General features: G+C 75.3%; 50 protein-coding genes and 2 riboswitches. Of the genes, 35 read left to right on the forward strand and 15 right to left on the reverse strand.

Annotated elements, in window-relative coordinates; all coding sequences use genetic code 11:
• Positions 1-251 precede the first annotated feature (251 nt).
• The 3 genes from metK (at position 252) to IF27_RS18910 (ending at position 4,544) form a co-directional block, all read left to right on the forward strand.
• Positions 252-1,460 (forward strand): methionine adenosyltransferase, encoded by a 1,209-nt coding sequence (gene metK / locus IF27_RS18900; RefSeq protein WP_052850836.1) that lies wholly within the window; start codon positions 252-254, stop codon positions 1,458-1,460.
• Positions 1,461-1,533: 73 nt separating this feature from the next.
• Entirely contained in the window at positions 1,534-3,660 is a 2,127-nt protein-coding gene (locus tag IF27_RS18905) for a primosomal protein N' (RefSeq protein WP_476713127.1), read from the forward strand.
• Between the two features lie 101 nt (positions 3,661-3,761).
• A complete protein-coding gene (locus tag IF27_RS18910; protein ID WP_052850890.1) occupies positions 3,762-4,544 on the forward strand; it encodes a DUF899 family protein in 783 nt (260 codons plus the stop codon).
• 96 nt (positions 4,545-4,640) lie between these two features.
• Here IF27_RS18910 and IF27_RS18915 read toward each other — a convergent pair whose 3' ends face one another.
• Complete coding sequence (locus IF27_RS18915; protein ID WP_052850837.1) at positions 4,641-5,147, reverse strand: hypothetical protein; 507 nt, start codon at positions 5,145-5,147, stop codon at positions 4,641-4,643.
• A gap of 265 nt (positions 5,148-5,412) precedes the next feature.
• Here IF27_RS18915 and fmt point away from each other — a divergent pair, with 265 nt between their 5' ends.
• The 4 genes from fmt to IF27_RS18935 all read left to right on the forward strand — a co-directional run bounded on the left by fmt (position 5,413) and on the right by IF27_RS18935 (position 9,702).
• On the forward strand, positions 5,413-6,345 hold the full coding sequence (fmt, locus tag IF27_RS18920; RefSeq protein WP_052850838.1) for a methionyl-tRNA formyltransferase: 933 nt from the start codon (positions 5,413-5,415) through the stop codon (positions 6,343-6,345).
• Positions 6,346-6,423: 78 nt separating this feature from the next.
• Entirely contained in the window at positions 6,424-7,839 is a 1,416-nt protein-coding gene (locus IF27_RS18925) for an RsmB/NOP family class I SAM-dependent RNA methyltransferase (protein ID WP_052850839.1), read from the forward strand.
• A gap of 44 nt (positions 7,840-7,883) precedes the next feature.
• Entirely contained in the window at positions 7,884-8,558 is a 675-nt protein-coding gene (rpe, locus tag IF27_RS18930; protein WP_052850840.1) for a ribulose-phosphate 3-epimerase, read from the forward strand.
• Positions 8,559-8,715: 157 nt separating this feature from the next.
• On the forward strand, positions 8,716-9,702 hold the full coding sequence (locus tag IF27_RS18935; protein WP_052850841.1) for a sugar-binding transcriptional regulator: 987 nt from the start codon (positions 8,716-8,718) through the stop codon (positions 9,700-9,702).
• 20 nt (positions 9,703-9,722) lie between these two features.
• Here the strand turns inward: IF27_RS18935 and IF27_RS18940 are convergent, their stop codons facing one another.
• Positions 9,723-10,340 (reverse strand): TetR/AcrR family transcriptional regulator, encoded by a 618-nt coding sequence (locus IF27_RS18940; protein ID WP_052850842.1) that lies wholly within the window; start codon positions 10,338-10,340, stop codon positions 9,723-9,725.
• A gap of 114 nt (positions 10,341-10,454) precedes the next feature.
• On the opposite strand from IF27_RS18940, the gene IF27_RS18945 reads away from it, so the two are divergent.
• Entirely contained in the window at positions 10,455-11,477 is a 1,023-nt protein-coding gene (locus IF27_RS18945; protein ID WP_052850843.1) for a hypothetical protein, read from the forward strand.
• Positions 11,478-11,501: 24 nt separating this feature from the next.
• Here IF27_RS18945 and IF27_RS18950 read toward each other — a convergent pair whose 3' ends face one another.
• Entirely contained in the window at positions 11,502-12,446 is a 945-nt protein-coding gene (locus IF27_RS18950) for an LLM class flavin-dependent oxidoreductase (RefSeq protein WP_052850844.1), read from the reverse strand.
• Between the two features lie 224 nt (positions 12,447-12,670).
• Here IF27_RS18950 and IF27_RS18955 point away from each other — a divergent pair, with 224 nt between their 5' ends.
• The 3 genes from IF27_RS18955 (at position 12,671) to IF27_RS18965 (ending at position 15,527) form a co-directional block, all read left to right on the forward strand.
• Complete coding sequence (locus IF27_RS18955; protein WP_052850845.1) at positions 12,671-14,110, forward strand: GuaB1 family IMP dehydrogenase-related protein; 1,440 nt, start codon at positions 12,671-12,673, stop codon at positions 14,108-14,110.
• 59 nt (positions 14,111-14,169) lie between these two features.
• Positions 14,170-14,862: a class I SAM-dependent methyltransferase gene (locus IF27_RS18960; RefSeq protein ID WP_052850846.1), complete on the forward strand. Its 693-nt coding sequence runs from the start codon at positions 14,170-14,172 to the stop codon at positions 14,860-14,862.
• Positions 14,863-15,074: 212 nt separating this feature from the next.
• A complete protein-coding gene (locus IF27_RS18965) occupies positions 15,075-15,527 on the forward strand; it encodes a phospholipase (protein ID WP_420822032.1) in 453 nt (150 codons plus the stop codon).
• A 45-nt stretch (positions 15,528-15,572) separates the two neighbouring features.
• Here IF27_RS18965 and IF27_RS18970 read toward each other — a convergent pair whose 3' ends face one another.
• The gene (locus tag IF27_RS18970; RefSeq protein ID WP_052850848.1) at positions 15,573-16,814 is read right to left on the reverse strand and encodes an MFS transporter; all 1,242 of its coding nucleotides are present in this window, start codon (positions 16,812-16,814) and stop codon (positions 15,573-15,575) included.
• Between the two features lie 102 nt (positions 16,815-16,916).
• Between IF27_RS18970 and IF27_RS18975 the strand changes: the two genes are divergently transcribed.
• The 3 genes from IF27_RS18975 to IF27_RS18985 all read left to right on the forward strand — a co-directional run bounded on the left by IF27_RS18975 (position 16,917) and on the right by IF27_RS18985 (position 19,005).
• Positions 16,917-18,122, forward strand: coding sequence for an ROK family transcriptional regulator (locus IF27_RS18975; protein WP_052850849.1), 1,206 nt, complete (start codon positions 16,917-16,919; stop codon positions 18,120-18,122).
• A 13-nt stretch (positions 18,123-18,135) separates the two neighbouring features.
• On the forward strand, positions 18,136-18,567 hold the full coding sequence (locus IF27_RS18980) for an NUDIX hydrolase (RefSeq protein WP_052850850.1): 432 nt from the start codon (positions 18,136-18,138) through the stop codon (positions 18,565-18,567).
• 90 nt (positions 18,568-18,657) lie between these two features.
• Positions 18,658-19,005 carry a VOC family protein gene (locus tag IF27_RS18985; RefSeq protein ID WP_052850851.1) on the forward strand — a complete coding sequence of 116 codons (348 nt, stop codon included), beginning with the start codon at positions 18,658-18,660 and terminating at the stop codon, positions 19,003-19,005.
• A 42-nt stretch (positions 19,006-19,047) separates the two neighbouring features.
• On the opposite strand, the gene IF27_RS18990 is transcribed toward IF27_RS18985, so the two are convergent.
• Positions 19,048-19,956 (reverse strand): bifunctional 5,10-methylenetetrahydrofolate dehydrogenase/5,10-methenyltetrahydrofolate cyclohydrolase, encoded by a 909-nt coding sequence (locus IF27_RS18990; protein WP_052850852.1) that lies wholly within the window; start codon positions 19,954-19,956, stop codon positions 19,048-19,050.
• A gap of 22 nt (positions 19,957-19,978) precedes the next feature.
• A riboswitch (ZMP/ZTP riboswitch) is annotated at positions 19,979-20,066 on the reverse strand.
• 100 nt (positions 20,067-20,166) lie between these two features.
• A riboswitch (FMN riboswitch) is annotated at positions 20,167-20,297 on the forward strand.
• Positions 20,298-20,469: 172 nt separating this feature from the next.
• Here IF27_RS18990 and ribD point away from each other — a divergent pair.
• Genes ribD through IF27_RS19030 form a run of 8 tightly spaced genes read left to right on the forward strand, consistent with a single transcriptional unit; the run spans position 20,470 to position 26,337 of the window.
• Positions 20,470-21,567, forward strand: coding sequence for a bifunctional diaminohydroxyphosphoribosylaminopyrimidine deaminase/5-amino-6-(5-phosphoribosylamino)uracil reductase RibD (gene ribD, locus IF27_RS18995; protein ID WP_052850891.1), 1,098 nt, complete (start codon positions 20,470-20,472; stop codon positions 21,565-21,567).
• A 1-nt stretch (position 21,568) separates the two neighbouring features.
• Entirely contained in the window at positions 21,569-22,204 is a 636-nt protein-coding gene (locus tag IF27_RS19000; RefSeq protein ID WP_052850853.1) for a riboflavin synthase, read from the forward strand.
• A complete protein-coding gene (locus tag IF27_RS19005; protein ID WP_052850854.1) occupies positions 22,201-22,863 on the forward strand; it encodes a nicotinamide mononucleotide transporter family protein in 663 nt (220 codons plus the stop codon). Before IF27_RS19000 ends, IF27_RS19005 begins: the two co-directional genes overlap by 4 nt.
• Positions 22,860-24,140, forward strand: a complete 1,281-nt coding sequence (locus IF27_RS19010) for a bifunctional 3,4-dihydroxy-2-butanone-4-phosphate synthase/GTP cyclohydrolase II (RefSeq protein WP_052850855.1) — start codon at positions 22,860-22,862, stop codon at positions 24,138-24,140. The genes IF27_RS19005 and IF27_RS19010 overlap by 4 nt, the downstream gene beginning before the upstream one ends.
• A 41-nt stretch (positions 24,141-24,181) precedes the next feature.
• Entirely contained in the window at positions 24,182-24,694 is a 513-nt protein-coding gene (gene ribH, locus IF27_RS19015) for a 6,7-dimethyl-8-ribityllumazine synthase (protein WP_052850856.1), read from the forward strand.
• 12 nt (positions 24,695-24,706) lie between these two features.
• Positions 24,707-24,979 carry a phosphoribosyl-ATP diphosphatase gene (locus IF27_RS19020; protein ID WP_052850857.1) on the forward strand — a complete coding sequence of 91 codons (273 nt, stop codon included), beginning with the start codon at positions 24,707-24,709 and terminating at the stop codon, positions 24,977-24,979.
• Between the two features lie 54 nt (positions 24,980-25,033).
• On the forward strand, positions 25,034-25,882 hold the full coding sequence (gene hisG / locus IF27_RS19025; RefSeq protein ID WP_052850858.1) for an ATP phosphoribosyltransferase: 849 nt from the start codon (positions 25,034-25,036) through the stop codon (positions 25,880-25,882).
• Complete coding sequence (locus IF27_RS19030; RefSeq protein ID WP_052850859.1) at positions 25,879-26,337, forward strand: PH domain-containing protein; 459 nt, start codon at positions 25,879-25,881, stop codon at positions 26,335-26,337. The genes hisG and IF27_RS19030 overlap by 4 nt, the downstream gene beginning before the upstream one ends.
• A gap of 9 nt (positions 26,338-26,346) precedes the next feature.
• On the opposite strand, the gene IF27_RS19035 is transcribed toward IF27_RS19030, so the two are convergent.
• Together IF27_RS19035 and IF27_RS19040 are read right to left on the reverse strand one after the other, a co-directional pair.
• The gene (locus IF27_RS19035; protein ID WP_052850892.1) at positions 26,347-28,176 is read right to left on the reverse strand and encodes an AAA family ATPase; all 1,830 of its coding nucleotides are present in this window, start codon (positions 28,174-28,176) and stop codon (positions 26,347-26,349) included.
• 45 nt (positions 28,177-28,221) lie between these two features.
• Entirely contained in the window at positions 28,222-28,827 is a 606-nt protein-coding gene (locus IF27_RS19040; RefSeq protein ID WP_052850860.1) for a uridine kinase family protein, read from the reverse strand.
• A gap of 164 nt (positions 28,828-28,991) precedes the next feature.
• On the opposite strand from IF27_RS19040, the gene IF27_RS19045 reads away from it, so the two are divergent.
• From IF27_RS19045 to IF27_RS19055, 3 genes are all read left to right on the forward strand, one after another.
• The gene (locus IF27_RS19045) at positions 28,992-30,374 is read left to right on the forward strand and encodes a peptidase C39 family protein (protein ID WP_052850861.1); all 1,383 of its coding nucleotides are present in this window, start codon (positions 28,992-28,994) and stop codon (positions 30,372-30,374) included.
• A gap of 2 nt (positions 30,375-30,376) precedes the next feature.
• A complete protein-coding gene (locus tag IF27_RS19050) occupies positions 30,377-30,874 on the forward strand; it encodes a cupin domain-containing protein (RefSeq protein WP_420822031.1) in 498 nt (165 codons plus the stop codon).
• Positions 30,875-30,952: 78 nt separating this feature from the next.
• Positions 30,953-32,167, forward strand: a complete 1,215-nt coding sequence (locus IF27_RS19055) for an acyl-CoA dehydrogenase family protein (protein ID WP_052850862.1) — start codon at positions 30,953-30,955, stop codon at positions 32,165-32,167.
• Here IF27_RS19055 and IF27_RS19060 read toward each other — a convergent pair.
• The gene (locus IF27_RS19060; protein WP_190233016.1) at positions 32,145-32,546 is read right to left on the reverse strand and encodes a hypothetical protein; all 402 of its coding nucleotides are present in this window, start codon (positions 32,544-32,546) and stop codon (positions 32,145-32,147) included. The genes IF27_RS19055 and IF27_RS19060 overlap by 23 nt on opposite strands.
• A gap of 189 nt (positions 32,547-32,735) precedes the next feature.
• On the opposite strand from IF27_RS19060, the gene IF27_RS19065 reads away from it, so the two are divergent.
• The 5 genes from IF27_RS19065 to fxsA all read left to right on the forward strand — a co-directional run bounded on the left by IF27_RS19065 (position 32,736) and on the right by fxsA (position 38,428).
• Positions 32,736-33,176: an Lrp/AsnC family transcriptional regulator gene (locus IF27_RS19065; RefSeq protein ID WP_052850864.1), complete on the forward strand. Its 441-nt coding sequence runs from the start codon at positions 32,736-32,738 to the stop codon at positions 33,174-33,176.
• Between the two features lie 43 nt (positions 33,177-33,219).
• Positions 33,220-34,860, forward strand: coding sequence for an amidohydrolase (locus tag IF27_RS19070; RefSeq protein WP_052850865.1), 1,641 nt, complete (start codon positions 33,220-33,222; stop codon positions 34,858-34,860).
• A 475-nt stretch (positions 34,861-35,335) separates the two neighbouring features.
• Complete coding sequence (gene lnt, locus IF27_RS19075; protein ID WP_110946038.1) at positions 35,336-37,060, forward strand: apolipoprotein N-acyltransferase; 1,725 nt, start codon at positions 35,336-35,338, stop codon at positions 37,058-37,060.
• The gene (locus IF27_RS19080) at positions 37,053-37,823 is read left to right on the forward strand and encodes a polyprenol monophosphomannose synthase (protein ID WP_223291106.1); all 771 of its coding nucleotides are present in this window, start codon (positions 37,053-37,055) and stop codon (positions 37,821-37,823) included. Before lnt ends, IF27_RS19080 begins: the two co-directional genes overlap by 8 nt.
• Positions 37,820-38,428 (forward strand): FxsA family membrane protein, encoded by a 609-nt coding sequence (gene fxsA / locus IF27_RS19085; RefSeq protein WP_052850866.1) that lies wholly within the window; start codon positions 37,820-37,822, stop codon positions 38,426-38,428. Before IF27_RS19080 ends, fxsA begins: the two co-directional genes overlap by 4 nt.
• Before the next feature lie 93 nt (positions 38,429-38,521).
• On the opposite strand, the gene IF27_RS19090 is transcribed toward fxsA, so the two are convergent.
• Both IF27_RS19090 and yczE read right to left on the reverse strand, forming a co-directional pair.
• Entirely contained in the window at positions 38,522-38,896 is a 375-nt protein-coding gene (locus IF27_RS19090) for an RNA polymerase-binding protein RbpA (RefSeq protein ID WP_052850867.1), read from the reverse strand.
• 169 nt (positions 38,897-39,065) lie between these two features.
• Complete coding sequence (gene yczE, locus IF27_RS19095) at positions 39,066-39,791, reverse strand: membrane protein YczE (RefSeq protein ID WP_223291107.1); 726 nt, start codon at positions 39,789-39,791, stop codon at positions 39,066-39,068.
• Between the two features lie 99 nt (positions 39,792-39,890).
• Here yczE and yczR point away from each other — a divergent pair, with 99 nt between their 5' ends.
• Positions 39,891-41,387, forward strand: a complete 1,497-nt coding sequence (gene yczR, locus IF27_RS19100; protein ID WP_052850868.1) for a MocR-like transcription factor YczR — start codon at positions 39,891-39,893, stop codon at positions 41,385-41,387.
• 28 nt (positions 41,388-41,415) lie between these two features.
• On the opposite strand, the gene IF27_RS19105 is transcribed toward yczR, so the two are convergent.
• A complete protein-coding gene (locus tag IF27_RS19105) occupies positions 41,416-42,069 on the reverse strand; it encodes a TetR/AcrR family transcriptional regulator (RefSeq protein WP_052850869.1) in 654 nt (217 codons plus the stop codon).
• An 84-nt stretch (positions 42,070-42,153) separates the two neighbouring features.
• Between IF27_RS19105 and IF27_RS19110 the strand changes: the two genes are divergently transcribed.
• On the forward strand, positions 42,154-43,734 hold the full coding sequence (locus IF27_RS19110; protein WP_110946039.1) for a serine hydrolase domain-containing protein: 1,581 nt from the start codon (positions 42,154-42,156) through the stop codon (positions 43,732-43,734).
• 19 nt (positions 43,735-43,753) lie between these two features.
• Here IF27_RS19110 and IF27_RS19115 read toward each other — a convergent pair whose 3' ends face one another.
• Positions 43,754-45,460, reverse strand: coding sequence for a bifunctional 3'-5' exonuclease/DNA polymerase (locus tag IF27_RS19115; RefSeq protein ID WP_052850870.1), 1,707 nt, complete (start codon positions 45,458-45,460; stop codon positions 43,754-43,756).
• 233 nt (positions 45,461-45,693) lie between these two features.
• On the opposite strand from IF27_RS19115, the gene IF27_RS19120 reads away from it, so the two are divergent.
• Positions 45,694-45,951, forward strand: coding sequence for an SHOCT domain-containing protein (locus IF27_RS19120; protein ID WP_052850871.1), 258 nt, complete (start codon positions 45,694-45,696; stop codon positions 45,949-45,951).
• Positions 45,952-45,955: 4 nt separating this feature from the next.
• Here IF27_RS19120 and IF27_RS19125 read toward each other — a convergent pair whose 3' ends face one another.
• Both IF27_RS19125 and IF27_RS19130 read right to left on the reverse strand, forming a co-directional pair.
• A complete protein-coding gene (locus IF27_RS19125; protein WP_052850872.1) occupies positions 45,956-46,402 on the reverse strand; it encodes a hypothetical protein in 447 nt (148 codons plus the stop codon).
• Positions 46,403-46,527: 125 nt separating this feature from the next.
• Positions 46,528-47,364 carry a DeoR/GlpR family DNA-binding transcription regulator gene (locus IF27_RS19130; RefSeq protein ID WP_052850873.1) on the reverse strand — a complete coding sequence of 279 codons (837 nt, stop codon included), beginning with the start codon at positions 47,362-47,364 and terminating at the stop codon, positions 46,528-46,530.
• A 128-nt stretch (positions 47,365-47,492) separates the two neighbouring features.
• Here IF27_RS19130 and IF27_RS19135 point away from each other — a divergent pair, with 128 nt between their 5' ends.
• Positions 47,493-49,868: a hypothetical protein gene (locus IF27_RS19135; protein WP_052850874.1), complete on the forward strand. Its 2,376-nt coding sequence runs from the start codon at positions 47,493-47,495 to the stop codon at positions 49,866-49,868.
• A gap of 24 nt (positions 49,869-49,892) precedes the next feature.
• Here the strand turns inward: IF27_RS19135 and IF27_RS19140 are convergent, their stop codons facing one another.
• Complete coding sequence (locus tag IF27_RS19140) at positions 49,893-52,313, reverse strand: right-handed parallel beta-helix repeat-containing protein (protein ID WP_052850875.1); 2,421 nt, start codon at positions 52,311-52,313, stop codon at positions 49,893-49,895.
• Between the two features lie 432 nt (positions 52,314-52,745).
• Here IF27_RS19140 and IF27_RS19145 point away from each other — a divergent pair.
• On the forward strand, positions 52,746-53,471 hold a 726-nt coding region (locus IF27_RS19145), incomplete at its 3' end, for a cyclic nucleotide-binding domain-containing protein (RefSeq protein ID WP_338058214.1).

The following is a 53,471-nucleotide window of genomic DNA, read 5'->3' on the forward strand; positions in this document are numbered from 1 at the left end:
CCGCCGGGGACGTCCGCCCACCGGACCGGCCGTCTCGAACTACGGTACGCGTCTTCCGGCGGGCGCTCCGCGACGGATACGCTACGGACACCGTACGGAAGCCGGTACGACCACGGTGGACGCGCGGGCCGACCGCCGCCGAGCCTTCGGGCCCGGCCGGACGCGCGCCGGTTAGACTGACGCCGACCGAGCGCCGCCACGGGCGGTCGTCAGACATTTCAGTCAGCAGCCGCTGCAACCCAGGGAGCGATGTGTCCCGCCGCCTGTTCACCTCGGAATCCGTGACCGAGGGTCACCCCGACAAGATCGCCGACCAGATCAGCGACACGATCCTCGACGCGCTGCTGCGCGAGGACCCCAGCTCGCGCGTCGCCGTCGAGACGATGATCACGACCGGCCTCGTCCACGTGGCCGGGGAGGTCACCACGAAGGCGTACGCGGACATCGCGACCCTGGTGCGCGGCCGGATCCTGGAGATCGGCTACGACTCGTCGAAGAAGGGCTTCGACGGCGCCTCCTGCGGCGTCTCGGTGTCCATCGGCTCGCAGTCGCCCGACATCGCGCAGGGCGTGGACACGGCGTACGAGTCGCGGGTCGAGGGGGACGAGGACGAGCTGGACCGCCAGGGCGCGGGCGACCAGGGCCTCATGTTCGGCTACGCCTGCGACGAGACGCCCGAGCTGATGCCGCTGCCGATCCGGCTGGCGCACCGCCTCTCCCACCGCCTCTCCGAGGTCCGCAAGAACGGGACCATCCCCTACCTGCGCCCCGACGGCAAGACGCAGGTCACCATCGAGTACGACGGCGACAAGGCCGTCCGGCTCGACACGGTGGTCGTCTCCAGCCAGCACGCCTCGGACATCGACCTCGACTCGCTCCTCGCGCCCGACATCCAGGAGTTCGTGGTCGAGCCCGAGCTGAAGGCCCTGATCGGCGACGGCATCAAGCTGGAGACCGAGGGCTACCGGCTGCTCGTCAACCCGACGGGCCGCTTCGAGATCGGCGGCCCGATGGGCGACGCCGGGCTCACCGGCCGCAAGATCATCATCGACACGTACGGCGGCATGGCGCGGCACGGCGGCGGCGCGTTCTCCGGCAAGGACCCCTCGAAGGTGGACCGTTCGGCCGCCTACGCGATGCGCTGGGTGGCGAAGAACGTCGTGGCCGCGGGGCTCGCCGCGCGCTGCGAGGTGCAGGTCGCCTACGCGATCGGCAAGGCGGAGCCGGTCGGCCTGTTCGTCGAGACCTTCGGCACGGCGACCGTCCCGGTGGAGAAGATCGAGCAGGCCATCACCGAGGTCTTCGACCTGCGTCCCGCCGCGATCATCCGCGACCTGGACCTGCTGCGTCCGATCTACGCCCAGACGGCCGCCTACGGCCACTTCGGCCGCGAGCTGCCCGACTTCACCTGGGAGCGCACCGACCGCGTGGACGCCCTGCGGGCCGTCACCGGCCTCTGAGCTGCGGCTCCGCCCTCCCTCCCGCGTGCCGGGGCGGGGGGCGGTGTCCGACCCATCTGTTGTACTGGACGCCGTGAGTCAGGAAGCCAGCGGAGCCAGGGGCGGCGAACAGCTCGCCCTCATCCGCGCGGCGGCCCGCCGCGAGGGCGGGCGGAAGGCCCCGCCCCGCACCTGGCGCGGCGCGCCCCTGGCGGAGGGGCTGCCCGTCGCCCGCGTCCTGGTGGACAAGGGCCTGGTGCATCTCGACCACCTCTTCGACTACGCGGTGCCCGCCGCCATGGACGCCGACGCGCAGCCGGGCGTACGGGTCCGGGTGCGCTTCGGCGCCGGACAGCGCGACGGGCGGCGTGAGGGCGGCGGGCTGATCAACGGCTTCGTCGTCGAGCGCCGCGCCACCAGCGACTTCCCCGGCGTCCTCGCCCCCCTCGCCCAGGTCCTGTCCACCGAGCCGGTCCTCGGCCCGGAACTCCTGCGGCTGTGCCGGTCGGTGGCCGACCGCTACGCGGGCTCGCTCGCCGACGTCGTGCAGCTCGCCGTCCCGCCCCGCATGGCCAGGGCGGAACGCGCCGCGTCCCCCCCGGCGCCCGCCCCGCCCCAGGCCCCCGAACCCGGCGGCTGGACGCGCTACCCGCACGCCGCCGGATACCTCGCCGCCCTCGCCTCGGGCGGCGCCCCCCGCGCCGTGTGGACGGCCCTCCCCGGCCCGCAGTGGCCCGACGAGCTGGCCCGCGTCCTCGCGACCGCGCTGGCCGCCGGACGCGGCGCCCTCGCCGTCCTCCCCGACGGGCGCGCCGCCGCCCGCGTGGACGCGGCGCTGACCGCCCTCACCGGGCCGGGACACCACGTCCTGCTCACCGCCGACTCCGGCCCCGAGGCGCGCTACCGGCGCTGGCTCGCCGTACGCCGGGGCGCCGTGCGCTGCGTGGTCGGCACGCGCGCCGCCATGTTCGCGCCCGTCACCGGCCTCGGCCTCGTCGCCCTGTGGGACGACGGCGACTCCGCCCACCACGACATCAACGCCCCCCAGCCGCACGCCCGCGACGTCCTGACGCTGCGCGCCGCCCTGGACGACGCGGCCCTCCTCCTCGGCGGCCACGCGCACACCGCCGAGGCCGCCCAGCTCGTGGACTCCGGCTGGGCCAGACCGCTGGCCGCCGGGCGGGACACCGTCCGGGCCGCCGCGCCGCTGGTCCGTACCGTCGGCGACGGCGACGAGGCACGCGACCCCGCCGCCCGCACCGCGCGGCTCCCCAGCCTCGCCTGGCAGACGCTGCGGGAAGGGCTCGCCGCGGGCCCGGTCCTCGTGCAGGTCCCGCGCCGGGGCTACGCGCCCCGCCTCGCCTGCGACCGCTGCCGGACGGCCGCCCGCTGCGACCGCTGCCACGGGCCCCTCGCCTCGGGCGGCCCCGCCGAGGCGCTGGGCTGCGCCTGGTGCGGCGTCCCCGCGCCCGACTGGCACTGCCCCGAGTGCGGCGGCAGGCGGCTGCGCGCCGTGGTCGTCGGGGCGCGGCGCACCGCCGAGGAACTGGGCCGCGCCTTCCCCGCCGTCCCGGTCCGCACGTCGGGCCGCGACCACGTCCTCGCGACCGTGCCCGACCGGCCCGCCCTCGTCGTCAGCACGCCGGGCGCCGAGCCCGTTCCCGAGGGCCCCGGCTACGCGGCGGCGCTGCTGCTCGACGGCTGGGCCCTGTTGGGGCGGCAGGACCTGCGGGCGGCGGAGGAGGCGCTGCGGCTGTGGATGAACGCCGCCGCGCTCGTGCGGCCACGGGACGACGGCGGCACCGTCGTGGTCCTCGGGGAGCCCCTGGAGCGGCCCGTGCAGGCGCTGGTGCGCTGGGATCCTGCCGGGTTCGCGCTGCGCGAGCTGGCCGACCGGGCGGCCCTCGGCTTCCCGCCCGTCTCCCGGATGGCGGCCGTCATCGGCACGGACGAGGCCGTCGCCGCGCTCCTCGGCGCGGCGGAACTGCCGCCGCAGGCCGAGGTGTTGGGCCCGGTGCCCCTGCCGGTCACCGCGCCGGGCCGCGCCCGCCGCCCCGGCGATCCGCCGCCGGGGGAGCGGTGGGAACGGGCGCTCGTCCGGGTGCCGCCCGGCGCCGGAGGGGCGCTGGCCGCCGCCCTGAAGGCGGCGGTGGCCGCGCGGCTGGCGCGGCGCGACGGGCCGGTCGCCCGCGTGACGATCGACCCGCGCGACATCGGCTGACGGCCCCGCGCGTCGTGCGCCGCGATGAGTTCCGGCCGTGCCACGAGTCTGCCCCGGTGCCGTACACGCCGTACGGCGCCCGGCACATGACGGAGGACACCATGACGACCACGCCCGACGACCTGACCGCCCTGCCGCCCGGTCTCCCGCCCCTCGCCGACCTGTCAGGCTGGCAGGCGGCCCGCGACGAGCTGCTGGTCCGCGAGAAGGCCCACACCCGCGAGGGCGACGCCATAGCCGCCGCCCGCCGCCGTCTGCCGATGGTGGAGTTCGACGGGACGGCCGAGGTCGTCGGACCTGACGGGCCCGTGCCGTTCCTCGACCTGTTCCAGGGCCGCGACGAGCTGCTGGTCTACAAGCACATGTGGCACGACGGCGCGCCGCACCAGGGGCAGTGCGAGGGCTGCACCGCGGCGGCCTGGCACCTGCAGGACGCCGTCTACCTCAACGCGCGCGGCGTCTCGTTCGCCGTCCTCACCACCGGCCGCTGGGAGGAGGTCGCCGCCTTCACCGGGTTCATGGGCTACACCCAGCCCTGGTACTCGGTGCGCGGCCTGGACGAGCCGGTGGGCGGCGAGATGGGGTACCTCAGCTGTTTCCTGCGCGCGGGCGACCGCGTGTTCCTCACCTACTCCACGACGGGCCGCGGCAACGAGGTGGCCTCCCCGTTCTTCGCCCTGCTCGACATGACGCCCCACGGCCGCGGCGAGGCGTGGCAGGACAACCCCGCGGGCCGACCGGAGGGGAACGGCCCGTGCTGGTACTGGCGCACGGACGTCGCGGGGAACCCCACCTGGGGCCCGACCGGCCGCCCCGCGCCGCAGTGGACCCGCCCCGGCGTGACCGCCGAGACGACCCTCGGACGGCAGGAGCACTGCCACTGACGCCCGGGACCGCCCGGCCCCGACGGGCGCACGGCGCCGCCGCGTGGGTCGCGTACGACCCACGCGGCGGGCGGATCCCGGCAACCGCGTGCCGGATCAGGAGTTCCGCTGGCCGGGGAAGACCCCGGCCCTGCTGTCACCGCTCACCTGCTGGCCCGGCCTGCCGGGCACGGGGCGTGCGGGCGGTACGCCGGGGGCCAGGGGCTCGGGCCGCGCGCTCTCGCGCGCGGGACCCTGCGCCTGCCCCTGCACGGGTGCGCGCCGGGCGCCGTACCGGCGGTGCACCGCCTGTTTGGTCACCCCGAGCGCCGAGCCGACGGCGTCCCAGGAGAAACCGAGCGAACGATCGAAGTCCACCGCTGCCGTCACGAGGGACTCCACGCTGTCGCGGAGCTCCTGCGCGAGCCGGACCGTCGGCGCCGGTGCCCGGCCGTAGACGACGAAGCCCGCGGACGGGCCGGTGCGGCGGGGGCGGTAGACATTGCCCAGTTGCGCGGTGAGCGTCCGCAGCGCGTCCACCTGTCGGCGCACCCGCTCGATGTCCCGCACCAGCAGGTGCAGACTGGCCCGTGCCTGAGCGTCGGGGGTGGCGTTGTCGGCCATGAACAAGCCTCTCGAACCGGTGTCTAGGTACGACGGGCCTGACCGGGCCCGTCTCGGTCAATCTCCTTTGACCAACGCGCCATGCGTGCAGGAGTCACGCACAGGGCGCGCCTTCGTCAACGTGGCGGAGCCCGCCGACTCCCGCGCGCACCCGTCCCGGGCGGCCGGGGAGCGTGCCGGGGAACGGACATAGACTGGCTCGCCGGTTCCCCGGAAAACCCGGCCCGCAGCCCGTTTCACCTGCCCGAGAGGTCCCCAAGACACGATGAGGCTCGTCTTCGCCGGTACCCCCGAGGTCGCCGTCCCCGCCCTGGACGCCCTGCTCGCGTCGGACCGGCACGAGGTCGTCGCCGTCGTCACCCGTCCGGACGCACCGGCGGGACGCGGACGCCGCCTCGTCGCCAGCCCGATCGCCCAGCGCGCCGCCGAGGCGGGCATCGAGATCCTGCGCCCGGCCCGCCCGCGCGACCCCGACTTCCAGGAACGGCTGCGCGCCCTCGCGCCCGACTGCTGCCCGGTCGTCGCGTACGGCGCGCTGCTGCCCGTCTCCGCCCTCGCCATCCCCCGGCACGGCTGGGTCAACCTGCACTTCTCGCTGCTCCCCGCCTGGCGCGGCGCCGCCCCCGTCCAGCACGCGGTCCTGGCGGGTGACGACATGACGGGCGCCAGCACGTTCCTCATCGAGGAAGGGCTCGACTCCGGCCCGGTCTACGGCGTCATCACCGAGAAGATCAGGCCCCAGGACACCAGCGGCGACCTCCTCACCCGGCTCGCCCTCGCGGGCTCCGGTCTCCTCGCCGCCACGATGGACGGCATCGAGGACGGCTCCCTGCACGCCGTGCCCCAGCCCCTCGACGGCGTGACGACCGCGCCCAAGCTGACCGCAGAGGACGCCGCCGTGGACTGGCGGGCCCCCGCGCTCGCCGTCCACCGCCGCGTACGCGCCTGCACACCCGCGCCCGGCGCCTGGACGACGTTCCGCGGCGAACGCCTGAAGCTCCGCCAGGTCACCCCCGCGCCCGACCGCACAGGACAGGAGCCCGGCGCCCTCGACGCGGGCAAGCAGCACGTCCACGTCGGCACCGGCTCGCACTCCGTCGAGCTGGACTGGGTGCAGCCCCAGGGCAAGAAGCCGATGCGCGCCGCCGACTGGGCCCGCGGCGTGCGGGTCGCCCCCGGCGAACACCTGGGCGGCTGACCGGGGCCGCCCGCCCCCGCCGTACGCTTGACCACCCCAGCGGGACCAGCCCGCGCACCAGCCGGAGTGACCCCTCACGTGAGCAGTCGGCAAAGCCGCCAGCCCAGGCCCTACCGCCGCCCCCGCCGCGACCCGGTCCGCATCCTCGCCTTCGACGCCCTGCGCGCCGTCGCCGAACGCGGCGCCTACGCCAACCTGGTGCTCCCGCCGCTGCTCGCGCGCGCCAAGGAGTCGGGCGGCTTCGACGGGCGTGACGCCGCCCTGGCCACCGAGCTGGTGTACGGGACGCTGCGCCGCCAGGGCACGTACGACGCCGTCCTCGCCGCGTGCGTGGACCGGCCGCTGCGCGACGTGGACCCGCCCGTCCTCGACGTGCTGTCCCTGGGCGCGCACCAACTGCTCGGCACCCGCATCCCCGGCCACGCCGCCGTCAGCGCGACCGTCGAGCTGGCCCGCTGCGTGGTGGGCGACGGCCGCGCCAAGTTCGTCAACGCCGTGCTGCGCCGCGTCGCCGCGCACGACCTCGACACCTGGCTCGACCGCGTCGCGCCGCCCTACGACGACGACCCGGAGGCGCACCTCGCGCTCGTCCACGCGCATCCGCGCTGGGTCGTCTCCGCGCTGTGGGACGCGCTCGGCGGCGGCCGGGCGGAGATCGAGGCGCTGCTCGCGGCGGACAACGAGCGCCCGCGCGTCACGCTGGCCGCCCGCCCGGGGCGCAGCACCGCCGACGAGCTGCTGAAGGAGCCGGGCGCCGAGCCGGGGCGCTGGTCGCCGTACGCCGTGCGGCTCGCGGACGGCGGGGAGCCGGGGGCGCTCGGCGCCGTCCACGACGGGCGGGCCGGTGTGCAGGACGAGGGCAGCCAGCTCGTCGCCCTCGCGCTCGCCAACGCGCCGCTCACCGGCCGCGACACGCGCTGGCTCGACGGCTGCGCGGGCCCCGGCGGGAAGGCCGCGCTGCTCGCGGCCCTGGCCGCGGAGCGGGGCGCGGCGCTGGTCGCCGCCGAGCGGCAGCCGCACCGGGCCCGGCTCGTCGCCCGCGCCCTGGACGGCAACCCGGGCCCGTACCAGGTCGTCACGGCGGACAGCACGCGTCCCGCGTGGCGGCCCGGCGCGTTCGACCGCGTCCTCGTGGACGTCCCGTGCACCGGCCTCGGCGCCCTGCGCCGCCGCCCCGAGTCCCGCTGGCGGCGGCGCCCCGAGGACCTGGACGGCCTCGTCACGCTCCAGCGGAAGCTGCTGCGCGGCGCCCTGGCCGCCGTGCGCCCCGGCGGCGTCGTCGGCTACGCGACGTGCTCGCCGCACCTGGCGGAGACCCGCCTCGTCGTCGGCGACGTCCTCGACGGGCTCACCGGCATGACGGCCGAACGCCTCGACGCCAGGCCGCTGCTGCCCGGCGTGCCGGACCTCGGGGACGGCCCCGACATCCAGCTGTGGCCCCACCGCCACGGCACGGACGCGATGCATCTGACGCTGCTGCGCCGCACCGCGTGATCACCGGTCGCCCGAAGGGCGCGCGGAGCGGGGATACTTGGCCCATGGCACAGATCAACCCCAGCATGCTGTCCGCCGATTTCTCCCGGCTCGCCGAGGAGGCCGAGGCCGTCAGGGGCGCCGACTGGCTCCACATCGACGTCATGGACAACCACTTCGTCCCCAACCTGACGCTCGGCGTCCCGGTGGTGGAGGCGCTGGCCAAGGCCACCGACATCCCGCTGGACTGCCATCTGATGATCGAACAGCCCGACCGCTGGGCCCCGGCGTACGCCGAGGCGGGCGCGGGCTCGGTCACGTTCCACGCCGAGGCCGCCGCCGCGCCCGTGCGGCTCGCCAGGGAGATCCGCGCCCGCGGCGCGCGTGCCTCGCTGGCGCTCAAGCCCGCCACCCCGATCGAGCCCTTCGAGGACCTGCTGCCCGAGCTGGACATGGTGCTGATCATGACCGTCGAGCCCGGGTTCGGCGGGCAGGCGTTCCTCGACGTCACGCTGCCGAAGATCCGCCGCACCAGGAAGCTCATCGAACGCCACGGCCTGCCGCTGTGGCTCCAGGTGGACGGCGGCGTCTCGGCCACCACCATCGAGCGCTGCGCCGAGGCGGGCGCGGACGTCTTCGTCGCCGGGTCCGCCGTGTACGGCACCGACGACCCGGCCGCCGCCGTCCGCGCGCTGCGTCACCAGGCGGAGGAGGCGGCGGCCAGGGCCACCGGGGGATGAACGGCCGACGTCGATCCGGCAGCGCGCCGCCCACGCCGCGCCCGGTACGGACCAGGGGCACCGCGGATCTGCGAGGATGAGGACGCGGTGTGAGCGGGGACACGGAGCGGAGGACAGTGAGGTGAGTGCGGTGCCGACCGGGAGGTCAGCCCCACGGATGGGGCCCGCCGAACTGATGCAGGCGGCGGCCATGGCGCGCCGCTTCTATCTGGAGGGCAAGTCGAAGATCCAGATCGCCGACGAGTTCGGCGTGAGCCGGTTCAAGGTGGCGCGGGTCCTCGAATCGGCGGTCGAGCACGACCTGGTGCGCATCGAGATCCGGGTCCCGGCCGAGCTGGACGCCGAGCGGTCCGACGCCCTGCGCGCCCGCTACGGGCTGCGGCACGTGGTCGTCGCCGAGTCGCCCTCGGACACCGCGGACGACACCCCCGACCCCGAGCACCTGGGCGAGGTCGCCGCCGAGCTGCTGGGCGAGCTGGTCAGCGAGGGCGACGTCCTGGGCCTCGCCTGGGGCCGCTCCACCATCCACATGGCGCAGGCGCTGCGCGCGCTGCCGCCGTGCACGGTCGTGCAGCTCACCGGCGTGTACGACGCGGGCACGGCCGAGCGTGGCTCCGTCGAGGCGGTGCGCCGCGCGGCGGCCGTCTCGGGGGGCGAGGCGCACCCGATCTACGCGCCGATGCTGCTGCCCGACACGACGACGGCGACCGCGCTGCGGCGCCAAGCCGGTATCGCCTCGGCGTTCGAGTACTTCGACAAGGTGACGATCGCGGCGGTCTCCATCGGCTCCTGGGAGCCCGGCATCTCCACCGTCCTCGACATGCTGGGCGACGCGGAGCGCAGGCACTACGCGTCGCTCGGTATCGCCGCCGAGATGTCCGCCCACCTGTTCGCGGCGGACGGCCGCCGCATCGGCCGTGACCTGGGCGAGCGCTGCATCACCGTCGAGGCGGAGCGGCTGCGGCGGATACCCGAGGTCGTCGCGATCGCGGGGGGACGGCGCAAGGCCGACGCGATCGGGGCCGTGCTGCGCTCCGGGCTGGTCACGAGCCTGGTCACCGACATCACCGCCGCCGACCGGCTGCTCGCCCAGCCGCCCGGCCGCCGTCCCGCGCTGGACCGCGTGGACCCCGACGCGGCGTAGCCCGCGCGGCGGTCCTCCCCTCAGCCGGGGGCGGGCCCGCGCCGCACCAGGGGGAGGTACACCTCGTCGGTGATCTCGACGAGCACGTCGTCAGGGGCGCTGGGGACGCCGCGCGTGACGAACTCGTCGCGCAGCAGGACGATCGCCACGGTGGCGACCCGTGGGCGCAGCGCCTCGGGCGCCGCCTCGCCGCGCGCCACCGCGCGCTCCAGGACGGTCAGCCAGGGGGCGGCGACCGTCTCGCCCGACTGGTCCTGCAACTGCGCCAGCAGTTCGGCGGTGCCGCCCGCCGCCGTGAACAGCTCCCGCAGGATCGCGCCCGACGGCGAACTCCAGTGCCGGTTCGCGCGGCGCAGGAGTTCGAGGACGTCGCCGCGCAGGTCGCCGGTGTCAGGGGGCGGCAGCGTCCTGGCCAGGTGCCGGTAGGCGGCGACGCCGAGCGCGAGCCGGTTGGGCCAGCGGCGGTAGAGGGCGTTCTTGTTGGTACCGGCACGCGCGGCGACCTTGTCCATGGTCAGCCCGGCGTAGCCCGACGCGGTCAGCTCCTCCACGGCGGCCCGCAGGAGCGCCTCCTCCAGCGCGGCGCCGCGGCGCCGTGTCCGCCCCGCGCCCTGCCGCGGCGTCGGCTCACCGGCCATGGCTCCCTCTCCCGGACGGTACGGAAAGTGCCGTCCCATTCTGGTTGCCGCCACCGGTCCACGCCAAGTAGGGTACGTCGAGTACCTTATTTTCGCTCCTGGAGGGGCCAGCCCATGCGTGCCAGAGGGATCAGCTACGACACCGGTTTCGTCCGGGAGGGGGTGACGTCCCGCGAGGTCTTCGACCCGGAGACCGTCGCGCGCGAACTGCTCGTCATCCGGGACGAACTGCACTGCAACGCGGTCCGCGTCATGGGCGGTGACCCGGACCGGATCGAGCTGGCCGCCGGGTACGCGGCCGACCTCGGTCTCGAGGTGTGGTTCTCGCCCTACCCGCTCGAACAGACCGAGGAGGCGATGCTCGCGCTGTTCGCCGACTGCGCCGAACGCGCGGAGCGGCTGCGCCTGCGCGGGGCCGAGGTCGTGTTCGTCACCGGCGCGGAACTGAGCCTGATGAACAAGGGCTTCCTGCCGGGCGACGGCACGGACGAACGCGTCGCGTCGCTGCGCACGCAGGAGGGGTTCGCGGAGCGGATCGCCCAGGCGGGGGCGCGGGTCGGCGCCTTCCTCGCCGAGGCGGTCAAGGTCGTCCGCGAGCGGTTCGGCGGCCGGGTCACGTACGCCGCGGTGCCGCTGGAGCGGGTGGACTGGACCCCGTTCGACTTCGTCTCGATGGACCTGTACCGGTCGGCGGCGATCGCCGACCGCTTCACCGCCGGGGTCCGCGACCTCGTCGCGCAGGGCAAGCCGCTGGCCATCACCGAGTTCGGCTCCGCCGGGTACCGGGGCGCGGGCGACCGGGGCGGCGAGGGGCTCGACATCGTCGAGTACGACGGGCAGGGCCGCCCCCTGCGGCTGAAGGGGGCGTACGACCGCGACGAGGCGGGCCAGGCCGCCTGCGTGCGCGAACTGCTGGAGATCTTCGACGAGGCCGGGGTGGACAGCGCCTTCGTCTTCACCTTCGCGCTCTACGACCACGTGCACCGCCCCGACGGCGATCCGCGCGACGACCTAGACCTCGCGAGCTACGGCGTCGTGAAGGTCCTCGACGGCGGCAACGGCACCACCCACCCCGGCATGCCGTGGGAGCCCAAGGACGCCTTCGCCGCCGTCGCCGGGCACTACCGCGCGGGCTGAGGCGCGGCGGCGCGCGGGCGGACGTCAGCCGGTGCGCGCGGGCACCCGCGCCTCCGCGAGCACCGGTTCGATGATCTCCTCGGCGACCCGGTGCGCCGCGGACGGCGGCAGGGGGAGCGTCAGGCTCAGCACGATGTGGTCGAACCCGGCGGCGACCAGCTCCCGCACGGTCGCGCGCGTCCGTCCGGGATCTGCCCAGAAGACGTGCGTCTGCACGGAGCGCGTGATGTCCTGCGGCGGCCTGCCGATGTCCGCGCAGTGCCGGTCGAGCACGGCGATCCGCTCGCGCAGGAACGCGACGTCGTGGTGCGGCGGGCCCGGCGCGTTCCACAGGTCGGCGTGCTCGGCGGCGACGCGCAGCGTCCGCGTGCCCGTGCCGCCCACGAGCAGGGGCACGTGCCGGGCCGGACGCGGCTCGCAGTGCCCGCCCGCGAGCCGGTAGTACGCGCCGTCGAAGTCCACCCGCTCCTCGGTCCACAGGCGGCGCAGGATCACGCACGCCTCGGCCAGCCGGGCGACGCCCTCGGCCGGTCGCACCGGCGTGATGCCGTAGGCGGCGTACTCGTCCACCGATCCGTTCTTCGCGGGGACGCCGCTGCTGCCGTCGGGGCGCAGCGTCGCGCCGACGCCGAGCCCCACGGTGAGCCGTCCGCCCGCGATGGCGTCCACGGTCGCGGCCATCTTGGCGAGCAGCGCGGGCGGCCTGACCCGGTTGCCCGAGACGAGGAGGCCGAGGCCGAGCCGTTCGGTGCGGGCGGCGAGCGCCGACAGCAGCGTCCAGCCTTCGAGCACCGGGCCGTCGGCCGGGCCGAACATCGGCAGCAGGTGGTCCCACAGCCACGCGTGCTCGATCGACGGGACGCCGTCCGCCTCCTGCCACACCCGCAGGACGTCCTCGTAACCGACGTGCGCCGGGGTGGTCTTGATGCCGAAGCTCAGCCGCCCGGGGCGTGCGTCCTCAACCGTCATGTCGCCGCGCCTTTCCGTCCCCTGATGCGCCGGGCGCCGTCGCACCGGCCGCCCATCCCTACCCGCGCGCCCCCGGCCCAGGCTCACCCGGAAGGGTGGTCGCGGCGGACCGCGCGCCCGGACCCTCCCCGTTCGTCCGTCTGTATGGTCATCGGTGATACTGGCCGAGGAGCCGCAGCTCCCCACCCGCCCCGAACGAGCCAGCAGCAGGTGAGAGAGCGAGCATGAAGTTCCTCAACGACTCCGCACCCCCCTACGACCTGACCTACGACGACGTCTTCATGGTCCCGCGCCGCTCCGCGGTCGGCTCCCGGCTCGCCGTGGACCTCGCCTCCCCGGACGGCACCGGGACGACGATCCCGCTCGTCGTCGCGAACATGACGGCCGTCGCGGGCCGCCGGATGGCCGAGACGGTCGCCCGGCGCGGCGGCCTCGTCGTCCTCCCGCAGGACATCCCCCTCGACGTCGTCACCGAGGTCATCGGCTGGATCAAGCGGCGCCAACTCGTCCTCGACACCCCCATCACGCTGGCGCCGACGCAGACCGTGGGCGACGCGCTGGCGCTCCTGCCCAAGCGCGCGCACGGCGCGGGCGTCGTCGTCTCGGCCGAGCGGCCGGTCGGCATCGTCACCGAGGCCGACCTGACGGGCGTGGACCGCTTCACGCAGCTCGGCGAGGTCATGTCCAAGGACCTGCTGCTCCTCGACGCGTCGCTCGACCCGCGCGAGGCGTTCGGCATCCTGGACGCCGCGCACCGCAAGATCGCCCCTGCGGTCGGCGCGGACGGGCGTCTCGTCGGCATCCTCAGCCGCAAGGGCGCGCTGCGCGCCACCCTCTACACCCCCGCGACCGACGCGGGCGGGCGCCTGCGCGTCGCCGCGGCGGTCGGCATCAACGGGGACGTCGCCGGCCGCGCGCAGGCGCTGCTCGCCGCCGGGGTGGACACCCTGGTCGTGGACACGGCGCACGGCCACCAGGAGTCGATGATCGGCGCGCTGCGTGCCGTCCGCGCGCTGGACCCGTCCGTGCCGGTCGTCGCGGGCAACGTCGTGTCGGCCGAGGGGACGCGGGACCTGATCGCGGCGGGCGCCGACATCGTCAAGGTCGGCGTCGGCCCCGGCGCCATGTGCACGACGCGGATGATGACCGGCGTCGGCCGCCCGCAGTTCTCCGCCGTGCTCGAATGCGCCGCCGAGGCGCGGCGGCACGGCAGGCACGTGTGGGCCGACGGCGGCGTACGGCACCCGCGCGACGTGGCCATGGCCCTCGCCGCCGGGGCGTCCAACGTGATGATCGGCTCCTGGTTCGCCGGGACGCACGAGTCGCCCGGCGACCTCCAGCAGACGGCGGACGGGCGGCTGTACAAGGAGAGCTTCGGCATGGCCTCGGCCCGCGCCGTGCGCAACCGCACGAGCGAGGAGTCGGCGTACGACCGGGCGCGCAAGGGCCTGTTCGAGGAGGGCATCTCGACCTCCCGCATGTTCCTCGACCCGGCCAGGCCCGGCGTCGAGGACCTGATCGACTCGGTCGTGGCGGGGGTGCGCTCGTCGTGCACCTACGCGGGGGCGGCGACCCTGGAGGAGTTCGCCGAGCGCGCCGTCGTCGGCGTGCAGAGCGCGGCGGGCTTCGCCGAGGGGAAGCCGCTGCACGCCAGCTGGCAGTGAACGTCCTTGTCCCGCCCGGTGGTTCCGCCGCCGGGCGGGACCGTGGTCTGCTGGGACGCATGAGCGGACCACAGCGCCCCGGCCACGGCGGGACCGGCCCTGGCGCCATCACCCCGGACGGCTGCGCCGTCGAGATGTACCTGCGGATCGAGCCGGGCGACGAGCCCGACGTCATCGCGTCGGCCGCGCCGCCCGGCGCGCGCCTGCTCGAACTCGGCTGCGGTGTCGGCCGGATCACGCATCCGCTCGTGGCGCGCGGCTTCCGCGTGACGGCCGTGGACGAGTCGCCCGACATGCTCGCGCACGTGCGCGGCGCGCGGACCGTGCGGTCGGCCATCGAGACGCTCGACCTGGGGGACGAGCGGTTCGACGTGGTGCTCCTCGGCTCGTTCCTCGTGCACAACGGCGACCCCGCCGTGCGCCTGGGCATGCTGCGGACCTGCCGCCGCCACACGGCCGAGGGCGGGTGCGTGCTGATCCAGCGCGAGGGCATGGACTGGCACCTGGACGTGCCGCGCGAACGGCGTACGGCCGACGGGGTCGTGCGGGTCGCGGCGGCCGATCCGGTGGGCCCTGACACCTCGTCGGTGCGGGTCGAGTACGCGTTCCCCGACGCGACGTGGACGCAGACGTTCCTCTCCCGCCGCTTCACCGACGAGGGCTTCGCCGACGCCCTCGCCGAGGCCGGGCTGGCTGTGGACGCGTACCTCACGCCCGACCGGACGTGGGTGCGCGCCGTCCCCTCCGGCTGACCGCGCGATCGTCGCAGCCGCAACGCCGTGCCCGTGCGCGGTGGGTACGGGCGGACCCGTCCGGGCGCGGGGCGCACCGGAGTTCTACGCGAGTCCAACTGTTGTGCATGCCGGAGGGGTTGAGTATTGGGTTACCCGGCCGTAGCTTCAATTCCCGGAACCCCGCGGCCCGTTGCAGTGGGCCGCCCGACTCCGGAGGTCCCCCCATGCGCATACGCCACCGGCTCGCCACGACCCTCACCGCCGCGCTCCTGTCGCTCGGCGCCGTCGTCGCCTCCACGGCCCCGGCGACCGCCGCCCCGGCCGACAAGCCGCAGGTGCTCTCCAGCTTCACCCAGACCGGCACGTCCAGCTACAGCTCCTGGCTCTCCGCCCGCGGCAACCAGGGCGCCTGGGCGTCCTACGCCTTCGACTGGAGCACCGACTACTGCTCCTCGTCGCCCGACAACCCGTTCGGCTTCCCTTTCGAGGTGTCATGCGCACGACATGACTTCGGGTACCGGAACTACCGGGCCCTCGGCACGTTCGACGCGAACAAGGCCCGCCTCGACAGCGCCTTCTACGCCGACCTGGGGCGGGTCTGCGACCGCTACAGCGGCGCGACGGGCGCCGCGTGCGACGGCCTGGCCTGGACGTACTACCAGGCGGTCCGCGCCTTCGGCTGACCGCCCGCGGTGGGGGACGGCGGCGCGCCGCCGTCCCCCACCGGATCAGCCCGCCTGGCCGCCCGTGCCCGCCACCGGCTGCCCGGCGGTGGCCGTGGCCTGGTCGGAGGCGACCGGCCCGCTCGGCCCCCTGGTGCCCAGCACCCCGGCCGCCAGCCCGAAGATCGCCGTCCCCGCCGTCACCACGGCGAACGAGGCGCGCAGCGACGCGACGTCGCCGATCATCCCGATGAGCGTGGGCGCGATCAGCCCGGTCGTGTACGTGACGGTGGCGACGCCCGCGATGGCCTGGCTCGGGTTCGGCCCGCTGCGCCCGGCGGCGGCGAAGGCCAGCGGCACGACCACCGCGATGCCGATCCCCAGCAGCGCGAAACCGGCCATGCCCTGCGCCGGGTTGCCGGCCGTCACGATGAGCAGGCCGCCCACGACGGCCAGCGCCCCGCTGAACCGCACGGCCCGCACGGGGCCTATCCGGCGCACCACGGCGTCCCCGGCGAGCCGCGCCAGGGCCATGGTGCAGGCGAACGCGGTGAAGCTGGCCGCCGCGATCGTCTCCGACGCGTCCGTGACGTCCCGCAGGTAGATGCCCGACCAGTCCATGCTGGCGCCCTCGGCGAGGATGGCGCACATCCCGACGGCCCCGATGAGCAGCGCCGAGCGCGGCGGCAGGGCGAAGCGCGGCGGGGGCTCCTCCTCCGGCGCGGGCCGCGTGTCCAGCAGGCCGCGGCAGGCCAGCGGCGCGGCGGCCGTCAGCAGCAGGGCGGCCAGCGGCAGGTGGACGCGCGCGTCGAGGCCCGCGTGCACGGCGCCGACGCCGATCGCCGAGCCGAGCAGCGCGCCCGTGCTCCACAGGCCGTGCAGCCCCGACATGATCGAGCGGCCGTACCGCTGCTCCACCTCGACGCCCTGCGCGTTCATGGCGACGTCCGCCATCCCCGCGGTGGCGCCGAAGGCGAACAGCGCGAGGCAGAGCGCGGGCAGGTTCGGCGCGAGCGCCGGGAGCGCGAGCGCGCAGGTCCACAGGACGAGGAGCGCGCGGACGGCCGCCCGCGCGCCGTAGCGGTGCATGACGCTGCTGGCCAGCGGCATCGCGAGGGCGGCGCCGATGGCGGGGAAGGCCAGGGCGAGCCCCAGCGTCGCGGTGCTCAGGTCCAGTTGGTCCTTGATCCAGGGGATGCGGGTGGCGAAGCTGCCGCTGACGGAGCCGTGGAGGACGAAGACGACGCCGACGGCCCGCCGGGCACGGCGTATCCGGTCCCGGTCGGGCGCGGCGAGGGGCTGCGACATGAGGCGTTCGACTCTCTCGTGAGGGCGCGTGAGGACCGTACTCCGGTCGGAGGTAAACTATCAGGAAGGCTTCCTAATAGAAAAGTCTGCGAGGATCCCCGCATGACCGCGCGCACCGCGACGCCCCGAACGGCCCGCGCCATCAACGACCGCATCGCCCTCGACCTGCTCGCCGTGGAAGGCCCGCTCACGGCGACGCGGCTGCGGGAGCTGACGGGCCTGTCCCGCCCCAGCGTCTCCGACCTCCTCGGCCGCCTCGGGGACGACGGCCTGGTGCGGATCGTCGGCGAGGCGGGGGAGGAGCGGCGCGGCCCCAAGGCGCGGCTCTACGGGCTGGCCGCCGACCGCGCGCACGTGGCCGCCTTCGACGTCCGCACCGACAGCGTCGCCTTCGCCCTCGCGGACCTGACCGGCCGCACGCTCGCCCACCACACCCTGCCCGTGCCCCAGGACGCCGACGACCCCGACCGCTCCACCCTCATCGGCACCGTCCTCGCCGCCCTGGACACGACGCTCGGGAACCTCGGCGTCCCCGCGGTCCACACGGCCGTCCTCGGCGCCCCGGGGCTCGCCGACCCCGCCACCGGCGCCCTGCGCCCGTTCAGCTCGCTGCCCGGCTGGCACGGCGCGCTGCTCACCGAACTGCGCGCCAGGCTCGACGCGCCCGTGCACCTGGAGAACGAGGTCAACCTCGCGGGCATCGCCGAGCACCGCGTCGGCGCGGCCCGCGACCGCGACACGTTCGCCCTGCTCTGGCTCGGACACGGCCTCGGCGCCGCCCTCGTCCTGCGCGGCGCCCTGTGGCGCGGCGCGACGGGCGGCGCCGGCGAGGTCGGCTTCCTGCCCGTGCCGGGCACCGGCGGCATGCCCTCCTCCCTCGACTGCGACGCGGGCTTCCACGCCCTCGCCGCCGCCCCCGTCGTCCGCGCGCTCGCCCGCGAGCACGGCCTGACGGCGCCCGGCGACGACGTCACGGCCGCCGAGACGCTGATCCGCGCCGCGGCCGGGGCGCCCGCCGGGGAGCCCGGCGCGGCGCTCCTCGACGCCCTGGCGGGGCGCGTCGTCATCGGCATCGCCGGGCTCGTCTCCGTCCTCGACCCCGGCTGCGTCGTGCTCGGCGGCGAGATCGGCCGCGCCGGGGGCGACGCGCTGGCCGCCCGCGTCTCCCGGCTGCTGCGCGACCTCTCGCCGCTCGACACCGAGATCCGCCCGGCGACCGTCACGGGCAGCCCGGTCCTGGGCGGCGGCCTCGTGACGGCGCTCGACGCGGCGCGCGACGACCTGTTCGGCCCGGCCGTCGGCCGCTGAGGGGAGCTGGGACGTGCGCGGTGGACATCCGCACTCCGTCAGCGTGGCCGGAGTCGTCGTGGACGACCAAGGGCGCGCGCTGCTGATCAGGCGGCGCGACAACGGCAGGTGGGAACCGCCGGGCGGTGTCCTGGAGGCGGGGGAGACCATCCCCGAGGCCCTCGAACGCGAGGTGCGGGAGGAGACCGGGCTGAGGATCGCCTCGCCCGCGACCCTCACGGGCGTCTACAAGAACATGACCGGGCTGGTCGTCGCCCTCGTCTTCCGCTGCCGCGCCGTCGGCGGTCGGCCCACGGTCGGCGACGAGACCGCCGAACTGCGCTGGGCCACCCGCGCGGAGGTCGTGGCGCTGGCCGACGAGGCGTACGCCGTCCGCGTCACGGACGCGCTGGACGGCGCGGCCCGCGCGGCGGTCCGCGCGCACGACGGCGTGCGCCTCGTCTGAGGCGTACTCGGGGCGTGTGCGCGGCGGCGGGCCCGGCGTAGTACTCATGGGGGGACGGAGCAACACGCCTGTTCCCACCTGGAGTCGTCGATGACAGTTCGCCGTGTCGTGCCCACCATCCGCTCGCAAGCCGCGCAGGAGAGCCGGGAGTTCTACGGCCTGCTGGGCTTCGAGGAGGTCATGAACCACGGCTGGATCATGACGCTCGCCTCCCCGTCCGCCCCGGCGGCGCAGATCAGCGTCATGACCCACGACAGGACCGCGCCCGTCACCCCCGACATGAGCATCGAGGTGGACGACGTGGACGCGGCCTACGCGGTCATGCGGGAGAGCGGCGCGGAGATCGTGCACCCCTTGCAGGACGAGGAGTGGGGCGTGCGGCGGTTCTTCGTCCGCGATCCCAACGGGCGGGTGGTCAACGTGCTGGGCCACCGCTGACAGGCTCTCCCGCACGCCCTGCGGTCGGGCCGCCGCCGCGCCTCACAGGAGCCGCGGCAGGTCCCGTACGCCGAGCTGCCCGGCCGCCGCCTCCACCGTCTGCGCGAGCAGCACGGCGATCGTCATCGGCCCCACCCCGCCGGGCACCGGCGTGATCAGCGACGCCCGCCGCGCCGCCGACGCGAAGTCCACGTCCCCGACGTTGCCCGGGTTGTAGCCCGCGTCGATCACGACGGCCCCCGGCTTGACGTCCTCGCCCCGCAGGAACCGCGGCTTCCCGACCGCCGCCACGAGCACGTCCGCCTCCCGCACGTGCGACGCGAGGTCGGCCGTCCGCGAGTGGCAGTACGTCACGGTGGCGTCCCTGCCGAGCAGCATCATCCCGACCGGCTTGCCCAGGATCGGGCTGCGCCCGACCACGACCGCGTGCTTCCCCGCCAACTCCACGCCGTACTCGTCCAGCAGCCGCACGATCCCGCCGGGTGTGCAGGACGCGAAGCCCGGCAGGCCGAAGCCCATCGCCGCGAACGAGTGCGTCGTCACGCCGTCCACGTCCTTCTCCGGCGCGATCGCCTCGAACGCCGCCCGCTCGTCGATGCCGGGCCCCACCGGGTGCTGGAGCAGGATGCCGTGGACCGCCGGGTCGTCCGACAGGCCCTGCACCGCCGCGACCAGCTCCTCCGTCCCCACCGATGCGGGCAGCGCCACGTGCAGCGAGCGGATGCCCGCCTTCTCGCAGCGGGCCCGCTTCATCCGGACGTACGTCACCGACGCCGGGTCCTCGCCGACGAGCACCGTCGCCAGGCACGGCGCCGTCCCCGTACGCCGGGTGATCTCCGCCGCCGCCTCCGCGCTCCGGGCCACCAGGCGGCGGGCCGGGGCCGTGCCGTCCATCAGGCGGGCCGTGGGGGCGGGCGTGTCGGTGGGCGTGTGTGCGGGGGTCGCGTTCATGGGCGCGCTCCTGAGCCTCGTCACGAGTCGCCCAGGCGCACGGCAGCGGCCGTCGAGGCCGGGCCGCTCCCCGGTGGTGCCCCACCTCAGCGCCAGTCACGGCCCGCCGCAAAGCCTAGCGGGACGGCGGGCCCCCGTCCTGTGACGCGTCCCACACGCCCGCATGGCCGAACGGCGCGCGTGGCAGACTGGAGGCAGTACCAGTGACGAACGCGCACTCCGGGGTCGGTGAAAGTCCGAACCGGCGGTTACAGTCCGCGACCCGGCCGCTGCCAGCGGCCGGTTGACCAGGTGAAATTCCTGGACCGACGGTTAAAGTCCGGATGGGAGGCAGTGCGCGGCGGAACAGGTGCGGTGTCCGCCGTGGCGCCCGGGACCTCCCGGTGCCCCCCGTGCGTTCCCGTTCCCGTTGCGTCTGTCCCGAACAACAGCCCCGGAGTCGTGCCCTGAGAGGCAGGAGACCCGGTGGCCACCCCAGCAGCGCAGCCACCCGTCGGCCCCGAGGCCGAGGCGATGCGGCGCGCCCTCACGCTCGCCGCGCGCGGCCTCGGCGCCACGAGCCCCAACCCCGTCGTCGGCTGCGTCGTCCTCGACGCCCACGGCACGCAGGTCGGCGAAGGCTGGCACCGGCGCGCCGGTGGCCCGCACGCCGAGATCCACGCCCTCGCCGCCGCCGGTGACCGCGCCCGCGGCGGCACGGCCGTCGTCACCCTCGAACCCTGCGCCCACACCGGCCGCACCGGCCCCTGCGCCCAGGCGCTCCTCGACGCCGGGATCGCCCGCGTCGTCTACGCGGTCGCCGACCCGAACCCGCTCGCCCGCGGCGGCGCCGAGACCCTGGCCGCCGCCGGTGTCTCCGTCACCGGCGGCCTGCTCGCCGACGAGGCCGCCGCCGTCAACGCCGCCTGGCTCACCGCCGTCCGCCTCGGCCGCCCGCACGTCCGCTGGAAGTACGCCGCCACCCTCGACGGCCGCGTCGCCGCCGCCGACGGCACCAGCCGCTGGATCACCTCGCCCGAGGCGCGCGCCGACGTCCACCGCCTGCGCGCGGAGGCCGACGCCGTCCTCGTCGGCTCCGGCACGGCCCGCGCCGACGACCCGCACCTCGCCGTCCGCGGCGTGCCGGGCGCGCGCCAGCCGCTGCGCGTCGTCGCCGACACGGAGGCCCGCGCCGTCCCGGCGGGCGCCCGCGTCCTCGACGGCGCCGCGCCCACCCTCGTCGCCGTCGCGCAGGACGTGCCGAAGGACCGCACGGCCCACCTCACGGCCCACGCCGAGGTCGTCCGCCTGCCGCGCGCCGCCCACGGGCCGGGGCTCGACGTCGCCGCCCTCCTCGCCGCCCTCCACGACCGCGGCGTCCGCGCCGTGCTCCTGGAGGGCGGGCCCACGCTCGCCGGGGCGTTCGCCGCCGCGGGGGCCGTGGACGAGGTCACCGCCTACCTCGCCCCCGCCCTCCTGGGCGCAGGGCCGACCGCCCTCACCGGCGCGGGAATCACGACGATCACCGAGGCGTTCCGCCTGCGCATCACCGAAACCGTCCCCGTCGGGCCCGACCTGCGCGTCACCGCCTTGCCCGTCCGCCCCGCACCCGCACCCGCCAAGGAGATCTGAGATGTTCACCGGCATCGTCGAAGAACTGGGCGAGGTCGTCGCCCTCGACCACCACGGCGACTCCGCGCGGCTGCGGCTGCGCGCCGACACCGTGACGCAGGGCAGCGGCCACGGGGCCTCCATCGCCGTCAACGGCGTCTGCCTCACCGTCGTCGAACCCGGCGAACACGCCTTCACCGCCGACGTGATGGCCGAGACGCTGAAGCGCTCCACGCTCGGCGGCCTCGCGCCGGGCGACCGCGTGAACCTGGAACGCCCCGTCGCCCTCGGCGGACGGCTCGGCGGCCACCTCGTGCAGGGCCACGTGGACGGCGTCGCGACGCTCCTGGACCGCACGCCAGGCGACGCGTGGGAGAGCGTCACGATCTCCCTGCCCGCCGGGCTCGCCCGCTACGTCGTGGACAAGGGCTCGATCACGGTGGACGGCGTCAGCCTCACCGTCGTCGAGGCGGGCGCCGACCGCTTCACCCTCGGCCTCATCCCGACGACCCTCGCCCTGACCACCCTGGGCCGCAAGCAGCCGGGCGACCCGGTGAACCTGGAGGTGGACGTCCTCGCCAAGTACGTCGAACGCCTCCTCGCCCACGGCGCGACCACCGCGCACCCCTACGACACGGCGCAGGAGAGCGCGCGGTGAGCGTCCTCGACTCCCTCAACTCCACGGCGTTCGAGGCGTTCGACCAGCACGTCATCTGGTCCGACATGATCGGCAACCTGGCCGGGCTCGCCGCCCTCGCCCTCGGCTGGCGCCGCTCCGTGCTCACCTGGCCGGTGCAGTTCCTCTCCGGCGCCATCCTCATCGCCGCCTACAGCTCGGCGAACCTCGGAGGCGGCGTCGGCAAGCAGCTCGTCGTCATCGTCGTCGCGCTGTGGGGCTGGCAGCAGTGGCGCGGCGGACGCGGCGGGAGCACCGACGGCGCGATCACCGTACGGTTCGCCACCTGGCGCGAACGCGCCCTGCTGCTCGCCGGGGCCGCCGCGGGAACCCTGCTCGTCGGCGGGCTGTTCACCGCCTACCCCGACCTGTCGTGGAACCCGTGGCCCGACGCGTACATCTTCGTCGGCACGCTCGTCGCGATGGTCGCCCAGGCGCGCGGGCTCGTCGAGTTCTGGTTCGCCTGGCTGCTGGTGGACCTCGTCGGCGTCCCGCTGAACTTCCACAGCGGCCTGCCGTTCTCCGGCCTCGTCTACCTCGTCTACCTCGTCCTCGTCCTGTGGGGCCTGCGCGACTGGTGGCGGCGCTCGCGCACCGCCGTCCCGCCCGTGTCCGCCCCGCTCCAGGGAGCCTCCGCATGACCACCCACGAAGAAGCACCCCTCGATCCGGTGGAACGCGCGATCGCCGACATCGCCGCCGGGCGGCCCGTCGTCGTCGTGGACCGCGCCGACCGGGAGAACGAGGGCGACCTCGTCGTCGCCGCCGAACGGATCACGCCCGAGATCGTCGCGTTCATGATGTCCGAGTGCCGCGGCCTCATCTGCGTGCCGATGGAGCCGGACGACCTCGACCGGCTCGACCTGCCGCAGATGGTGGAGAAGAACACCGAGTCCATGGCGACGGCCTTCACCGTCTCGGTGGACGCCGACGCCGCCCACGGCGTCACCACCGGCATCTCCGCCGCCGACCGCGCCGCCACCATCCGCCTCCTCGCCGACCCGGCCGCCGCGCCCGCCGACCTCGCCAGGCCGGGGCACGTCTTCCCGCTGCGCGCCCGCACCGGCGGCGTCCTCGTCAGACCCGGCCACACCGAGGCGGGCGTGGACCTCGCGCGCCTCGCCGGACTGCGCCCGGCCGCCGCCGTCGTCGAGATCGCGGGGGAGGACGGCACGATGCTGCGGCTGCCCGCCCTGCGCGCGTTCGCCCGCAGGCACGGCCTCACGCTCATCTCCATCGAGGACCTGATCGCCCACCGCCGCGCCCTCGCCGACGGCGCCGAGCCGGGCCCCGCCGTGCACCGGGAGGCCGAGACCTCCCTGCCGACCGAGCACGGCCCCTTCCGCGCGTACGGCTACCGCGCAGCCGCCGACGGCGCCGAGCACCTGGCGCTCGTCGCGGGCGACCTCGGGGACGGCGAGGACGTCCTCGTCCGCGTCCACTCCGAATGCCTCACCGGCGACGTCCTCGGCTCCCAGCGCTGCGACTGCGGCCCGCAGCTGCGCGCCTCGATGCAGCGCGTCCAGGCGGAGGGCCGCGGCGTCGTCCTCTACCTGCGCGGCCACGAGGGACGCGGCATCGGCCTGCTCTCCAAGCTCCGCGCCTACGAACTCCAGGAACGCGGCCGTGACACCCTCGACGCCAACCTCGACCTCGGGCTGCCCGCCGACGCCAGGGACTACGCCGCCGGGGCCCGCATCCTCGCCGACCTCGGCGTCCGCTCGCTGCGCCTGCTGACGAACAACCCGGACAAGGCCGCCGCCCTCACCCGCCACGGCCTGCGCGTCACGGGCCGCGAAGCCGTCCCCGTCACCCCGGGCGAGCACAACCTCCGCTACCTGCGCACCAAGCGCGACCGCATGGGCCACGACCTGCCGTGGCTGGACCCCGCCCCCGTCGGCGCCTGCGCCAACCAGTGACCCCCGCGCCCACGCCCACCACCCCACCGAAGGAGACACCAATGAGCGGCCACGGAGCCCCGCGGCTCACGGTCAGCACCACCGGCACCGCGCCCCTGCGCGTCGGCGTCGTCGCCGCGCAGTGGCACGAGACCGTCATGGACGGCCTGCTCGCCGGTGCGCGCCGCGCCCTGGCGGAGCTGGACGTCGCCGAGACCACCGTGCTGCGCGTGCCGGGCAGCTTCGAACTCCCCGTCGCCGCCGAGGCGCTGGCCCGCGGCGGCTACGACGCCGTGGTCGCGCTCGGCGTCGTCATCCGCGGCGGCACCCCGCACTTCGACTACGTCTGCCAGGGCGTCACCGCGGGCCTGACGCGCGTCAGCGTCGAGCACGCCGTCCCCGTCGGCTTCGGCGTCCTCACGTGCGACACCGAGGAGCAGGCGCTCGACCGCGCAGGACTGCCCGGCTCCGCCGAGGACAAGGGCCACGAGGCCGCCACCGCCGCCGTCGCGACCGCCGCGCTGCTGCGCGAGCTGCCCCGCCCCGCGCGCGTCGTGGCCGCCGCGAGGCCGTAGGGTTGGACCACCATGGCCAACAAGACTTTCGACGAGCTCTACGCCGAGCTGCGGCACAAGGCCGCCACCGCAGACCCCAGGACCTCACGGACCGCCGAACTGGTCGCCGCCGGGGTCCATACCATCGGCAAGAAGGTCGTCGAGGAGGCGGCGGAGGTGTGGATGGCCGCGGAGCACGAGAGCGCCGACCGCACCGCCGAGGAGATCTCGCAGCTCCTCTACCACCTCCAGGTCATGATGGTCGCCCGGGGCATCTCCCCGGACGACGTATACGCTCACCTCTGAGCCGTCCCGCGCCCACACCCGCAGACCACACCACACGAAGGAAGAAGTCCGTCCATGCTGCGCATCGCCGTTCCGAACAAGGGGTCTCTCTCCGAGCCTGCGGCGGCCATGCTCCATGAGGCGGGCTACCGCCAGCGCAAGGACCGCAGGGAACTCGTCCTCATCGACCAGGAGAACCAGGTCGAGTTCTTCTACCTGCGCCCCCGCGACATCGCGATCTACGTCGGTTCGGGCCGCCTCGACATCGGCATCACCGGGCGCGACCTGCTGCTCGACTCCCGCGCCGACGCCGAGGAGATCATGGAGCTGGGCTTCGCCGCCTCGACGCTCCGCTACGCGACGCGCCCCGGCGGCGTGACGGACGTTCGCGAGTTCGGCGGCCTGTCCATCGCCACGTCGTTCGCCGGGGTCGTCGCCGGGCACCTCGCCGAGCACAACGTCGAGGCGTCCGTCGTCCACCTCGACGGCGCCGTCGAGACGGCCATCCAGCTCGGCGTCGCCGAGGTCATCGCCGACGTGGTCGAGACCGGCACGACGCTGCGCAACGCCGGGCTCGAGATCATCGGCGCGCCCATCCTGGAGTCCGAGGCCGTCGTCATCCGGCGCGTCGGCGGCGCGTCGCAGGAGATCAAGGTCCGCCAGTTCCTGCGCCGCCTCCAAGGCGTCCTGGTGGCCAGGCGCTACGTGATGATGGACTACGACATCCGCGCCGAACTCGTGGACAAGGCCGTCGCGTTGACACCCGGCCTCGAATCCCCGACCGTCTCGCCGCTCCACGACCAGGGCTGGCTCGCCGTCCGCTCCATGGTCCCCGTGCAGGACGCCCAGCGTGTGATGGACGAGCTGTACGACCTGGGCGCGCGCGCCATCCTCACCACCGGCATCCACGCCGCGCGCCTGTGAGCGCCGTGACGCAGCCGCCCGTCACGTTCCGGCCGACCGTGACGCGCATCGTCCTGCTCGCCATCGGCTCAGGCGTCCTGGCCGTGCTGACGCTGATCGCCTTCCTGCTCCCGGCCGACGGCGCGGTCACCTGGGGTGTCGGCGACCGTGCCGCGCTCGTCGGCAGCGGGCTGCTCGTGCTGGCCGTGACGCTCCTGCTGGCCAGGCCGCGCGTCACGGCCGACCGGGACGGCGTCACCGTCGTCAACCTCACCACGACGCGGCGCCTCGCCTGGGCGCAGGTCGTCCGCGTCACGCTGCGCCCCGGCGACCCCTGGGTCTCGCTCGACCTGGCGGACGGCACGGTCCTGGCCGTCATGGCGATCCAGCCCGGTGTCTCGCGCGCCCGCTCCATGGAGCAGGCCCGCGCGCTGCGGGCCCTCGCCGAGGCGGGCGGCGCCGGGCCCACGGACTGACCCGGCCGGTCAGCCCGGCCCCAGCGGGGGCAGTTCGCCCTCCGGCGGCCGGGTCCTGCCGCGCGCCGACAGCACCTCCCCGTACGCCTGCATCAGGTCGGGCAGCCGCAGCGTGGACAGTTCCTGCCGCGTCGGCGCCCCGGCCGACTCCGAGAGCCGCATGTCGCGGAACGCGCAGGACGCCTCGTACAGCGTGCGCAGGAAACGGCCGTTGCCCAGCTCGTCGATCCAGCCCTCGGCCACCACGTGCTCCGCGATGCTGCGCAGCTCCTCCAGCGCCTCGCCGTCCCACACGTCGCCCTGCCCGGCGGCCAACAGCTCGCCGATCGCCGTGAGTTCGGACGGGCGGTAGCTCGGGAACTCGACGCGTGTCGAGAAGCGCGAGCCGAGGCCGGGGTTCGCCACGAGCAGCCGGTCCATCCCCTCGGGATACCCCGCCAGGATGACGACCAGGTGCTCGCGGCTGTCCTCGGCGCGCTTCAGCAGCACCTGGAGTGCCTCGTCGCCGTACGCGTCGCCCTTGCTGTAGCCGGAGTGCGCCAGGCTGTACGCCTCGTCGATGAAGAGCACGCCGCCGAGCGCCGAGTCGATCAGCCGGTTCGCCTTCACCGCGGTCTGCCCCAGGAACTCCCCGACGAGATCGGCCCGTTGCGCCTCCACCAGCCGGTCGGACGCGAGCATGCCCAGCGCGTGGAACACCCGGCCGAGCAGCCGCGCCACCGTCGTCTTCCCGGTGCCCGAAGGGCCGGAGAACACGAAGTGCCGCTTCGGCGGCTGCACCGGAAGCCCCTGCCCCGTCCGCAGCCGCGCCATCCGCAGCTGGGCCGACAGCGCGCGTACCTGCTCCTTCACGGGTTCGATCCCCACCATGCGGTCCAGCTCGGCCAGCGTCCGCGCCAGCAGCGCCGGATCGGCCGCCGGCGACGGCAGCGTCACCGGGGACACGCCGCCGTGCCCGCCCGGCCCCGGCACGGCCGCCCCCGGCCGCTCCGCGCCCGCAGGGGCGCCGGGCGACGGCATCCGCACGCCCGCGCCCGCGTCGGGCAGCCGGTCGGACTCCGGGTCCTCGGCCGTCAGCGCGGCGAGCCGCAGCGCGGTGTCCATGAACTCCGGGTCCGCGTGGTGCACCGCACGGTACAGCGGCGTCGCCGACGCGCTCCGGCCGCTGCCCTCGCGGGCGCGGGCCAGCCAGTAGCGCAGCTCCTTGCGCTGCGGCAGCTCGCTGCGACAGCGCATCAGCGCGGCCGACAGCAGCGGCTCCGCCTGGTCGTACATCTCCAGGCGCACGCGGGCCATCCCGGCGAACAGCCCTGCCTCGACGCCGAGTTGCGCGTCCCCGGTGAGCGAGGCCGTGGTGCGGTAGAGCCCTTCCCAGTCCTTCGACAGGTAGCACCGGCAGGCGTGCAGGAAGCGCGCGTACGGGTCCGACTCCGGCGGCGGGCACTCGGCCAGCGCTTGGTCCAGCTCGGCCATCCGGCGGCCGTCCAGCAGCTGCGACGCGTGGGCGAGCAGCAGGTCACGTTCCGTCTCCAGGACCGGCTGCACCCACCAGCCGAGCCAGTACCAGGACGACAACGGGCGCCCGTGCCGCTGCCGTTGCTCCCCGAAGCGGCCCCGGTTGCGGTGCATCTGCCGCAGCGCGACCGGCACGTCCGTGCGCAGCGCGTGCAGCCCGAGCCAGGCGTCCGCCATCCCCGGGTCCTCCCGGACCGCCGTCCTGAACTCCTCCTCCGCCTCCGGGTAGGCCCCGGCCGCGTACGCGTCCACTCCCCGCAACCACGCCAGGTCGGCCGCGGGGCGGAGAATCCGGTCATGTGCGCCGTGCGTGCCAGAAATCATGCCGACCCCCACAACGGGTAACCACGCCTGCCCCTGGGGCCTTTTCTACCCATCCCGACCGGCTCGTGACTCCTGCGACGACCATCCCTCACCGGCCACGGGGGGCGTGACCAGGATATCCGCGAAGGGACGTGACGGGTCGTCGGCGAAGTGCCGCCGCTCGGCCGCCTCCCAGTCGCGCCAGAACGCCGTCAGCCCCTGGCCGTCCCTGGCGCGCCCTCTGGCCCACGCGGTCGCCCGCGGCACCGCCATCCACACCAGCAGCGACAGGTACGGGCGCAGCGCCCGCCGTCCCGCCCCGACCCCCTCAAGCAGCACCACGGGTGCCGGGGGACAGGTGAGGGCGCGGCCGAACTCCCGCCGCTCCCAGTCGTATCCGTCGTAGCGCGCCGTCTCCCCGCGCCGCAGCGGGCCGAGGACGCGACCGGAGAGGGTGTCCGTCCAGCCGAAGAACGACGCGTGGCTCGCCAGGTCGTCCAGGTGCACGACGGGCGCCTGCCCCAGCTCGGCCGACAGCAGGCGCGCGAGCGTGCTCTTGCCCGATCCCGCGTGCCCGTCGATCGCCACGAGCCGCACGGGGCCGAGCCGCGGCGGCAGCGCCCGTACCCGCGCGGCGAGCCCGGCGGGCGGGGACGTGGGGGCCTCGGACATCGCGGTCAGCGTAACGGCGTCACAGGTAGACACCAATATTCTTTCCGCGCGTTCCTGGGGAATTACTGGCCGTCACGAGCCGGAGCGGCGATAGTGGTGCACTGCCGCGCCGGTCCACCCCGCTCGGCGCGTCCGAGCATGTCCGGAGACGACCGGGAGACAGCATCGTGACCACCACGCCACGCCGCACCGTACTCGCCGCCGCCGTGGCCGCCGCGGTCGGCGGCTCCGCATCCCTGGGCGCCGGTGGCGCCGGGGCAGCTCCGCAGGGCCGGGGCGGGGGCAGGGGCCACCACGGCGCCGACCCCGACTCGACGGTCGAGTACCACGGCTGGGTCAAGGCCGCCGACTGGCGCGCCGGGACGGCGCAGGGCGTCTCCGTCGTCACGTCGGGCCGCGCCGGAGTCGTCCTCGCCCGCCCGCGCGGCACCGTGGACTACACCGATCCGCACACGGGGACGACGGCCGCCTGGGAGTACGCGACCTGGCTCTCGCCGGTCCGCAGGCCCGCCTCGCCCGCCACAGAGCTGATCGCCTCCTGGAACGCCGACACCCCGGCCGGGACGTTCCTGCGCGTCGAGGTGCAGGCGGGCTACTCGGACCGCACCCAGAGCCCCTGGTACACGCTCGGCATCTGGGCGTCGGGCGACGAGGACGTCCGCCGCACCTCGGTGGACGGCCAGGAGGACGGCAGGTCCACCGTCTGGACCGACACCCTCGCCATCGACGACGCCGCGAGCGGCCTGCGGCTGACGTCCTACCGGCTGCGGCTCACGCTCCACCGCGCCCCCGGCTCCGGCGCGGCGCCGACGGTCTGGCGCCTCGGCGCGATGACCTCCGCCGTGCCCGACCGCTTCGAGGTCCCCGCGACCGCGCCGGGACCTGCGTCCGGCACCGCGCTGACCGTGCCGCAGTACTCGCAGAACATCCACATCGGCCGGTACCCCGAGTACGACAACGGCGGCGAGGCGTGGTGCAGCCCGACGTCCTCGCAGATGATCGTGGAGTCCTTCGGCAAGCACCCCACGCCAGAGCAACTCGCCTGGGTCAACCCTGACTTCACGGACCCCCAGGTCTGCCACGCGGCCCGCAGCACCTACGACTACGCGTACGGCGGCTGCGGCAACTGGCCCTTCAACGCCGCCTATGCCGCGACCTACGACGGCCTCCAGGGCGTCGTCACACGCATCGCGTCGCTCTCCGACGCCGAACGCCTCGTCGCGGCCGGAATCCCGGTGATAACGTCCCAGTCCTTCTTCGAGGCCGAGCTGGACGGCGCCGGTTACGGCACCTCGGGGCACCTGATGACGGTCATCGGCTTCACCGAGGAAGGCGACGTCGTCGCCAACGACCCCAACGCCGACGACAACGCGGGCGTGCGCCGCGTCTATCCGCGGCGGCAGTTCGAGAACATCTGGCTGCGGACCAGGCGGTACGACGCGTCGGGCGCGGTGCGCAGCGGCACCGGCGGCGTCTGCTACCTCTACTTCCCGGTCCGCACGTCGGCCGCCCAGCGCGCCGCACTGGCCGCCGTCGGCATCCGCTGACCGTGGCCCTCCCCGGCCGGCGGCCCTCACGGGCCCTCCCGGCCACCCTCTGCGCGGCGGCCCTGGCACTCCTGCCCGCCGGGGCCGCCGCCACCACCCCGTCCGCCACGCCCTCCGCCGCGCGCACGCCGGGGGAGGGCGTCACGGCGCACACGCTCGCGGAGTCCACGGCCCCGCACGGGCTCGACATCCATGCCGAGGGGCCCACGGACGTCACCGTCCGCGTGATCGTCGTCGAACCGGGCGGCTCCACCGGCTGGCACCACCACGACGGGCCGCTCCTCGCCGTCGTCGTCTCCGGCACGCTCACCCGCACCCTCGACGACTGCTCGGTCGAGCTCTCCACGGCAGGCGACACCATCCTGGAGACGCCCGGCGCGGATCATGTGCATGTCGGACGAAACCTGGGCGAGGAGCCGGTCGTTCTCCATGCGACGTACCTCGTGCCAGAAGGGCGCCCGCTCTCGGTGGACGCCGACGCGCCCGACTGCGCCGGCTGACCGCGCGTCCCGCCCCGACAGGCCGAGCACCATCGCGCCGCTGCGCACAGCGCCGTGCCCGACGTGTGGAGGAGCCAGATGACGCCGCAGGAGACCGCCACCGAGCCCGTCAGCCGCCGTATGCCGTCCCAGGAGGCCCGCGACCTCCTGTCCCTCGTCCGCGACCTGGCGCGGCGTGAGATCGCCCCGCACGCCGCGCGCGAGGAGACCGAAGGAACATTCCCCCGCGCCCTCTTCCTGCTGCTCTCGGACGCCGGGCTCCTCGGACTGCCCTACCCGTCCCGGCACGGCGGCGGCGACCAGCCGTACGAGGTCTACCTCCAGGTCCTCGAAGAACTGGCCGCCGCGCGGCTCACGGTGGGCCTCGGCACCAGCGTCCACACCCTCGCCTGCCACGCCCTGGCCCGCCACGGCACCGAGGAACAGCGCGCCGCGCACCTCCCCGCCATGCTCGGCGGCGGACTGCTGGGCGCCTACTGCCTCTCCGAGCCCGCCTCGGGCTCGGACGCGGGGTCCCTGCGTACCCGCGCCGTCCGCGACGGCGACACCTGGGTCATCGACGGCACCAAGGCGTGGATCACCCACGGCGGGATCGCCGACTTCTGCACGGTCTTCGCCCGCACAGGTCCCGAAGGACCGCGCGGCATCACCGCGTTCCTCGTCCCGGGCGACACACCAGGGCTGACGGCGAGCCGCCCCGAGCGCAAGATGGGCATGAACGGCTCGCCCACCGCCCAGGTCCACCTGGACGCCGTGCGCGTGCCCGACACGCACCGCATCGGCCACGAGGGCGAGGGCTTCGCGCTCGCCATGGACGCCCTGGAGGCGGGCAGGCTCGGCATCGCCGCCTGCGCGACCGGCCTGGCCCAGGCGGCGCTGGACGAGGCACTGGCCTTCACCACGGGACGGCGCCAGTTCGGCCGCCCGGTCGCCGACTTCCAGGGCGTGCGCTTCCTGCTCGCCGACATGGCCACCCAGATCGAGGCGGGACGCGCCCTCTACCTGGAGGCGGCGCGCCTGCGGGACGCGGGTGAGCCGTTCGGCAGGCAGGCGGCGATGGCCAAGCTGTTCTGCTCGGACGTCGCGATGCGCACCGCGACCGACGCCGTCCAGCTCATGGGCGGTTACGGCTACACCGCCGACTTCCCCGCCGAGCGCTACCTGCGCGAGGCCAAGGTGCTCCAGATCGTGGAGGGGACCAACCAGATCCAGCGCGCGGTCATCGCGCGCCACCTCCTCCCCGTCCGCCCCGGCGGGGCCCCGGGCGCCCCTACGCCGCCTGCCGCAGGGTGACGACGGCCGGGCGGGTCGCGTGCCGTACCGCGTGCGAGAAGGGCTGGAGCCGCCAGTGCAGGCTCTCCGGGAGCGCCGCCAGGGCCACCGGCTCCACCGCCAGCGGCGTCACGGGCAGCGGCACCACGCCGTCGTCCGCCTCCTCGCCCGAGCCGGGGCAGACCGCCATCCCGAACGGGTCGAACGGCGAGGGGCAGACCGCGTGCTGCGGCACCGCCCCGCCCGGCTCCTCCAGCGCGACCGGCCGGGCGCAGCCGGGGCACAGGACGCGCGGCAGGTCGTCGTACGCGTCCTCCTCGTCGGCGAAGAGCTGCTCCTCGTCGTCCTCACCCGGCACCTGATCGGGCCCTGGACGGTGGAGTGCCTTCACATTGCGCATGTAATCCCCCTCGGACGGCGCAGCGGCGTTGGCCACAGCAAGCACTTCCCGTCTCCTTCCGCGAATAATCGCGCGACCGAACGGGACACGGCCGCGCCTTTGTGGCGTTCGTCACAGCGGTGGTGCGCGGCTGTCCGCGGGCCGGGCGCGGGCGGCGGGGCGCCGCCGCGCCGGGTAGGTTACGGAACCGTGGAGGATCTCGACCGGCGCATCGTGGAACTGCTCGTCAGGGACGGGCGGATGAGCTACACCGACCTGGGCAAGGCCACCGGCCTGTCCACCTCGGCCGTGCACCAGCGCGTGCGCCGTCTGGAGCAGCGCGGCGTCATCCGCGGGTACGCGGCCATCGTCGCGCCCGAGGCGGTCGGCCTGCCGCTGACCGCGTTCATCTCCGTCAAGCCCTTCGACCCGAGCGCCCCCGACGACATCGCCGAACGGCTCGCGGGCGTGCCGGAGATCGAGGCGTGCCACAGCGTCGCGGGCGACGAGAACTACATCCTGAAGGTACGGGTCGCCGAACCGGCCGAGCTGGAACTGCTGCTCGCCCGCATCCGCTCCCTCGCGGGGGTCTCCACGCGCACCACCGTCGTCCTCTCCACGCCCTACGAGGCTCGCCCGCCGCGCGTGTGACCCCGCCGCCGTGCCGGGCGCGGCCAGCCGGGAGACTGGGGCCATGACCGACAGCACCACCCCGGGCGAACGGCCCCGCACCGTCCTCCTGCGCCGCGGCGAGGTCCACAGCCCGGCCGACCCGTTCGCCACGGCCATGGCCGTCGAGGGCGACCGCATCGCCTGGATCGGCTCCGAGGCCGCGGCCGACTCCCTCGCCCCGACCGCCGACGAGGTCGTGGACCTCGACGGCGCGCTCGTCACCCCGGCGTTCACCGACGCACACGTGCACACGACGGCGACGGGCCTTGCGCTCACCGGCCTCGACCTCGCGGCGGCCCGCTCGCTGCCCGACGCGCTCGCCCGCGTCACGGCCCACGCCGCCGCCCACCCGGCGGACGCCATCCTCCTCGGCCAGGGCTGGGACGCGAGCCGCTGGCCGGAACGGCGCCCCCCGACCCGGGACGAACTCGACCGCGCCGCCGCCGGACGGCCCCTCTACCTCGTCCGCGTGGACGCCCACTCGGCGCTCGCCACCACGGCCCTCCTCGGCCTGGTCCCCGGCATCACCTCCCTGCCCGGCTACGTCCCGGACGGCCCGCTGACCGGCGACGCGCACCACGCCGTTCGCCGCGCCGCCGACGCCTCCCTCGGCCCCGCCCAGCGCGCCGCCGCCCAGCGCGCCGCGCTGCGCCGGGCCGCGTCCGTCGGCATCGGAAGCGTCCACGAGTGCGCCGGTCCCGAGATCTCCAGCGAGGACGACCTCACGGCCCTGCTCGCCCTCGCCGCCGACGAGCCAGGACCCCGCGTCCACGGCTACTGGGCCGAGGCCGTCACCGGCCCCGAGGACGCCAAGCGCGTCCGCGACCTCGGCGCGACCGGCGCGGCGGGCGACCTCTTCGCCGACGGCTCCCTCGGCTCGCACACCGCCCACCTCCACGCCCCCTACACCGACGCCCCCCACTCCGGCACGGCCCACCTGACGGCCGACGACGTCGCCACGCACGTCACCGCCTGCACCGAGGCCGGGATCCAGGCCGGATTCCACGCCATCGGCGACGCCGCCATCGACACCGTCCTGCGCGGCTTCCGCACCGCCGCCGACCGCCTCGGCACCGCCCGGGTCCGCGCCCTGCGCCACCGCGTCGAGCACGCCGAACTGCTCAGCCCAGGCGCCGTCACCGCCTTCGCCGACCTCGCCCTCACCGCCAGCGTCCAGCCCGGCTTCGACGCCGCCTGGGGCGGCCAGGACGGCATGTACGCCCGCCGCCTCGGCGCCGAACGGGCCCGCGCGCTCAACCCGTTCGCGGCGCTGCTGCGCGCCGGTGTCCCCCTCGCCTTCGGCTCCGACGCCCCCGTCACGCCCCTCGGCCCCTGGGCGGCCGTCCGCGCGGCGGCGTACCACCGGACGCCCGAGCACCGCATCTCCGTGCGCGCCGCGTTCACCGCCCACACCCGCGGCGGCTGGCGCGCGGTCGGCCGGGACGACGGCGGCGTCCTCGTCCCCGGCGCCCCCGCCGACTACGCGCTGTGGCGCACCGGCGCGCTGGTCGTCCAGGCCCCGGACGACCGGGTCGCCCGCTGGTCCACCGACCCGCGCTCCGGCACCCCGGGGCTGCCCGACCTCGCCCCGGGCGAGCCGCTGCCCGAGTGCCTGCGCACCGTCGTCGCGGGGCGCACGGTGTACGACCGGCCGAACGAGTGATCCACCCGGCCCCGATACCGCCGAACGACGTGCGATCCCGCGCGGCGACCGCCCCGCAAGCTCCGCACTGACCAGCCGCTTTGACGGAATCCCGGGGAAACGTACAGGTCAGACGGCTGTTGACAGCCCGCGGTCCTCGGGGGGTAGGTTCGGCCGGGTCCACCACAGGACGTCCGGCCGGCGCTCCCCTCCGCGCAGTCGTCGAACGCCGCTGGGCCAGAGGGTGGGGCGCCGCGCAGGCGCGCCGCCGGGAGCCAGGTCCAGTGTGCCTGCGGCACGGGGGCGGATGGTTCCGTCCGGCCGGCTGGTGCGACCCGGGCCGGGCCCGGACGCTCAGTAGACAACGGCTTTCGGACGACCCGCAGCCAGCGGGCCCCGGGTCGGACCGAAGAGCGCCGGTCCCGGTCCGCAGACATCCCCCGGCACGAGGTACGGTCGGTCATCATCGCCCCGCGCCTGCAGAGAGGCCACGACTGTGCCATCGGGCTCCGAGACGACCAGGGCCGACGCCCCGGCCGACGGCGCCGGTCCGCCCGCCGCGCGCCGTCCCGGCCGCGTCCGCAGGCGTGCCGCGTCCGCCCGCAGGAACTGGCGCGTCCTCGTGGCCGCGGCGGTCGCCGGTCTCGCCCTGACGGCCGCCTTCCCGCCGTACGACATCTGGCCGCTGTCCCTGGTCGCGGTCGCCGCGCTGTCGGTGCTCGTCCACGGCAGGACGGGACGGCAGGGCGCGTGGCTCGGCCTCGTGTTCGCCGTGCCGTTCTTCGTGTCCCTGCTGAGCTGGCTGCGCGTCATCGGCTGGGACGCGACGGTGGGCCTGTCGGTCGCCGAGGCCGCGTTCTTCGTCCCGATGGGCGCGGGGCTGGCCCTGACCTCGCGGCTGCGGCTGTGGCCGCTGTGGACGGCCTGCCTGTGGGTCGCGCAGGAGTGGGCGCGTGACCGCGTCCCGTTCGGCGGCTTCCCGTGGGGCCGCCTCGCCTTCGCCAACACCGGCACCCCCTTCACGCCGCTCGCCGCGCTGGGCGGCGCGCCGCTGGTGACGTTCGCCGTCGCCCTGTCGGGCGCCCTCCTGGCGTGGGCGGCGCTGCGGCTGGCCGCCCGTCGGCGCGTCCCCGCGGCGGAGCGGACCCCGCGGTCCTGGCGGCCCGCCGCCCTGGCCGCGGCGCTCGCGGTCGGCGTCGGCGCCACCGGCTACGCCGTGCCCGTCCCGACCGACGCCGCCGACACCGTGTCCATAGCCGTCGTGCAGGGCAACGTGCAGCAGGCGGGCATGGACTTCCTCGGCCGCCCGATGATGATCCTGAACAACCACGTCGAGGCCACCCTCCAGCTCGCCGACGACATCGACGCGGGCCGCGCCGAGCGCCCCGACCTCGTCCTGTGGCCGGAGAACTCCTCGGACCTCGACCCCTACCGCGACGCGGAGGCCGCCGCCGCCATCGAGCGCGCCGTGCAGGCCGTCGGCGTCCCCATCCTGGTCGGCGCGCTGGTGGACCACCCGACGAAGGACGGCTACGTCGAGAACCAGGGCATCGTCTGGGACCCGGAGACGGGCCCCGGCGCCTCGTACACGAAGCAGCACCCCGTGCCGTTCGGCGAGTACGTGCCCTTCCGCGAGCAGCTCAGCGCGGTGATCACGCGGCTGGAGCGCGTGCCGCGCGACTTCTACCCCGGCGACCACACGGGCGTCCTCGACGTCGGCCCGGCCCGCATGGGCGACGTGATCTGCTTCGAGGTCGCCTACGACGGCATCGTCCGTGACACCGTCAACGCCGGTGCCCGCGCGCTCGTCGTCCAGACCAACAACGCGACCTACGGCCGCACCGGGCAGCCCGAGCAGCAGCTCGCCATGTCCCGCCTGCGGGCCGTCGAGCACGGCCGCGCCGTCGTCACGGCCGCCACCAGCGGCATCAGCGCGATCGTCGCGCCCGACGGGACGGTCGAGCAGCAGACCGAGGAGTTCACGCAGGACGTGCTGACCGCGGACCTGCCGCTGCGCGACGGCCGCACGGTCGCCGACCGCGTCGGCGCCGTCCCGGAGTGGGTGCTCGCCGCCGCCGGGCTCGCCGCCTGGGCGCTGGTGCTGGTCCGCACGCGCCGCACGGCACGCGCCGCCCGCCCGGCCGCCCCCGACGACGACGCGCCCCGTGACGACACACGGGGCGGCGACGCCCCCCGGGCCGCCGGTGTCGCCGGTGAGTGACGCCGTGGGCCGCGTGCTGGTGATCGTCCCCACCTACAACGAGGCCGACAACCTCCCGCCGCTCCTCGCCAGGCTCCGCGCGGCCTGCCCCGCCGTGGACGTCCTGGTCGCGGACGACGACAGCCCGGACGGCACCGGCAAGCTGGCCGACGAGATCGCCGACGCCGACCCGCACGTCCACGTGCTGCACCGCGCGGGCAAGGAAGGGCTCGGCGCCGCCTACCTGGCGGGCTTCGCCTGGGGCCTCGCGGCCGGGTACGACGTCCTGGTCGAGATGGACGGCGACGCCTCGCACCAGCCCGAGGAGCTGCCCCGGCTGCTCACCGCGCTGGCGGGCGGCGCCGACGTCGCGCTCGGCTCCCGCTGGGTGCCCGGCGGGCGGATCGTGCACTGGCCCCGGTACCGCGAGCTGCTGTCCCGGGGCGGCAGCGCGTACGCCAGGGCGCTGCTCGGCGTGCCGGTCAGGGACGTGACGGGCGGCTTCCGCGCGTTCAGGCGGCACGTCCTGGAGGGCGGGCTGCTCGACGGCGTCGCGTCCCAGGGGTACTGCTTCCAGGTCGATCTCGTCCACCGCGCCGTCCTGGCCGGGCACCGGGTCGCCGAGGTGCCCATCACCTTCGTCGAGCGGACGGCGGGCGACAGCAAGATGAGCCGCGACATCGTCGTCGAGGCGCTGTGGCGGGTCACCCTGTGGGGCGTCGCCGCCCGGCTCAGACGGCCCGCCGCACGCCGCGCCGCGGCCCAGGGCAGACTGGAACCATGACGACCGGCTCCCCGAACCCTTACCGTGGCGGTGGCCGCACGCCGCCACCGTCCCCGTCACCGCGCCGCCGCCGCTCGCGTCCGCTGCTGCCGCTCGCCGTCGCCGTCTGGGCCGTGCTGGAGATCTGGCTGCTGATCCTGGTCGGGCGCGTGGCGGGCGGGTTCACCGTCTTCCTGCTGCTGGCCGCCGGTGTCGTCGTCGGCGCCGTCGTGATCAAGCAGGCCGGGCGCCGGGCCTGGGCCCGGCTCACGGAGAGCCTGCGCGCCCCGGGACAGGACGTGCCCCCCGCCCCCACGACGCGCGGCGGCAACGGCCTGACGATGCTCGGCGGCCTGCTGCTGATGATCCCCGGGCTGCTCTCGGACGTGGTCGGGCTCCTGTGCATCGTCCCGCCCACGGCCTCGCTGCTGCGCCGGTGGGGGCGGCGGTACCTGACACGGCGCGGCGGGCAGCTCGGGGCCGCGTTCCAGGACGCGCGGGGCGTCCGCGACCAGATGCGCATCCGGCGTCCCGACGGCAAGGTCGTCCAGGGCGAGGTCGTCCAGGAGGACACACCCGAGGGTCGCGAGAAGCGGGACGGCCAGGACGACGGTCCCGGGCGCTGAGCGGCTCCGGGAAACACGGGAACACGGGAAAGGGGCCGGGCACCACCGAAGTGGTGCCCGGCCCCTTCCGTACGACCGGAGCGTCCGCCCAGGTCAGGCCGTCTTGCGGCTGTCGCGCGGATGCACCGCGATGTTCATCGCCCCGGAACGCAGGACGGCGAGCCGCTCGGCGAGCACCTCCTCCAGCTCCTCGCGGGTCCGGCGCTCCATGAGCATGTCCCAGTGCGTACGCGCGGGCTTGCCCTTCTTCTCCTCCGGCCCCTCGCCGTCCACCAGCAGGGCCTGGGAGCCGCAGACCTTGCACTCCCACTCCGGCGGGATCTCTGCCTCCACCGAGAACGGCATCTCGAACCGATGTCCGTTCCCGCATGCGTACTCCACCGCCTGACGCGGCGCCAGGTCGATGCCGCGGTCCGTCTCGTAGCTGGTCACCACGAGCCGCGTGCCGCGCAGAGCTCGCTCACTCATGAATCGTGCCTCCCGGGCTGGTCGCCCACAGGACATGTGTCGCTGTCGTCATCAATCAGGTCAACGTCCGGTCGGCGGTGAAGATTCCCGAGCTGGGTGCCGCGTCGCCCGTCGCGCCGCCTCTTCTTCTACCCACCGGCGTCCGGTTTGTCACGTCTGGCGGGGGATGTCACCCGACGTCCGTACAGGATGGCTCGGGGTAACGGTCCGTCCGGCGGGACCGAAGGCGTAGGATACCCGCCCCGCGCCGCTCCTCGAAATCCATTCGGGGCACCTTTCCCGTTTCCGTCCCCTGCCCACCCGGTCGCCCCGCGCCGGGGACGGCGAACAGCCGCAGGAAGTACTGGCTCAGCGGTCCGATGGCGAGGGCGTACACGACCGTACCGGCCCCCACCGTGCCCCCCAGCAACACCCCCGCCACCAGCACGGTCATCTCCATGGCCGTGCGGATCAGGCGCAGCGAGCGCCCGGTGCGCCGGTGCAGCGCGGTCATCAGGCCGTCCCGGGGGCCGGGTCCGAAGCGCGCCGTGATGTAGAGGCCGGTCGCCACGCCGTTGAGCACCACGGCGGCGACCAGCAGCGTGATCTGCGCGACCGCGCCGGACGCGTGCGGCATGTGGGGGAGGGTGAGGTCCATCACCGTGCCGACCAGCAGCACGTTGGACACCGTCCCGAGGCCCGGACGCTCGCGCAGCGGGATCCATGCGAGGAGCACGACGAGGCCCGTGACGTTGGTCACCATGCCCATCGGCACGTCGATCCGCTCCGACACGCCCTGGTGGAACACGTCCCACGGGTCGAGCCCCAGCCCGGCCCGCACCATCATCGCCATGGTCACGCCGTACAGGAGCAGCCCGCAGTAGAGCTGGGTCAGGCGGCGTGGCAGCCGGTTCATCAGGCGGTCTCCTCTGGCGACAGTGGCCTGGTCCGTGTCAGCCTGTGGCCATGGGAACGACGCGGCACAGGGCCAATCCGGAAGAGGTGGATCGGAACCATGCGTGAGTGGACCTCCACGGTCGGGGCCGGCCAGCTCGCCCGGTTGCTCGGCCCCCAGGGGGGCGCGGCGGCCGGACGGCGCGGGCCCGCGTACCGGGCGCTCGCCGACGGCATCAGGACGCTGGTCCTCGAAGGCCGCCTGCCCGTCGCCGCGCGGCTCCCGGCGGAACGCGAGCTGGCCGCCGCCCTGGCCGTGAGCCGTACGACGGTCGCCACCGCGTTCGAGAGCCTGCGGGCCGACGGGTTCCTGCGCTCCCGGCGTGGCTCGGGCAGCTGGACCGCCGTACCGGCCGGGCGCGCCCTGCCCGCCCGTGGCCTCGAACCGCTGCCGCCCGAGGCGGGCGGGACGACCATCGACCTCGGCTGCGCCCAGCTCGCCGCGCCGGAGCCCTGGCTCACCCGCGCCTTCCAGGCGGCGCTGGTCGCGCTGCCCCAGGCGGCCCGTACCCACGGCGACTTCCCCGCGGGGCTGCCCGCCCTGCGCGCCGCCCTGGCCGACCGCTACACCGAGCGCGGTGTGCCGACGATGCCCGAGCAGATCATGATCACCACGGGGGCGATGGGGGCGGTCGGCGCCATCTGCCGCATGTTCGTCCCAGGAGGCGAGCGGGTCGCCGTGGAGCAGCCGTCGTACGCCAACGTGCTCCAGCTCTTCCGCGAGGCGGGCGCCCGGCTCGTGCCCGTGCCGATGGGGGAGGGGCTGTCGGGCTGGGACCTGTCCGCCTGGCGTCATGTCCTGGGCGAGGCGTCGCCCCGGCTGGCGTACGTCATCGCGGACTTCCACAACCCGACGGGCGCGCTCGCCGACGACGAGCGGCGGCGTGGCATGGTCGCCGCCGCGCGCGCGTCCGGCACCGTCCTGATCGCCGACGAGACGATGACCGACCTGGCCCTCGACGCCGCCCCCGGCGGGCGGCCGAGGCCGGTGGCGGCGTTCGACCACGGCGGGTCCACGGTGATCACGGTCGGATCGGCGAGCAAGTCGTTCTGGGCCGGGCTGCGGATCGGCTGGGTGCGGGCGGCGCCCGAGGTGATCCGCAGGCTGGTCGCGGCGCGCGCGTACGCCGACCTGGGCAGTCCCGTGATGGAGCAGTTGGCGGTCGCCTGGCTGCTGACCGAGGGCGGCTGGTCGGCGGCGCTGGAGGAGCGGCGGGCGGAGCTGCGCGGGCACCGCGCGGACGTCGTGGCGGCGCTGCGGGAGCGGCTGCCCGAGTGGGAGTTCGCCGTCCCGTCGGGCGGGATGACGCTGTGGGTGCGCACCGGCGGGCTGTCGGGGTCGCGTGTCGCTGAGGTGGGCGAACGGCTCGGGGTGCGGGTGGCGTCGGGGCCGCGCTTCGGGGTGGAGGGCGCCTTCGAGGGCTATGTGCGGGTGCCGTTCATCGTGGGCGGCCCGGTCGCGGAGGAGGCGGCGGCGCGGCTCGCGGCGGCGGCCGGGCTGGTCGCCGGGGGAGCGGTCGGCGCGGGCCTGGCCACTCCGGCGGGCTACATCTCCTGACGGCACGGGCGGGGGCGCCGGTGCCCGTTCAGGCGCCGGGCCGTCCGGTGTACTGGCGGCACGTGCCGGTGAACACGGTGGCCAGCTCGGCGTCGATGACCGCCGCCGTCAGCTCGGCCGCCGGTGTCCCCTCCACCCCGCCGGGATCGCGGTAGACCTGGAGCGCCAGCCCTTCGGCCACGGCGAGGAGGCGGACGGCGGCGGGCCAGGGGTCCAGGTCGGGGGCGACCTCGCCGCACTCCTTGCCGTTGTGGACGCCCCGCGCGAGGTCCGCGCGGATCAGCCGCGCCGTCTCGACGTCCACCTCGGCGAGGGCGGGGGCGTCCAGGGCCCGCCCGGCGAACGCGCGCGTGACCCGGAACTCGGCGCGGCGCGTCCCGTCGAGGGGGACGAACTCCGCCAGTACCTCGGACAGCACGCGGGCGAGGGGTCGCCGGTGGTCGGTCCCGGCCCTGACCCGTTCGTCGGCCCTGGCCCGGATGCGTGCGCCGACCGTCCGGAAGGCGTGCAGCAGCATCTCGTCCTTGCTGCGGAAGTAGTGCTGCACCAGCCCGACCGACATCCCGGCGGTCGCGGCCGTACGGGCGACGGTGACGGCGTCGAGCCCGTGGTCGGCGACGAGCGCGCAGACGGCTTCGGCGATCTGGCGGCGGCGTTCGTCGTGGTCGGCGGTTCTCGGCACTTGATAACCGTACCAGTGTACGGTAAAAACCGTACCGTCATACGGTTATCCGCTCCGCCGCCGCTCCGACCTGCGAGGATTCCCATGCCCATCCGTCCACGGCGCGCCGCCCTGCGCGCGGTGCTCCTACCGCTGTGCCTGCTCCTGGGCACGGCGACGACCCCGGCCGCCTCCGCCGCGCCCACCCCCACCGCCGCCCCTTCCGACGACTACGCCGCGATCGACGCGTACGTCCGCGACCGGATGGAGGCCACCGGGACCCCCGGGCTGTCCTATGCCGTGGTCGGCCCTGAAGGCCCCCTCCACCGGCGCTCCTGGGGGACCGACGGCCGCGGGCGGCCCGTCACGGCCAGGACGCCGTTCCTCTGGGGCTCCGTCGCCAAGCCGGTCGCCGCGACGGCGGTGACGGCCCTCGTCCAGGACGGGCGGCTCGGCCTGGACGACCGGGTCACCGACCACCTGCCGCGCTTCCGCTTCGGCGGGGCCGGGCACGCGTCCCGCGTCACGGTCGGCGACCTGCTGCGGCACACGTCCGGCATCCCCGCGTCGGCGACGTCCCTGGTCACCGACTGCTACGCCGCGGACTGCCCCGCCCCCGCCGGGCGCCTCGGCGCCCTGGACGGCGCGGAACCGCTCGGACCGCCGGGCGGCGTGTACGCCTACACCAGCGCCAACTACCTCGTGCTCGCCGCCGTCGTGGAGGCCGTCACCGGGCGGTCCTTCGCCGACCACCTGGAGGAGTCCGTGCTCGGGCCCGCCGGCATGGACTCGGCCTTCGCCGACCGGGCGTCGGCCGCGCGGCGGGGGCTGACCCCCGGGCACCAACTCCTGTGGGGCAGACCGGCCGCGATCGCCGACGGCGTGGACGACCACGGCGCGGCCTACGGCTACCTCGGCGGCGACCTGGACGACCTGGCCGCCTTCGCCGCCTTCCAGCTCCGCACGGGAACGACCGCCGACGGCGAGCCCGTGCTCACCCCCGCTACGGTGCGGCTGATGCGCGAGGAGACGGTGCTGCGACCCGGCGGCGCCGGGACCGGCTACGGGGCCGGCTGGCGCGTCGGCGGCCTGGACGCGCCGCTCGACAGGGCGGTCTGGCACACCGGGGCCACGCCCGGTCACTCGGCGATGCTGTTCCTGCTCCCGGAGCGCGGCACCGCCCTCGTCCTCCAGCAGAACCTGTACGGGCTCCTCCAGGACGAGGAGATCATGGCCGTCGGCTTCGGCGCCGCCCGGATGCTCGCGGGCGGGACGGCGCCCACGGACGGCGCGTCCGTGTCCCCCTACGACCTGGCGATCTGGGGCACCACCGCCCTTGCGCTCGCGATGGTCGTGGCCGCCTGCCGCTCGGCGCTGCTCCTGCGGCGACGGGTGGTGCCCTCGTCCGTGCTGCGCAGGACCACCTCGACCGTGCTGTGGTTCCTGGCGGGCGCGGCACCTTGCGCGGGCCTTCTCGTGGTCATCGACCGGGTCGGCCTGGGGCAGATGACGACGTGGCTGCCTGACGTCACCGTCGCCGCGGGCGTCGCGGCGGTCGCCGGGGCGGTGACGGCCGTGCTCCGGCTCGTCCTCGTGACCCGGGCTCCCCGTGCCCGGGCCGACGTCACGGGCGCCGCCCCGGAGCGGGAACTGTCGGAGCCGCGCGCGCTCCGGCTTCCGGGCTGAGCGCGCGCCGCCGCACGCCTCACTCCTTCGCGTCGGCGTAGCACTCCACGACCGCCGTGGTGCACGGGAAGCGCACGGGCGTCGCCCCGAACGCGACGCGGCCCGCCTCGTCCGCCGCCGCCGCGATCGCCGCGGCGACCGTGGCGGCCTCCTCCTCCGGGCAGTGCACGACCACCTCGTCGTGCTGGAAGAACACCAGCTCGGCCCGCATGTCCCGCAACGCACCGCGCAGGGCGGCCAGCATGAGCAGGGCCCATTCGGCCGCGCTGCCCTGGACGACGAAGTTACGGGTGAAGCGCCCCCGCGCGCGGGCGGCGGGGGTGCTTCCGGCGCGGGGCGGGTCGGCCGCGCCGCCGTCCGGCACCTCGTCGGCGTCGCCCTCCTGATCGTCGGCCACGGCGGACGGGGAGGTGCGCCCGAGCCAGGTGCGGACCAGGCCGCCCTGCTCACCGGTCCGCGCCGCGTCGTCCACGTAGGCGACGGCCCGGGGGAAGCGGCGGCGCAGGTCGGCGAGTTGCGCGAGGCCGTCGCCCGACGTCTGGCCGTAGATCGCCCCGAGCAGCGCCAGCTTGGCCGCCGCGCGGTCGCCGGAGAAGCCGCGCCTGGCCAGCGCCGTGTAGAGGTCGCCGCTGTCCCCCGCGGCGGCCATGAGCCCCGGGTCGCGGGAGATCGCGGCGAGGACGCGGGGCTCGAGCTGGTCCGCGTCGGCGACCACCAGCCGCCATCCCGGGTCGGCGATCACCGCGCGGCGCATGACGCGGGGGATCTGGAGGGCGCCGCCGCCGTTGGTCGTCCACCGCCCGGACGGCGCGCCGCCGGGGAGGTACTCGGAGCGGAAGCGCCCGTCCCGTACCCAGGAGCGCAGCCAGGCCCAGCCGTGCGCGGTGTGGATGCGGTAGAGCTTCTTGTACCGCAGCAGCGGTTCCACGGCGGGGTGGTCGATCGCCTGGAGCTCCCAGGCCCTGGTCGAACGCAGCTTGACGCCCGCGCGGGCGAACGCCCGCAGGACGTCGGCCGGTTGGTCGGGGCGTACGTGCACGCCTGGGCCGAACGCGGCCGAGACCTGCTCGGCCAGTTCGCCCAGCCGCCGGGGCGGGGCGCCGGGGAAGCGCTCGCCGAGCAGCTCGTCCAGCAGGCGCCGGTGGACGTCGGCCCGCCACGGCAGACCGGCGCGGCCCATCTCGGCGGCCACCAGGGTCCCGGCCGACTCGGCGGCCAGCAGCAGCCGCATGCGCCCGGCTCCGGCGAGGGCCGCGGTGCGGACGAGCTGGCCCGCGTACACGTCGAGCAGCGCGGTGAGCGGGTCGGCGTCGCCGGGGAGCGGTGCGGGGGCGGCCTCGAACAGGGACGGCTGGCCGGTGTCGGGGGCGCCGGAGGGGAGGTCGGCGGGGACGGGCAGGCCGTGCAGCCTGGCGTAGGCGGCGCCCAGGGAGCGGGGGAGCCGGTGTGCGCCTTCGTGTCCGAGGAGGATCGCCTCGGCGGCCTCCACGTCGTAGCACCGCTCCACGCGCCCGCCGTCGTCCAGCACGCGTGGGTGGACGGCCGCCGTGGACCGCCACACCCACCGGGCGGCGTGGGGGTGTGCGCGGACGGCCGCGCCGGGGCCCGGTTCCGTGGTGACGGGACCGGCGGGGCGGCCGTCCGCGTCGAGCGGGCAGACGCGGACCGAGCCGTCGGCGTACTCGGCCATCGCCCACCTGACCGCTTCCGGGCCTGCTTCGCTCATGTGTGCGAGTGTCGCATCGGGCACTGACACCGGCGTCGGACGGTGGGGTGTCGAAGGTGACCTCGCCGTACTTCCCGTGGAGCAGACACGAAGCCTCCGTCCGTAGGACGCCGCGGAGGGCTTTCCCCGGAATGCTGGATGTCGGACGGCCCGGTGGGACGGGCGGTCCGGGAGAAGGACCGGGCGTGCGGCGAGGCCGCGCCCCGTACCCCGCACGGGCAGGAGGCCACGTCATGACCGTACTCGCGCACACCTTCACCGGCGAAGGGCCGGGACCATGGGTCCTGCTGTTCCCGCTCGTCTGGGCCACCGTCGTCGTCGGCGCCGTCCTGCTGCTGCGGCGCGTCGCGCGGCGCGGCGGCCCCGGTTTCCGCCGCCTCGGCGGGGAGACGCCGCTCGACCTGTTGGGCCGCCGCTACGCGACCGGGGAGATAGGCGCGGAGGAGTTCCGCGAGCGCCGCGCCGTGCTCGCGGAGACCCCGGGCCGCTGACGGGTCACGCGTGGGCGGACCAGGGCAGTCCCAGGGTCCGTGCCTCCGGGGGGCCGTCGGGGACCGGCACGGGCACGGTCAGCCAGAGCGTGCGGCCCGACTCGTCCTGGTGCGCGCGCACTCCGCCGCTGTCCCTGACCCACGCCACCCCGGCGACGCCCGCCGGGCCGGTGCCCGCCGTCCCGCAGACGTCCGGGGCGTGGTCGCAGACCGACAGCGCGAGCCGGTCCCACAGCAGGACCAGTTGCACGCGGCAGCGGTACGCCCGGCCGGTCCGCCGCATGTCGGCGAGCAGCAGGGCCACGCCGTCCGCGGCGGGATCGACGACCTCGGGGAGGTGCCAGTACCTGAGCTGGGCGGAAACGATCCGCCGCGCCCGTTCCTCACGGTCCGGCGGTACATGGAAGGCGACGGCTCGGTGGTGGTCGGACTCGGCCGGCTGACGGCTCACGGGCGCCTCACCGATCTGCCGGCTCGGCCGGCTCGACGGACGGTGGAAGTGTCCGATTATGGCACTGCTTGCGCCCTTCGGGGCGGCCAGTCACACGATGGTGTGGTTCTTCCTGAAGGGACGCGTCAGCGTCCGCCGCCGTCGCCCGGCCCGGCGATGACCAGCTCCGCGAGGTGCCCGGCGATCTCCTCGCGGTCGGGGCCCGGGAGCCCCGCGTCCGTCACCAGCGTGTCCACCTCGTCCAGAGTCGCGAACGAACTCAGCCCCGTGGTACCCCACTTGGTGTGATCCGCGACGACCACGACCCGCCGCGCCGAGCGGATGAAGTGCCGGTTGGTCTCGGCCTCCGCCAGGTTGGGCGTGGACAGCCCCGCCTCCACCGAGATGCCGTGCACCCCGAGGAAGAGCACGTCGAAGTGCAGCGAAGCGATCGCCGCGTCGGCGACCGGGCCCACCAGCGCGTCCGACGGCGTCCTGACCCCGCCGGTCAGCACCACCGTCGCCGGCTGGGGCGCACCGGCCGGGGCGGGGTCGGTCCGCCTCGCGGTGTGGAACACGTCGGCGACCCGGACCGAGTTGGTGACCACCGTGAGACCCGCGACCTCCAGCAGCTCCTGCGCCACCGCGTAGGTCGTCGTACCGCCCGAGAGCGCCACCGCGCTCCCCGGGGAGGCCAGCGCGGCGGCGGACCTGGCGATCGCGCTCTTCGCCGACGGTTCGAGCGACGACTTCGCCTCGAACCCCGGCTCGTGGTTCCGCTGCTCCGCGACCGGCACGGCGCCGCCGTGCACCTTCTCCAGCGCGCCCTGCCGCGCCAGCACGTCGAGGTCGCGGCGCACCGTCATGTCCGACACCTGGAGCATCCGCGTCAGCTCGCTGACCCGGATCCCCCCGCGCCGCCGCACCTCGTCCAGAATGAGCGCGCGCCGCTGTCCGGCCAGCAGGTTCTGATGGTCGCTCACAGGGCCTCCCTCGTGTCCGGAAGGGTCATCCTCGCACGGCCCAACTTCCACCGACCGTGGACGGTTCGCCGCCGTCGGCAACGGAGAGACACAGACGTGGGACAGCACGCGACCCGGGGGAGTCATCCATGACGACCGATCACACGCCCCTGCCCGCCGCGGAACGGCGGACCGCACCACCGGAACCCGCGCTCGAACTCCTCGTCCACGGCGTCGGCGGCACGACGCCCCAGGAGATGCTGGAGTCGGCGTGGACCACCCGCGTCACCGGCGACGGCACCGCCAGCATCCACCGCCGCGCCGACGACCTGGCCGAACGGCCCTGGGACGACGACGACCCGCAGCGCGAGGCGTACTGCTGGTCGGGCCTCACCTCGGGCAACGGCGCCCGCGCCCTGTGGCTGCTGCTCCTGCCCTTCATGATCGTGAACCTCGCCCACTGGATGCGGCCCACCGCCCCGGGCGGCGCACGCCACGCCCAGGACGTCCACGCCGTCCTCGTGCGCCTCGTCGCCCTCACCCTCACCGTGCTGTTCACCGCGGGCGCCTGCGCCGTCGCGCTCGACCTCATCGCCTGGCAGTGCGCGGGCTCCGCCCCCTGCACCCGCCGCGCCTCCTGGCTCGGCCCGCTGACCGGCGACAGCTGGTGGGCCCAGCCGGGACGCCGCCTCGCCGTCGCCGCGCTCCTGCCCGTCGCGCTCACCGCCCTGCTCTGGTGGCTCTCCCACCGCACGTGGAGCAGCTACGAGTCCGCCTCGCCCCCCGTCCGCCCCCGCCCCGACGGCGGCGAACGCGCCGCCCTCAGCCTGCCGGGCTTCTGGTACGGACGGCGCTCGGTGGCCCGCCTGCGCGCCTCGCACACCGCCGCCGCCCTCCTCACCGTCACGACCGCCCTGCTGGCCGCCACCGCCCCCTTCGACCACGGCCTGCGCGGCAGCACGGCGCTCGTCGCCACGGGGCGGGTCCTGCTGGTCCTCACCGTCGTCGGCTGGGGCGTCGTCCTCGTCCAGCAGATCCTGCACGGCCGCGCCGAGCGGGAGCCCGACGAACGCCCCGACCCGCCGATGACCCGCGCCCTGCCCTGGGGCGCGGTGGCGCTGCTGGCGACCGTCCTCGTGCACACCGCCTGGAGCCGCCCGCACTGGACCAGCGGCGGCCGACTGCCCGCCGGGGGAGGGACGTTCCCCGTGCTGATGATCCTCCAGGGCGTCCTCGTCGTCGGTCTCGCGGCGACCGCCTACTGGCTGCACCGCCACACCCCCCGCCGCGAGCGCGGCGCGCTGCTCGGCCTCGGCGGACCGGCCGTCGCCATGCTCGCCTGCGGCATCGGCGGCGTGTTCACCGGCGGGGTCGCCGACCGCGTCGCCGACTGGCTCGACCCCTCGGCCGTGCCGGGCGAGGACGGCTCCACCCTCGCCGGGCCGCCCGTCGTCCTCAGCTGGGAGGCCGCCGCCGTCCCCGCCCTGCTGGCCGTGGTGCTCGCCCTGGCCGTCGCCGCCGCCGTCCGCCTCCAGCGCCTCACCGCCCGCCTCACCCCGGACGTCAGGGCCCGCTACCCCGAGGAGACCTGCGCGCCCCTGCGCGAGCGCAGCGCCCGCATCGCCGCCTCCGTCGCCCGCGCGCGGCTCACGGACTCGGCGCCCGCGCTCGTCGGCTGGGTCGCGGGCAGCTGCCTCGTGCTGGGCGTCCTGGTCGTCTGCGGCTCGCTCACCGGCGACTCGCCGTCCGAACTCGCCGCGGGGGCACCCGCCTTCGTCACCGCCGTGACCGACATCTGCCAGGTGCTCGGCTCCTGGCTCATGGGGGTGGGGGTCGTCGTCCTGCTGGCCGTGGGCCGCCGGGCCTACATGGACGGCGGGGCCAGGCGCACCGTCGGCATCCTGTGGGACGTCGGCACGTTCTGGCCCCGCGCCGCCCACCCCTTCGCGCCGCCCTGCTACGCCGAGCGCGCCGTGCCCGACCTCTCCTGGCGCATGGGCACCTACATCGACGCCACGGCCGGACGGCTCATCATCTCGGGCCACTCCCAGGGCAGCGTGCTCGCCGCCGCGGCCGTCTGGCAGCTCGACGCCGCCACCCGCAGCCGCATCGCCCTGCTCACCCACGGCTCGCCCCTGGAACGGCTCTACGGCCGCTGGTTCCCCGCCTACTTCGGGCCCGCCGCCCTGCGCTCCCTGCACGAGGACGTGCCCTGCTGGCGCAACCTGTGGCGTGCCACCGACCCCATCGGCGGCCCCGTGCTGGTGGCGGCGGGCGCCGGTTCTGCCGCCGTGGACCGCGGCCCGCTGGCCGATCCGCTGTTCTACGGCCGCAACCTGCTGCGCCCGCTGCCCGAGCCGGTCCTCGGCCACGGCGACTACGCCGCCGACCCCGCGTTCACCGACGAACGCGCGGCGCTGTTCCGCCGCCTGCTGCGCGGCCAGGCGACGACGCCCGTCGTCCTGCCGGAGCAGCAGGCCGCGCCGGGCGCGACCGGCCGGGAGGCGGACGCGGGCGGGACGTGACGCGGCGCGACGTGGCGGGACGCGTCAGCGCAGGGGCGGCAGGTCGTCCGGGTAGAGCACGGTCAGGTCCTCCGTGCTGGGGTCCGCCAGCCGCGCGACCCGCCCCGCGTGCCGCTCCACCATGGCCTCGAACGTCTGGCGCGCCGTGCGCCCGTTGCCGAACGAGGGGCCGCGGTCCAGCGTCGTGAAGTACTTCAGCAGCGCGTCGCCCGTGCCGTCGCCCAGCTCGTACTGCTGCTCACCCGCCTGCTGGCCCACGATGCTCAGCAACTCGTCGGGCGAGTAGTCCCCGAAGGTGATGGTGCGGGAGAAGCGCGAGGCCACGCCCGGGTTGACCAGCAGGAAGCGCTCCATCTCCGCCGTGTAGCCCGCGACGATCACGACGACGGCCTCCCGGTGGTCCTCCATCAGCTTCACCAGCGTGTCGATGGCCTCGCGGCCGAAGTCGCGCCCGGCGTCCTCGGGGGAGAGGGCGTACGCCTCGTCGATGAACAGCACGCCGCCCCGCGCCCGGTCGAACGCCTCCTGGGTGCGGATCGCCGTCGAGCCGATGTGCTCGCCGACCAGGTCCACGCGGGACACCTCGACCAGATGGCCGCGCTCCAGCACGCCGAGCGCGGCGAGGATCTCCCCGTACAGGCGCGCCACCGTCGTCTTGCCGGTGCCGGGGGAGCCGGTGAACACCAGGTGCCGCCGCGCCGAGGCCGCCTTGAGCCCGGCCGCGACCCGCCGCCGTCCGACCTCGATCATGTCGATGAGGGCGCGCACCTCGCGCTTGACGGTGCCGAGGCCGACCAGGGTCTCCAACTCGGCGAGGACGTCGTCGGGCGAACGCGCCTCGCCCTCCGCCGGTTCCGTGACCGCGGGCGCGGCCTGGGCGGGGGCCGTGCGCGGCGCCGTGGCGGCCTGGGTGGCCGTCGCGGGCGGGGCCGGGGGCGTCTCGGCCGCCTTGAGCCGTACGTCGGCCCCCGGCGCCGTGGACTCGTCGCTGTGGCAGTCGGTCAGGACGGGGCTGTCCTCGGTGAACACGTAGCCGCCCCGCGCGCAGCGTTCGGTGCGGCAGCGGTTCAGCTCTGTCCGGCAGCCGTCGATGACGTGGAAGCCGTACCCGCCCGAGCCGGAGATCCGGCAGCGCGTGAAGCTGCCGCGCCCGCCCGCCGAGACGTACACGCCCGCCTCGGACGGCGCGGCGACCGTGCAGTCCTCGACCGTGGGGTCGGCGTCCTTGGTGACGATGAAGCCGGTCCTGGCCTCCTCGACGGTGCAGCCCGTCACGGTGCCGCCGCTGCCCGCGTCGCGGAACCAGGCGCCGGTCCCGACCCGCCGTATACGGCAGGCGTCGAGGCGCGCGGTCGCGCCGTCGCTCACCGAGATCGCCGAGCCGCGCACGTCCTCCAGCCGGCTGTCCACCACGTCCGCGCGGGAGCCCGCGTCGAGGACGAACAGCGCGTCCGGCACGTCGTGGACGTGGCAGGACTCCAGCACGGCCGTCGCGCCGTCGCTGACCCACACCGCCGGGTAGTCGCCCGTGCTGTCGTGGATCTCGCAGTCGTGCGCGTCCGCGTGCGTCCCCGGGTCCCACACCGACATGCCGTTGCGCCCGAAGCCGCGGACGGTGGTGCGCACCAGCGTGAGGACCGAACGCGAGCGCAGGTCGAGGGCGTTCTCCGGGATGTCGGTCACCACGCTGTCGGCGAGCGTGAGCACGGCCTCGGTCTCCAGCGTGATGCCGTCGCCCGTCGTCCCGGCGACGCGGCAGTCGGTGAGATGGGCCGTGGCGCGCTCGCCCAGCCGCACGCCGGGACCCTTGACGTCCTCGATGATGCAGCGCACCGCGTCCACCGCGGAGCCGTCGCCGGTCACCGAGAGGCCCGCGACGCGCGAGCGCCGTACCCCGCAGCGCTCAAGGCGCAGATGCGCCGGGCCGCGGACCGCGATGCCCGGCTGCCCCGACTCGGTGATCTCGCACTCCTCGAACAGGCCGCCCGCGCCGTCGGAGACGCTGATGCCGGTGCCCGTCGGGTTGCTGACCGTGCACTGCCGCACGGTCGGCCGCGCCCCGCCGCGCACCTCCACGCCGGACGCGGAGGAGGTGTGGATCTGGAGGCCGCTCAGCTCCGGCATGCTGTTCTCGATCAGCACGGCGGGCGCGGTGGTGTCCTGCCCCTCGACGCGCAGCCCCTGCACGACGGCCGAGCTGCGCACGGTCAGCGGCACCCCGTCGAGCGGGGCGATACGGGCGGCGCCGTCCCGGTCGTCGGCGGGGCCGCGCAGGGTGACGGGTGCCTCGATCACGAGGTTCTCGCGGTAGGTGCCGGGCGAGAGCACCAGCACGTCGCCGTCGGCGGCCATGGCGAGGGCTTCGGTGACCGTGCTGTAGACGGCGGTCCGCCGCCGCCAGCGTCCCGTACCGGTGTGCGTCACCTGGACCGAGCCCTTAGTCATGGACGGTTGTGCCCCCACCTCGTGCGATGACCGCGCTCCACCACGCGTACTGGCCGCTCCACCGTAGCGCGCCGCGGGCCGCCGGTATGACCGGAGCGACGGCACGGCTCGTGCGCCCCGCGCATGCCTCCGCGCTCCACCTGTGCGCCTGTGCGCCCGCACACTCTAGTCCGTGACGTCGAGTGATCGTCACGTCGCTCTGTGTAGATATCCGCAGGAGCGGTATCCGGGGCTACCCCGCAATTCCCCGTGGAAATCCAGGAGTTGACCGCTCTTTCGAGTGATTGCCGCACTTCCCCGCACCCTCTAGCTTCTTCGCGGGATCTCCCCCGATTGGCCCTTGAACGAGGGCGAAAGCACCGTGGATTGGCGACACGACACATGACGACTTCAACCGGACCCGCTCCCGAAAACGCGGCGGAAACAAGCCCGTTGAGCCTTACGACGGCGGCGGCGCGGAATCTGGCGACCACCACCAAGACGCCCCCGCAGATGCAGGAGATCAGCTCCCGCTGGCTGCTCAAGGTCCTTCCCTGGACGCAGGTCTCCGGCGGGACGTTCCGCGTGAACCGCCGCCTCACGCACACGCTCGGGAACGGGCGCGTCGAATTCGTCTCGACCGGCACCGACATCCGCGTCATCCCGGCCGAGCTGGGCGAACTCCCCGCCCTCGCGGGCTACTCGGACGACGCCGTGCTGCAACGGCTCGCCGCCGCCTTCACGCAGCACGACTTCAGGCCGGGCGACGTCCTCGCGCGCGCGGGCGACCCCGCCGACCAGGTCGTCCTGGTCGCCCACGGCAAGGTGAGCAGGCGCGGCCCCGGCCGCTACGACACCGAGACGGAGCACGGCGTCCTGGCCGGGGGCGACTTCGACGGCGACCGGCTCCTCACCGACGACGACCCCGGTACGTGGCGCTACAGCCTGGTGGCGCTCACCGGCGGCACCGTCCTCACGGCGGGCGCGCAGGACCTCCGCGGGATCGCCGACGCCGCGCCCGGCCTGGCCGCCCACCTGGACGCCGCGCGCGCCACCGCCGCCACGGCGCACAACGCCGCAGGTGAGGCGGCGATCGAGGTGGCGTCGGGGCATGTGGGTGAGCCGGTGTTGCCGGGGACGTTCGTGGATTACGAGGTGTCGCCTCGTGAGTACGAGTTG

Origin of the sequence: Streptomyces avicenniae (assembly GCF_000719135.1) — a bacterium.
GTDB lineage: Bacteria > Actinomycetota > Actinomycetes > Streptomycetales > Streptomycetaceae > Streptomyces > Streptomyces avicenniae.

What these genes read in the sequence shown, in the direction of transcription:
- IF27_RS18910 (WP_052850890.1), top strand. Translation starts at nt 3,762, where the DNA reads ATGACGACCACGCCCGACGACCTGACCGCCCTGCCGCCCGGTCTCCCG.
- IF27_RS18915 (WP_052850837.1), bottom strand. Translation starts at nt 5,147, where the DNA reads ATGGCCGACAACGCCACCCCCGACGCTCAGGCACGGGCCAGTCTGCAC.
- fmt (WP_052850838.1), top strand. Translation starts at nt 5,413, where the DNA reads ATGAGGCTCGTCTTCGCCGGTACCCCCGAGGTCGCCGTCCCCGCCCTG.
- rpe (WP_052850840.1), top strand. Translation starts at nt 7,884, where the DNA reads ATGGCACAGATCAACCCCAGCATGCTGTCCGCCGATTTCTCCCGGCTC.
- IF27_RS18935 (WP_052850841.1), top strand. Translation starts at nt 8,716, where the DNA reads ATGGGGCCCGCCGAACTGATGCAGGCGGCGGCCATGGCGCGCCGCTTC.
- IF27_RS18940 (WP_052850842.1), bottom strand. Translation starts at nt 10,340, where the DNA reads ATGGCCGGTGAGCCGACGCCGCGGCAGGGCGCGGGGCGGACACGGCGC.
- IF27_RS18945 (WP_052850843.1), top strand. Translation starts at nt 10,455, where the DNA reads ATGCGTGCCAGAGGGATCAGCTACGACACCGGTTTCGTCCGGGAGGGG.
- IF27_RS18950 (WP_052850844.1), bottom strand. Translation starts at nt 12,446, where the DNA reads ATGACGGTTGAGGACGCACGCCCCGGGCGGCTGAGCTTCGGCATCAAG.
- IF27_RS18955 (WP_052850845.1), top strand. Translation starts at nt 12,671, where the DNA reads ATGAAGTTCCTCAACGACTCCGCACCCCCCTACGACCTGACCTACGAC.
- IF27_RS18960 (WP_052850846.1), top strand. Translation starts at nt 14,170, where the DNA reads ATGAGCGGACCACAGCGCCCCGGCCACGGCGGGACCGGCCCTGGCGCC.
- IF27_RS18970 (WP_052850848.1), bottom strand. Translation starts at nt 16,814, where the DNA reads ATGTCGCAGCCCCTCGCCGCGCCCGACCGGGACCGGATACGCCGTGCC.
- IF27_RS18975 (WP_052850849.1), top strand. Translation starts at nt 16,917, where the DNA reads ATGACCGCGCGCACCGCGACGCCCCGAACGGCCCGCGCCATCAACGAC.
- IF27_RS18985 (WP_052850851.1), top strand. Translation starts at nt 18,658, where the DNA reads ATGACAGTTCGCCGTGTCGTGCCCACCATCCGCTCGCAAGCCGCGCAG.
- IF27_RS18990 (WP_052850852.1), bottom strand. Translation starts at nt 19,956, where the DNA reads ATGAACGCGACCCCCGCACACACGCCCACCGACACGCCCGCCCCCACG.
- ribD (WP_052850891.1), top strand. Translation starts at nt 20,470, where the DNA reads ATGCGGCGCGCCCTCACGCTCGCCGCGCGCGGCCTCGGCGCCACGAGC.
- IF27_RS19000 (WP_052850853.1), top strand. Translation starts at nt 21,569, where the DNA reads ATGTTCACCGGCATCGTCGAAGAACTGGGCGAGGTCGTCGCCCTCGAC.
- IF27_RS19010 (WP_052850855.1), top strand. Translation starts at nt 22,860, where the DNA reads ATGACCACCCACGAAGAAGCACCCCTCGATCCGGTGGAACGCGCGATC.
- ribH (WP_052850856.1), top strand. Translation starts at nt 24,182, where the DNA reads ATGAGCGGCCACGGAGCCCCGCGGCTCACGGTCAGCACCACCGGCACC.
- IF27_RS19020 (WP_052850857.1), top strand. Translation starts at nt 24,707, where the DNA reads ATGGCCAACAAGACTTTCGACGAGCTCTACGCCGAGCTGCGGCACAAG.
- hisG (WP_052850858.1), top strand. Translation starts at nt 25,034, where the DNA reads ATGCTGCGCATCGCCGTTCCGAACAAGGGGTCTCTCTCCGAGCCTGCG.
- IF27_RS19035 (WP_052850892.1), bottom strand. Translation starts at nt 28,176, where the DNA reads ATGATTTCTGGCACGCACGGCGCACATGACCGGATTCTCCGCCCCGCG.
- IF27_RS19040 (WP_052850860.1), bottom strand. Translation starts at nt 28,827, where the DNA reads ATGTCCGAGGCCCCCACGTCCCCGCCCGCCGGGCTCGCCGCGCGGGTA.
- IF27_RS19055 (WP_052850862.1), top strand. Translation starts at nt 30,953, where the DNA reads ATGACGCCGCAGGAGACCGCCACCGAGCCCGTCAGCCGCCGTATGCCG.
- IF27_RS19060 (WP_190233016.1), bottom strand. Translation starts at nt 32,546, where the DNA reads ATGCGCAATGTGAAGGCACTCCACCGTCCAGGGCCCGATCAGGTGCCG.
- IF27_RS19070 (WP_052850865.1), top strand. Translation starts at nt 33,220, where the DNA reads ATGACCGACAGCACCACCCCGGGCGAACGGCCCCGCACCGTCCTCCTG.
- fxsA (WP_052850866.1), top strand. Translation starts at nt 37,820, where the DNA reads ATGACGACCGGCTCCCCGAACCCTTACCGTGGCGGTGGCCGCACGCCG.
- IF27_RS19090 (WP_052850867.1), bottom strand. Translation starts at nt 38,896, where the DNA reads ATGAGTGAGCGAGCTCTGCGCGGCACGCGGCTCGTGGTGACCAGCTAC.
- yczE (WP_223291107.1), bottom strand. Translation starts at nt 39,791, where the DNA reads ATGAACCGGCTGCCACGCCGCCTGACCCAGCTCTACTGCGGGCTGCTC.
- yczR (WP_052850868.1), top strand. Translation starts at nt 39,891, where the DNA reads ATGCGTGAGTGGACCTCCACGGTCGGGGCCGGCCAGCTCGCCCGGTTG.
- IF27_RS19110 (WP_110946039.1), top strand. Translation starts at nt 42,154, where the DNA reads ATGCCCATCCGTCCACGGCGCGCCGCCCTGCGCGCGGTGCTCCTACCG.
- IF27_RS19115 (WP_052850870.1), bottom strand. Translation starts at nt 45,460, where the DNA reads ATGAGCGAAGCAGGCCCGGAAGCGGTCAGGTGGGCGATGGCCGAGTAC.
- IF27_RS19120 (WP_052850871.1), top strand. Translation starts at nt 45,694, where the DNA reads ATGACCGTACTCGCGCACACCTTCACCGGCGAAGGGCCGGGACCATGG.
- IF27_RS19135 (WP_052850874.1), top strand. Translation starts at nt 47,493, where the DNA reads ATGACGACCGATCACACGCCCCTGCCCGCCGCGGAACGGCGGACCGCA.
- IF27_RS19140 (WP_052850875.1), bottom strand. Translation starts at nt 52,313, where the DNA reads ATGACTAAGGGCTCGGTCCAGGTGACGCACACCGGTACGGGACGCTGG.